This window comes from Pseudomonas sp. HN2-3, assembly GCF_020691745.1.
GTDB lineage: Bacteria > Pseudomonadota > Gammaproteobacteria > Pseudomonadales > Pseudomonadaceae > Aquipseudomonas > Aquipseudomonas capeferrum.
In genome coordinates, this window is record NZ_CP085704.1 from 5689044 (window position 1) to 5745440 (window position 56397).

53 protein-coding genes, 1 other RNA gene and 2 pseudogenes (1 of these 56 cut by a window edge) are annotated in these 56397 nt (G+C 61.8%); 25 read left to right on the top strand and 31 right to left on the bottom strand.

Annotation, left to right across the window (positions count from 1 at the left end; all coding sequences use genetic code 11):
* Window positions 1–71: 71 nt before the first annotated feature.
* The 9 genes from gcvH to LJX93_RS25810 all read right to left on the bottom strand — a co-directional run bounded on the left by gcvH (window position 72) and on the right by LJX93_RS25810 (window position 9424).
* Window positions 72–455: a glycine cleavage system protein GcvH gene (gcvH, locus tag LJX93_RS25770; RefSeq protein WP_033702156.1), complete on the bottom strand. Its 384-nt coding sequence runs from the start codon at window positions 453–455 to the stop codon at window positions 72–74.
* 51 nt (window positions 456–506) lie between these two features.
* A complete protein-coding gene (gene gcvT, locus LJX93_RS25775) occupies window positions 507–1589 on the bottom strand; it encodes a glycine cleavage system aminomethyltransferase GcvT (protein WP_033702158.1) in 1083 nt (360 codons plus the stop codon).
* A gap of 123 nt (window positions 1590–1712) precedes the next feature.
* Complete coding sequence (locus LJX93_RS25780) at window positions 1713–3335, bottom strand: ABC transporter permease (RefSeq protein ID WP_033702160.1); 1623 nt, start codon at window positions 3333–3335, stop codon at window positions 1713–1715.
* A 160-nt stretch (window positions 3336–3495) separates the two neighbouring features.
* Window positions 3496–4497: an extracellular solute-binding protein gene (locus tag LJX93_RS25785; RefSeq protein WP_033702162.1), complete on the bottom strand. Its 1002-nt coding sequence runs from the start codon at window positions 4495–4497 to the stop codon at window positions 3496–3498.
* A gap of 114 nt (window positions 4498–4611) precedes the next feature.
* The gene (locus LJX93_RS25790) at window positions 4612–5829 is read right to left on the bottom strand and encodes a 2-octaprenyl-3-methyl-6-methoxy-1,4-benzoquinol hydroxylase (RefSeq protein WP_167334469.1); all 1218 of its coding nucleotides are present in this window, start codon (window positions 5827–5829) and stop codon (window positions 4612–4614) included.
* A gap of 9 nt (window positions 5830–5838) precedes the next feature.
* Entirely contained in the window at window positions 5839–6321 is a 483-nt protein-coding gene (locus LJX93_RS25795) for a DUF4442 domain-containing protein (RefSeq protein ID WP_033702166.1), read from the bottom strand.
* Entirely contained in the window at window positions 6318–7517 is a 1200-nt protein-coding gene (gene ubiH / locus LJX93_RS25800) for a 2-octaprenyl-6-methoxyphenyl hydroxylase (protein WP_033702168.1), read from the bottom strand. Before ubiH ends, LJX93_RS25795 begins: the two co-directional genes overlap by 4 nt.
* Entirely contained in the window at window positions 7514–8848 is a 1335-nt protein-coding gene (gene pepP, locus LJX93_RS25805; protein ID WP_033702170.1) for a Xaa-Pro aminopeptidase, read from the bottom strand. Before pepP ends, ubiH begins: the two co-directional genes overlap by 4 nt.
* 21 nt (window positions 8849–8869) lie before the next feature.
* The gene (locus tag LJX93_RS25810; protein ID WP_033702172.1) at window positions 8870–9424 is read right to left on the bottom strand and encodes a YecA family protein; all 555 of its coding nucleotides are present in this window, start codon (window positions 9422–9424) and stop codon (window positions 8870–8872) included.
* Between the two features lie 181 nt (window positions 9425–9605).
* On the opposite strand from LJX93_RS25810, the gene LJX93_RS25815 reads away from it, so the two are divergent.
* The 4 genes from LJX93_RS25815 (at window position 9606) to LJX93_RS25830 (ending at window position 10980) form a co-directional block, all read left to right on the top strand.
* The gene (locus LJX93_RS25815; protein ID WP_033693939.1) at window positions 9606–9788 is read left to right on the top strand and encodes a TIGR02449 family protein; all 183 of its coding nucleotides are present in this window, start codon (window positions 9606–9608) and stop codon (window positions 9786–9788) included.
* A complete protein-coding gene (locus LJX93_RS25820; protein WP_033702174.1) occupies window positions 9785–10105 on the top strand; it encodes a cell division protein ZapA in 321 nt (106 codons plus the stop codon). The genes LJX93_RS25815 and LJX93_RS25820 overlap by 4 nt, the downstream gene beginning before the upstream one ends.
* A gap of 17 nt (window positions 10106–10122) precedes the next feature.
* A non-coding RNA gene (ssrS, locus tag LJX93_RS25825) (6S RNA) lies at window positions 10123–10302 on the top strand.
* 69 nt (window positions 10303–10371) lie between these two features.
* Window positions 10372–10980, top strand: coding sequence for a 5-formyltetrahydrofolate cyclo-ligase (locus tag LJX93_RS25830; RefSeq protein ID WP_033702176.1), 609 nt, complete (start codon window positions 10372–10374; stop codon window positions 10978–10980).
* Window positions 10981–10999: 19 nt separating this feature from the next.
* Here the strand turns inward: LJX93_RS25830 and LJX93_RS25835 are convergent, their stop codons facing one another.
* Complete coding sequence (locus LJX93_RS25835; protein WP_167334468.1) at window positions 11000–11152, bottom strand: hypothetical protein; 153 nt, start codon at window positions 11150–11152, stop codon at window positions 11000–11002.
* 178 nt (window positions 11153–11330) lie between these two features.
* Here LJX93_RS25835 and LJX93_RS25840 point away from each other — a divergent pair, with 178 nt between their 5' ends.
* The 4 genes from LJX93_RS25840 to LJX93_RS25855 all read left to right on the top strand — a co-directional run bounded on the left by LJX93_RS25840 (window position 11331) and on the right by LJX93_RS25855 (window position 16665).
* Window positions 11331–11780: an EVE domain-containing protein gene (locus LJX93_RS25840; protein WP_033702178.1), complete on the top strand. Its 450-nt coding sequence runs from the start codon at window positions 11331–11333 to the stop codon at window positions 11778–11780.
* Between the two features lie 94 nt (window positions 11781–11874).
* Entirely contained in the window at window positions 11875–12834 is a 960-nt protein-coding gene (locus LJX93_RS25845; RefSeq protein ID WP_033702180.1) for an HlyD family secretion protein, read from the top strand.
* Window positions 12831–15551 carry a ribosome-associated ATPase/putative transporter RbbA gene (gene rbbA / locus LJX93_RS25850; protein WP_227696529.1) on the top strand — a complete coding sequence of 907 codons (2721 nt, stop codon included), beginning with the start codon at window positions 12831–12833 and terminating at the stop codon, window positions 15549–15551. The genes LJX93_RS25845 and rbbA overlap by 4 nt, the downstream gene beginning before the upstream one ends.
* Before the next feature lies 1 nt (window position 15552).
* Entirely contained in the window at window positions 15553–16665 is a 1113-nt protein-coding gene (locus LJX93_RS25855) for an ABC transporter permease (RefSeq protein WP_033702184.1), read from the top strand.
* Here the strand turns inward: LJX93_RS25855 and LJX93_RS25860 are convergent, their stop codons facing one another.
* The gene (locus LJX93_RS25860; RefSeq protein ID WP_033702186.1) at window positions 16666–17070 is read right to left on the bottom strand and encodes a flagellar basal body-associated protein FliL; all 405 of its coding nucleotides are present in this window, start codon (window positions 17068–17070) and stop codon (window positions 16666–16668) included.
* 157 nt (window positions 17071–17227) lie between these two features.
* Here LJX93_RS25860 and LJX93_RS25865 point away from each other — a divergent pair, with 157 nt between their 5' ends.
* On the top strand, window positions 17228–18205 hold the full coding sequence (locus tag LJX93_RS25865; RefSeq protein ID WP_033702188.1) for an NADPH:quinone oxidoreductase family protein: 978 nt from the start codon (window positions 17228–17230) through the stop codon (window positions 18203–18205).
* A gap of 94 nt (window positions 18206–18299) precedes the next feature.
* On the opposite strand, the gene LJX93_RS25870 is transcribed toward LJX93_RS25865, so the two are convergent.
* From LJX93_RS25870 to trxA, 7 genes are all read right to left on the bottom strand, one after another.
* Window positions 18300–18950: a gamma-glutamylcyclotransferase gene (locus LJX93_RS25870; RefSeq protein WP_033702189.1), complete on the bottom strand. Its 651-nt coding sequence runs from the start codon at window positions 18948–18950 to the stop codon at window positions 18300–18302.
* Between the two features lie 246 nt (window positions 18951–19196).
* The gene (locus LJX93_RS25875; protein ID WP_047582091.1) at window positions 19197–20165 is read right to left on the bottom strand and encodes a CDP-6-deoxy-delta-3,4-glucoseen reductase; all 969 of its coding nucleotides are present in this window, start codon (window positions 20163–20165) and stop codon (window positions 19197–19199) included.
* A complete protein-coding gene (ubiD, locus tag LJX93_RS25880; RefSeq protein WP_033702193.1) occupies window positions 20165–21631 on the bottom strand; it encodes a 4-hydroxy-3-polyprenylbenzoate decarboxylase in 1467 nt (488 codons plus the stop codon). Before ubiD ends, LJX93_RS25875 begins: the two co-directional genes overlap by 1 nt.
* 147 nt (window positions 21632–21778) lie before the next feature.
* Window positions 21779–22111: an addiction module antidote protein gene (locus tag LJX93_RS25885; RefSeq protein WP_033702194.1), complete on the bottom strand. Its 333-nt coding sequence runs from the start codon at window positions 22109–22111 to the stop codon at window positions 21779–21781.
* Window positions 22108–22428 (bottom strand): type II toxin-antitoxin system RelE/ParE family toxin, encoded by a 321-nt coding sequence (locus tag LJX93_RS25890; protein WP_033702196.1) that lies wholly within the window; start codon window positions 22426–22428, stop codon window positions 22108–22110. The genes LJX93_RS25885 and LJX93_RS25890 overlap by 4 nt, the downstream gene beginning before the upstream one ends.
* Window positions 22429–22627: 199 nt before the next feature.
* Window positions 22628–23887, bottom strand: coding sequence for a transcription termination factor Rho (gene rho, locus LJX93_RS25895; RefSeq protein ID WP_003253661.1), 1260 nt, complete (start codon window positions 23885–23887; stop codon window positions 22628–22630).
* 228 nt (window positions 23888–24115) lie between these two features.
* Window positions 24116–24445, bottom strand: a complete 330-nt coding sequence (gene trxA / locus LJX93_RS25900; protein ID WP_033702198.1) for a thioredoxin TrxA — start codon at window positions 24443–24445, stop codon at window positions 24116–24118.
* Between the two features lie 245 nt (window positions 24446–24690).
* On the opposite strand from trxA, the gene ppx reads away from it, so the two are divergent.
* Window positions 24691–26193, top strand: a complete 1503-nt coding sequence (gene ppx, locus LJX93_RS25905; protein WP_033702200.1) for an exopolyphosphatase — start codon at window positions 24691–24693, stop codon at window positions 26191–26193.
* Here the strand turns inward: ppx and ppk1 are convergent.
* Entirely contained in the window at window positions 26180–28429 is a 2250-nt protein-coding gene (gene ppk1 / locus LJX93_RS25910) for a polyphosphate kinase 1 (protein WP_033702202.1), read from the bottom strand. The genes ppx and ppk1 overlap by 14 nt on opposite strands.
* Window positions 28430–28645: 216 nt before the next feature.
* On the opposite strand from ppk1, the gene LJX93_RS25915 reads away from it, so the two are divergent.
* Window positions 28646–29290, top strand: a complete 645-nt coding sequence (locus LJX93_RS25915; RefSeq protein ID WP_162525051.1) for a DedA family protein — start codon at window positions 28646–28648, stop codon at window positions 29288–29290.
* Between the two features lie 549 nt (window positions 29291–29839).
* Here the strand turns inward: LJX93_RS25915 and LJX93_RS25920 are convergent.
* Window positions 29840–30418: pseudogene (locus tag LJX93_RS25920) on the bottom strand (sterol desaturase family protein); the annotation flags it as partial.
* A 112-nt stretch (window positions 30419–30530) separates the two neighbouring features.
* Between LJX93_RS25920 and elbB the strand changes: the two are divergent.
* Window positions 30531–31199, top strand: a complete 669-nt coding sequence (gene elbB, locus LJX93_RS25925) for an isoprenoid biosynthesis glyoxalase ElbB (RefSeq protein WP_033702203.1) — start codon at window positions 30531–30533, stop codon at window positions 31197–31199.
* Window positions 31200–31370: 171 nt separating this feature from the next.
* On the opposite strand, the gene LJX93_RS25930 is transcribed toward elbB, so the two are convergent.
* Complete coding sequence (locus LJX93_RS25930; RefSeq protein ID WP_227696531.1) at window positions 31371–31826, bottom strand: YaiI/YqxD family protein; 456 nt, start codon at window positions 31824–31826, stop codon at window positions 31371–31373.
* A 198-nt stretch (window positions 31827–32024) separates the two neighbouring features.
* Here LJX93_RS25930 and LJX93_RS25935 point away from each other — a divergent pair, with 198 nt between their 5' ends.
* Window positions 32025–34880 (top strand): class I adenylate cyclase, encoded by a 2856-nt coding sequence (locus LJX93_RS25935; protein WP_227696532.1) that lies wholly within the window; start codon window positions 32025–32027, stop codon window positions 34878–34880.
* 31 nt (window positions 34881–34911) lie between these two features.
* Here LJX93_RS25935 and rnk read toward each other — a convergent pair whose 3' ends face one another.
* From rnk to cyaY, 3 genes are all read right to left on the bottom strand, one after another.
* Complete coding sequence (rnk, locus tag LJX93_RS25940) at window positions 34912–35322, bottom strand: nucleoside diphosphate kinase regulator (RefSeq protein ID WP_033702208.1); 411 nt, start codon at window positions 35320–35322, stop codon at window positions 34912–34914.
* Window positions 35323–35454: 132 nt separating this feature from the next.
* On the bottom strand, window positions 35455–35667 hold the full coding sequence (locus tag LJX93_RS25945; protein ID WP_095063924.1) for a DUF1289 domain-containing protein: 213 nt from the start codon (window positions 35665–35667) through the stop codon (window positions 35455–35457).
* Window position 35668: 1 nt separating this feature from the next.
* Entirely contained in the window at window positions 35669–36001 is a 333-nt protein-coding gene (gene cyaY, locus LJX93_RS25950; protein ID WP_033702212.1) for an iron donor protein CyaY, read from the bottom strand.
* A 191-nt stretch (window positions 36002–36192) separates the two neighbouring features.
* On the opposite strand from cyaY, the gene lptM reads away from it, so the two are divergent.
* The 6 genes from lptM to LJX93_RS25980 are packed head-to-tail and all read left to right on the top strand — an operon-like array spanning window position 36193 to window position 40815.
* On the top strand, window positions 36193–36408 hold the full coding sequence (gene lptM / locus LJX93_RS25955; RefSeq protein WP_033702214.1) for an LPS translocon maturation chaperone LptM: 216 nt from the start codon (window positions 36193–36195) through the stop codon (window positions 36406–36408).
* A 9-nt stretch (window positions 36409–36417) separates the two neighbouring features.
* On the top strand, window positions 36418–37665 hold the full coding sequence (gene lysA, locus LJX93_RS25960; RefSeq protein WP_033702216.1) for a diaminopimelate decarboxylase: 1248 nt from the start codon (window positions 36418–36420) through the stop codon (window positions 37663–37665).
* 4 nt (window positions 37666–37669) lie between these two features.
* Entirely contained in the window at window positions 37670–38500 is an 831-nt protein-coding gene (dapF, locus tag LJX93_RS25965; RefSeq protein ID WP_033702218.1) for a diaminopimelate epimerase, read from the top strand.
* A 13-nt stretch (window positions 38501–38513) separates the two neighbouring features.
* Entirely contained in the window at window positions 38514–39224 is a 711-nt protein-coding gene (locus LJX93_RS25970; RefSeq protein WP_033702220.1) for a DUF484 family protein, read from the top strand.
* Complete coding sequence (gene xerC / locus LJX93_RS25975) at window positions 39224–40123, top strand: tyrosine recombinase XerC (RefSeq protein ID WP_033702222.1); 900 nt, start codon at window positions 39224–39226, stop codon at window positions 40121–40123. Before LJX93_RS25970 ends, xerC begins: the two co-directional genes overlap by 1 nt.
* Entirely contained in the window at window positions 40120–40815 is a 696-nt protein-coding gene (locus LJX93_RS25980; protein ID WP_033702224.1) for an HAD family hydrolase, read from the top strand. Before xerC ends, LJX93_RS25980 begins: the two co-directional genes overlap by 4 nt.
* A 100-nt stretch (window positions 40816–40915) precedes the next feature.
* Here LJX93_RS25980 and sutA read toward each other — a convergent pair whose 3' ends face one another.
* The 3 genes from sutA to glnK all read right to left on the bottom strand — a co-directional run bounded on the left by sutA (window position 40916) and on the right by glnK (window position 43392).
* Complete coding sequence (sutA, locus tag LJX93_RS25985) at window positions 40916–41242, bottom strand: transcriptional regulator SutA (protein WP_033702226.1); 327 nt, start codon at window positions 41240–41242, stop codon at window positions 40916–40918.
* 432 nt (window positions 41243–41674) lie between these two features.
* A complete protein-coding gene (locus tag LJX93_RS25990) occupies window positions 41675–43006 on the bottom strand; it encodes an ammonium transporter (RefSeq protein WP_033702228.1) in 1332 nt (443 codons plus the stop codon).
* Window positions 43007–43053: 47 nt separating this feature from the next.
* Window positions 43054–43392, bottom strand: coding sequence for a P-II family nitrogen regulator (gene glnK / locus LJX93_RS25995; RefSeq protein WP_002555808.1), 339 nt, complete (start codon window positions 43390–43392; stop codon window positions 43054–43056).
* A 384-nt stretch (window positions 43393–43776) separates the two neighbouring features.
* Between glnK and LJX93_RS26000 the strand changes: the two genes are divergently transcribed.
* Window positions 43777–44037: an accessory factor UbiK family protein gene (locus LJX93_RS26000; protein WP_095063925.1), complete on the top strand. Its 261-nt coding sequence runs from the start codon at window positions 43777–43779 to the stop codon at window positions 44035–44037.
* Between the two features lie 3 nt (window positions 44038–44040).
* Here the strand turns inward: LJX93_RS26000 and LJX93_RS26005 are convergent, their stop codons facing one another.
* A complete protein-coding gene (locus LJX93_RS26005; protein WP_227696533.1) occupies window positions 44041–46068 on the bottom strand; it encodes a DUF4034 domain-containing protein in 2028 nt (675 codons plus the stop codon).
* A gap of 255 nt (window positions 46069–46323) precedes the next feature.
* Between LJX93_RS26005 and LJX93_RS26010 the strand changes: the two are divergent.
* Window positions 46324–47166, top strand: a pseudogene (locus LJX93_RS26010) (magnesium chelatase domain-containing protein); the annotation flags it as partial.
* 2152 nt (window positions 47167–49318) lie between these two features.
* Window positions 49319–49828 carry an acyloxyacyl hydrolase gene (locus LJX93_RS26015; RefSeq protein ID WP_227696535.1) on the top strand — a complete coding sequence of 170 codons (510 nt, stop codon included), beginning with the start codon at window positions 49319–49321 and terminating at the stop codon, window positions 49826–49828.
* Window positions 49829–49928: 100 nt separating this feature from the next.
* Here LJX93_RS26015 and LJX93_RS26020 read toward each other — a convergent pair whose 3' ends face one another.
* Together LJX93_RS26020 and LJX93_RS26025 are read right to left on the bottom strand one after the other, a co-directional pair.
* On the bottom strand, window positions 49929–50363 hold the full coding sequence (locus LJX93_RS26020) for a DoxX family protein (RefSeq protein WP_227696538.1): 435 nt from the start codon (window positions 50361–50363) through the stop codon (window positions 49929–49931).
* Window positions 50364–51013: 650 nt separating this feature from the next.
* Window positions 51014–51988 (bottom strand): GlxA family transcriptional regulator, encoded by a 975-nt coding sequence (locus LJX93_RS26025; RefSeq protein ID WP_227696540.1) that lies wholly within the window; start codon window positions 51986–51988, stop codon window positions 51014–51016.
* 574 nt (window positions 51989–52562) lie between these two features.
* On the opposite strand from LJX93_RS26025, the gene LJX93_RS26030 reads away from it, so the two are divergent.
* From LJX93_RS26030 to ycaC, 3 genes are all read left to right on the top strand, one after another.
* Window positions 52563–52835 carry a helix-turn-helix domain-containing protein gene (locus tag LJX93_RS26030; protein ID WP_265106058.1) on the top strand — a complete coding sequence of 91 codons (273 nt, stop codon included), beginning with the start codon at window positions 52563–52565 and terminating at the stop codon, window positions 52833–52835.
* Between the two features lie 145 nt (window positions 52836–52980).
* Entirely contained in the window at window positions 52981–53565 is a 585-nt protein-coding gene (locus LJX93_RS26035) for an antibiotic biosynthesis monooxygenase (RefSeq protein WP_227696542.1), read from the top strand.
* A 267-nt stretch (window positions 53566–53832) separates the two neighbouring features.
* Window positions 53833–54459, top strand: coding sequence for an isochorismate family cysteine hydrolase YcaC (gene ycaC / locus LJX93_RS26040; protein ID WP_227696543.1), 627 nt, complete (start codon window positions 53833–53835; stop codon window positions 54457–54459).
* Window positions 54460–54531: 72 nt separating this feature from the next.
* On the opposite strand, the gene LJX93_RS26045 is transcribed toward ycaC, so the two are convergent.
* Window positions 54532–56397: the 3' portion of an ATP-binding sensor histidine kinase gene (locus LJX93_RS26045; RefSeq protein ID WP_227696545.1), read on the bottom strand. Its footprint extends 3267 nt past the window's final position; 1866 of the gene's 5133 nt are visible here — the last part of the coding sequence; the start codon falls outside the window, past its right edge; the stop codon is at window positions 54532–54534.

Below are 56397 nucleotides of genomic sequence, written 5' to 3' on the forward strand. Positions count from 1 at the left end.
CGATTGTGCGGAGAAACTTGCTTTTGCCGCACCATTGCCGGGCGGCGCATTGCGCCCCCCGGCTTGATCAGTTACTCGCCGATCGCAGCCTGATAAGCCGCAGCATCCAGCAGCTTGTCCAGTTCAGCTTTGTCGCTTGGCTGCAGTTTGAAGATCCACGCCCCATAAGGTTCTGCGTTCAACAGCTCCGGATTGTCTGCCAGCGCGTCGTTGACCGCGATCACTTCGCCAGCGATCGGGGCGTAGATGTCGGAAGCCGCCTTGACCGATTCGACCACGCCTGCGGCATCGCCTTGGGCAAACACCTTGCCGACTTCCGCCAGTTCGACGAACACGACGTCACCCAAGGCTTCCTGTGCATGGTCGCTGATGCCAACGGTCACTGTGCCGTCGCTTTCCAGGCGCGCCCACTCGTGGCTTTCGGCAAAACGCAGATCGGCGGGGATATTGCTCATGTCTTGAATTCCTCGATTGGCTCAGCGGTCGGCCCGCCGGTTAATAATTGTTCAAATCAGGATTTTGCCGTGGCGCACGAAGGTCGGTTTGACCACCCGCACCGGGTACCACTTGCCGCGAATCTCGACCTCGGCGCGGTCGCCGGTAGCCATGGGTACACGCGCCAGGGCAATGGATTTGCTCAGCGTAGGAGAGAAACTACCACTGGTGATCTCACCTTCGCCAATACCGGTAACACGAACCACCTGATGGGCACGCAGAACGCCGCGTTCTTCCAGCACCAGGCCAACCAGTTTTTCCTTCACACCCTGCTCGATTTCCGCCAACAGGCCAGTGCGGCCGATGAATTCGCGCGCAGCCGGCTCCCAGGCGATGCTCCAGCCCAGGTTGGAGGTCAGCGGGGTGTGGGCTTCGTCGATGTCCTGGCCGTAGAGGTTCATGCCGGCTTCCAGACGCAGGGTATCGCGGGCTCCCAGGCCACTGGGGGCGATGCCAGCCCCCACCAGGTCGTTGAAGAAGGCCACGGCCTGGTCACCCGGGAGGATGATCTCCAGGCCGTCCTCACCGGTATAACCGGTACGGGCAATGAACCAGTCGCCTTCGGCGATACCTTCGAACGGGCGCAGCTCGCGGATCAGCGCGGCGCGCGAGGGGCTCAGCAAGGCGGCCACCTTTTCACGGGCGTGGGGGCCTTGGATGGCGAGGATGGCGAGGTCCGGGCGAACCTGAACATCCACCTCGAAGCCTGCACGCTGCGCATGCAGCCAGCCAAGCACCTTTTCGCGGGTGGCGGCGTTGGTCACCAGGCGATAGCCGCCTTCGGTACGGTAGGCGATAAGGTCGTCGATAACCCCGCCCTGCGCGTTCAGCAGTGGGCTGTACAGCGCCTTGCCAATACCCGCGAGACGTGCGACGTCGTTGGCCAGCAAACGCTGCAACCAGGCAAAGGCATCACGGCCCGTGACGTCAATGACGGTCATGTGAGAGACATCGAAGACCCCGCAGTCACTGCGCACCTGATGGTGCTCCTCGACTTGCGAGCCATAGTGCAGGGGCATGTCCCAGCCGCCAAAATCGACCGTCTTGGCGCCGAGCGCCAGGTGCAGGTCATACAGAAGCGTGCGCTGTCCCATGGGTTTCTCCTTCCGGGCGTGGCGAAGCGGCGGCGGTCGATGACGTTGGGTCGTCAGCTCTTCTTGTAGGACCCGCCGCGCGAATGCCGCGCATTGTAGCCGCATGGGCGCAGGCTGGCACCCTTAGTGTCTGTGACCGGGGCGCCGAGCCGAACGGCGGATCAGCCCGATGACCGGCAGCAGCCCCACCAGTACCAGGGTCAAGGCAGGCAGCGAGGCGCGCGCCCACTCCCCCTCGCTGGTCATCTCGAACACCCGTACCGCCAAGGTGTCCCAGCCGAACGGACGCATCAGCAAGGTAGCCGGCATTTCCTTCAACACATCGACGAATACCAGCAGGGCCGCACTCAGTGCACCGGGCACCAACAACGGCAGATACACCCTGAAAAACAATCCCACGCCGCCGACGCCCAGGCTGCGCGACGCTTCAGGCAACGAGGGCCGGATACGCTCCAGGCTGCCTTCCAGCGGCCCGTAGGCCACGGCGATGAAGCGCACCAGGTAGGCCAGCAGCAAGGCCGCGAGGCTACCCAGCAGCAAGGGCTTGCCAGCGCCGCCCAGCCACGTGGAGAGCGGCACCACCAGTTGGTTATCGAGGTAACTGAAGGCCAGCATGATCGACACCGCCAGCACTGAGCCTGGCAAGGCATAACCAAGGTTGGCCAGGCCGACCCCAGCGCGGATGCCAGCCGTCGGCGCCTGGCGTCGGGCAAATGCCAGCAGCAGCGCCACGCTCACCGTGATCAATGCCGCCATGCCGCCCAGGTACAAGGTGTGCAGCACCAGGCCGACATAGCGATCGTCCAGGTCATGCCGCCCGCGCTGCCAGAACCACACCAGCAATTGCAGCAGCGGTATGACGAAGGCGCAGGCGAACACCAGCAGGCACCAGCCGCTGGCCAGCAGCGCCTTTGCCCCGCGCAGGTGATAGAGCGCTTGCCCACGCGGCCGCTCGTTGCCGGTACGGCTGGCGCCGCGCGCACGGCGCTCGCCGTAGAGCACCAGCATCACCGCCAACAGCAGCAGGCTGGCCAACTGCGCGGCGCTGGACAGGCTGAAGAAGCCGTACCAGGTCTTGTAGATGGCCGTGGTGAAGGTATCGAAATTGAACACTGCCACTGCACCGAAATCAGCCAGGGTTTCCATCAACGCCAGGGCGATACCGGCACCGATGGCCGGGCGCGCCATGGGCAACGCCACGCGCCAGAACGCCTGCAGCGGCGACAGCCCCAGTACCCGGGCCGCCTCCATCAGGCCCCGGCCCTGCGCCAGAAAGGCCGTGCGCGCAAGCAGGTAGACATAGGGGTAGAACACCAGCACCAACACGATAACCACTCCACCCGTGGAGCGTACGCGGGGCAGGCGCATCGGCCCGAAGGCTTCACGCAAGGCGCTTTGCACGGGGCCGGCAAAGTCCAGCAGGCCGACGAAGACGAATGCCAGCACGTAGGCGGGGATGGCGAACGGCAGCATCAGCGCCCAGTCCAGCCAGCGCCGGCCGGGGAATTCGCAGAGGCTGGTGAGCCAGGCCAGGCTGACACCCAGGACAGTGACGCCGATGCCTACGCCCAGCACCAGGGTCAGGGTGTTGCCGAGCAGGCGGCTCATCTGGGTGTCGAGCAGGTGCGACCAGATCTGCTGGTCGATCGACTGCCACGACAGCAACAGGACGCTCAGGGGCAGGAGCACCAGGGCAGCGATCAGGGCGACCGGGAGGTACCAGCGGCGTTGGGGGGTGTGGGGCAAGGCTCAAGTCTCGAAGGCGATGGCGACCGCTGCGCGGTCGTTCGCGGGTAAACCCGCTCCTACAGGTACGGTGCCGCCGCTTGGGCTGCGCTGCACCTGTGGGAGCGGGCTTGCCCCGCGAAAGGGCCCTTGCAGGCCCCGCAAGGATAAAGCCTGGCGCTTAGTTCCAGCCAGCCCGGTCCATCAACCGAATCGCTTCTGCCTGGCGCTTGCCCGCGATCTCGACCGGAATGCTGTCAGCTTTGAAGCTGCCCCAGGCTGCAACCTCGTCCGACGGTTTGACCTTCGGGTTGGCCGGGAACTCCTGGTTGATGTCGGCGAACAGCTTCTGCGCGTCTTCGCCGGTCATCCACTCGACCAGCTTTTTCGCAGCCTCTGGGTGCGGAGCATGCTTGGTCAGGCCGATGCCCGACAGGTTCACGTGTACGCCACGGTCACCCTGGTTGGGCCAGAAGATCTTCACCGGCAACGCGGGGTTTTGCTTGTGCAGGCGCCCGTAGTAGTAAGTGTTGACCACGCCCACATCGCACTGGCCGGCCTCGATGGCCTGGATCACGGCGTTGTCATCGGAGAACACGTCGGTGGACAGGTTGTTGACCCAGCCTTTGACGATCTCTTCGGTCTTCGCCTCGCCGTGGTTCTCGATCAGTGTGGCGGTCAGCGACTGGTTGTAGACCTTCTTCGCGGTGCGCAGGCACAGGCGGCCTTCCCACTGCTTGTCGGCCAGGGCTTCGTAGGTGCTCAGCTGTTCGGGTTTGACCCGGTCGGTGGCATAGATGATGGTCCGGGCGCGCAGGCTCAGGCCGGTCCAGTCATGGGACGAGGCACGGTACTGCGCCGGGATGTTCTGGTCGATGATGTCGGACTTGATCGGCTGCAGGATGCCCATCTGTTCGGCCTGCCAGAGGTTACCGGCATCGACGGTCAGCAGTAGGTCGGCCACACCGTTCTCGCCCTCGGCCTTGATGCGTTGCATCAACGGGGCTTCCTTGTCGGTGATGAACTTGATCTTGACCCCGGTCTTGGCGGTGTAAGCATCGAACACCGGCTTGATCAGCTCGTCGATGCGCGAGGAGTACACCACCACTTCCTCCGCTGCCTGGGCAGTGCCGCCGAACAGGGTCAGGGCCAGGGCGGCCAGTAGGGGCTTGCGTGGCAACATGGAAAGCACTCCTCGGATCGTATGAGAGGCGCAAATGGTAGTGAATCCCATTTTGTCACTCACCCTTGGAGCCGTTACCGGATGTTGCAGGGGCCGCAAGGCGGACCCGTAGGCTCAAGGCCTGGCCAACGCCGGCAGGTCCCCGCTCAACCCCAGTGCCTGGCGCACGAACAACGCCTTGGCCTCCGGCATCTGCTCCACCAGCTTCAAGCCACTGTTGCGCAACCAGCGCAACGGCAGTGGGTTGGCCTGGAACAGCCGCTCGAAACCCTCCATCGCCGCCATCAGCCCCAGGTTGTGCGGCATGCGCCGCCGCTCATAGCGGCTCAGCACCTTCACATCCGCCAGCCGTTCGCCTCGCTCGCAGGCATTGACCAGCACCTCGGCCAGCACAGCGGCGTCGAGGAAGCCCAGGTTGACGCCCTGGCCAGCCAACGGGTGAATGGTGTGCGCGGCATCGCCAATCAAAGCCAGCCCTTCATCCACATAGCGCTTGGCGTGGCGCTGGCGCAGCGGCACGCAGACGCGCGGGTCTGCCTGCAGGACTTCACCCAGGCGCCCCTCGAAGGCCCGTTCCAGGGCCTTGAGGAAGGCCGGCTCATCCAGCGCCATCAACTGCTCGGCATGCTCCGGCGTGGTCGACCAGACAATCGAGCACCAGTCCTGCTGGCCATCGCGCGTCAGCGGCAGGAACGCCAGCGGGCCGTCGTCGGTGAAGCGCTGCCAGGCCGTGGACTGGTGCCCCGCGCTGCAACGTACGCTGGTGACGATGGCGTGATGCAGGTAGTCCCACTCGCGGGTTTCGCAACCGGTCAGGCGGCGCACCGCCGAGTTGGCGCCATCAGCCGCCACCACCAACGGCGCACGCAGCTGGCGGCCGTCGGCCAGGGTCAGCAGCCATTCGTCACCGGAGCGGCGCAGTTGCTCCAGCCGCGCATTGGGCAGCAAGCCGATGTCGCTGTCATGCAGACGCTCCAGCAGGCCATCCTGCACCACCCGGTTCTCGACAATGTGGCCGAGTACCTGAGCGTGCACGCTGGCCGCCGAGAAGTGGATCTGGCCCGTGCCGCTGCCATCCCACACGTGCATGTCGGTGTACGGCGTGGCCCGCCGCCGGGCGATACCGTCCCAGGCGCCAAGGCGCTCGAGAATGCGCTGGCTGGCCGCCGACAGGGCACTGACACGCGGCTCGAACGCGGCCTCGTTATCGTAGGGTTTGACCGACAGCGGGCTGCCGTCGAGCAGGAGAATGTCCAGGCCACTGTGGCGCAACGCCAAGGCCAGGGCGCTGCCGACCATACCGGCACCGACAATCAACAGATCTGCGCGCATTTCCATGCCTTACGCCTGCCTCGCTTGCGGCTTGAGCCGCACGTATAGGGTTTTGTCGACCCGCGCCACCAGCTCGCCGGCAGCGTCGCGGATATCCACCTGCAAACGCGGCAGGCACTTCTTGCCGGTGGCGGTCTGCTGGCGGATCTCGTCCAGCAGGGCGTCATCGAGGTGGAACTCGGCGTACACCGGGCCTTTGCCCGGCGAGATGAAATCGATGCTCGCCGCCTTGTCCCAGACGATGTATTCACGCCCCAACTGCTCGATCAGCAGCAACATGTAGAACGGATCGACCATCGAGTAGAGGCTGCCGCCGAACTGGGTACCGACGTAATTGCGGTTCCAGCGCGTGAGCTTCATGCATACCTTGACGCTGCGCATGTCCGGGCTGATGTGCTGCACACGGATACCGGCGCCCAGGTACGGTGGGTAGAGGTTCAACAACCAGCGCAACATACGGGCCCGGCGCGCCAGCCTGCGCGGATTGCTCATGCCTGGCCTCGCGGGTCGGGGCGCGTACCCAGGCCCATGGCCTGGCGGGCAAACCAGCTTTTCGCCGGGGGCAACAGGTCGAGGCCGAGCAGGCCGATGTTGCGCCCTGCGGCCAACAACGGCTGGTTGCTGCCGAACAGGCGCGTAACCTGGTCGGAAAAGCCGATGGTCAGGGCCTGATCCAGGCGCTGACGCTGGTGATAGACGCGCAAGGTAGCCAGGTCTCCGGGTTGCTGCGGGCCCGCCAGCAGCGCTTCGGCCAGTGCCTGAACGTCACGCAGCGACAGGTTGAAGCCCTGGCCGGCAATGGGGTGCAGGCTGTGCGCGGCGTTGCCCAGCACCACCAGGTGCGGGCGTACCTGCTCGTCGGCTTCGACCAATGCCAGCGGGTACAGATGCCTTGCCCCCACCTGGCGCAATGCGCCGAGGCGATAGCCGAAGGCGTCCTGCAGCTCGCGCAGGAAGCTGCGCTCATCGATTTCGGCCAGCCGCTGCGCGTCCATGCCCTGACGGGTCCAGACCAACGCACAGCGGTTTTCCGGCAACGGCAGCAGCGCCATCGGGCCTGCCTCGGTGAAGCGCTCGAACGCCTGGCCGCGATGGGCCTCGCCAGGCGTGATGTTGGCGATCAAGGCGCTTTGCTCATAGGGCGTGCGGCGCACATGAATGCCCAGTTGCTCACGCAGGCCGGAGCGGCCGCCATCGGCCAGCACCGCCAGGTCGCAGTCCAGGCTGGTGTCGTCATCCAGCTGCAGACGGTAACCGCCTTCGATGGCGTGCATTGCCCGCACCTCGGCGGGGCAACGCCAGCTCACCACGTCACTGTCGAGCCCCTGCCACAGGCACTGGCCAAGCCAGGCGTTCTCGACCACGTAGCCGAGCGCTGGCACGCCCTCCTCGACGGCATCCAGGCGCGTGGCGCCGAACCGGCCGCGGTCGGATACCTGAATCTGCCGGATCGGTTCGGCGCGTTGGCCGATGGCCTGCCACAGCCCCAAGTGCTGGTAGATCTGTTGTGTGCCAAACGACAGCGCCGAGGAGCGCGCATCGTAGCTGGGCTGGAAGTTGTCGCCAGGCGCGAACGGCTCGATCAGCAGGATCTTCCAGCCGCGCGCCTTGGCCCCGGCTTGCAGGGCCAAGGCCAGGCTCGCGCCGACCAGGCCGCCGCCGATGATCGCCAGGTTTACTCGATTCATGCCGCGTCCTTGCGCGCAGCCTGCATCAGCGCCTCGATCTCGGTGACCGTGCGCGGCACGCCGGAGGTCAGAATTTCACAGCCTTGCCTGGTCACTACCACGTCGTCCTCGATCCTTATGCCGATGCCGCGCCACTTCTTCGCCACCGCCTGGTTGTCGGCGGCAATGTAGATGCCCGGCTCGACGGTCAGCGCCATGCCGGGCTCCAGCACGCGCCACTGACCGCCCACCTTGTACTCGCCCACATCGTGCACATCCATGCCCAGCCAGTGCCCGGCGCGGTGCATGTAGAAGGCGCGGTAGGCTTCGCTTTCGATCAGCCCCTGCACATCGCCCTTGAGCAGCCCCAGTGCCACCAGGCCCTCGGTGATGACCTGCACGGTCGCCTCGTGGGCGTGGTTCCAGTGCTTGCCGGGGGCGATTTCGGCGAAGGCCGCAGCCTGGGCCTTGAGCACCAGCTCGTAGATGGCCTTCTGCTCGGGCGAGAAACGCCCGCTGACCGGGAATGTGCGGGTGATGTCGCTGGCATAGCAGTCGATTTCGCAGCCCGCATCGATCAACACCAGGTCGCCATCCTTGAGCGGGGCGTCGTTCTGCTGATAGTGCAGGATGCAGCCATTGCGCCCGGCGGCGACGATCGAGCCGTAGGCCGGCATTTTCGCCCCGCCCTTGCGGAACTCGTAATCCAGCTCGGCTTCCAGGCTGTACTCGTGCAGCCCGGCCCGGCATGCCTGCATGGCACGCACGTGGGCGCGAGCGGAAATTTCTGCGGCAGCGCGCATCACTTTCACTTCCGCCGCCGATTTATACAGGCGCATGTCATGCAGCAGATGATCCAGCGCAACGAACTCGTTCGGCGGCTGGGCACCAAGGCGCGCCTTGGAGCGGATCACGTTGATCCAGTCCATCAGCCGGCGGTCGAACTCGGGGTTGCTGCCCATGGCGCTGTAGACCCGCTCGCGGCCTTCGATAAGGCCCGGCAGGATCTCGTCGATGTCGGTGATCGGGAAGGCATCGTCGGCGCCGAAATCACGCACCGCACCTTCCTGGCCGGCGCGCAGCCCTTCCCATTGCTCGCGCTCGGGGTTGCGCTCGCGGCAGAACAGCACGTACTCGCCATGTTCCCGGCCGGGGATAAGCGCGATGACAGCCTCAGGCTCCGGGAAGCCGCTGAGGTACTGGAAGTCGCTGTCCTGGCGGTACACGTGCTCGACGTCGCGGTTGCGAATGGCAACTGCGGCGGCGGGCAGGATGGCGATGCTATTGGGGACCATCTGCGCCATCAGCGCCTTGCGCCGACGGGCATACTCGGCCTTGGGAATGTGGCTCATGGGCAGACTACCCCCGGTTGATCAGTGCAACGATGGCTTGGACGCGGGTGCGGCCGGCTTGGCCAGCTCGGAGAACAGCAGCAGCGGCGCTACGCGCAGGTATTCCATGACTTCCATGTAGTCGCTCTCGCCGTCTTCAGACTCTTCGAGGGCTTCTTGCACCTGCGAGATGGCAACCAGGTCCTGCAGCACGTCCTTGGCCTCGGTGGAAAGCTCCTTGCCACCTGCGTTCAGGCCGAAGCCGGTGATGAAGCCCTGGCACCACTGGCCCAGCGCCGCAGCGCGGTCGGCCAGCGCGGCGTCATCGGTGGGCAGCAGCAGGACGATGGCCATGTCATCGCTGGTCAGCTCGCCCTTGACCATCTCCTGCAGGCCGATCAGGGCATTGCGGACAGTATCACCGGGTTCGTTTTCCAGCAGTTGGGCGGCGTCGGCCAGCCAGGCGTCGGCATCGAAGCCGGCACCGGCGCAACTGCGCCCGACCAGCAAGCCGTGCAGCTCGGCAGGAGTGACAGGGTGGCCATTGCTGGAAAGCAGCATGGCGAAGGCGATGTAGGGCGATTGGGTATTGGGCATGGGCAACTAGGCGCCAGACGGCGCAATGACTAGAATGGAGACCTTGTATCCTAGCACCGGCAGGCGCGCCAAGACCATCGGCACTGGCCGTCGCGGGCCAGGGAGAGGCATCATCGCCAGGTGACTGAACGACGGAGCGATTCGAGTGCAACCCACGCAAGAGAACGACCTGCAAGCGCTGATGAGCCGATTCGAGTTGCTGATCGAACGTGTCGAGCAACTAAAACGGCAAAATGCACTCCTAGTAGCTCAGGAAAAGTCCTGGCGCGAAGAGCGCGCCCACCTCATCGAAAAGAACGAGATCGCAAGGCGCAAGGTCGAGTCGATGATTTTACGCCTCAAGGCTCTGGAGCAAGACTCATGAGTTCAAGCAATAGCGTCACCGTGCAGATCCTCGACAAGGAATACTCGATCATCTGCCCGCCGGAAGAGCGCAACAACCTGGTCAGCGCGGCGCGCTACCTGGACGGCAAGATGCGCGAGATCCGCAGCAGCGGCAAGGTGATTGGTGCCGACCGCATCGCGGTGATGGCGGCGTTGAACATTACCCACGAGATGCTGCACCGCCAGGAAGAGCGTACCGATGCACCCGCCGCTGGCACCAACCGCGAACAGGTGCGCGAGCTGCTGGATCGGGTCGATAAGGCTTTGTCCGACGACACGGATACCAAAATCGGCTGAGATTGGTATACTGGCGCCACTCCCTGGGGGATGCGCCAGTCGGTTATGTCCCTGAGCCGATACGCACAACCACGGGGGTTGCACGCTGGGGCCGGTGTGCATGTCCGCTCGACGGAAAGCCTTAACGCCCCCTGCAATCTCCACCTTGAACTTTCGGGTTCAAGGGCTACACCGATAGCGGTCCTATCGGGGAGCCTTATTTCTCTTGCCTGCATTTGCTGCGGGCAGACTCCACACCAGTAGCGACAACTGGGAACGCCCGTGCCATGACCGACACCGCGCCGCCTACCCGCCCCCAGCTCCGTCGCCTGCTGCGCAATGCCCGCCGCGCACTGACGCCTGCCCAGCAGCGCCAGGCCGCCCTCGGCCTGTACCGCCAGTTGGCGCAAGACCCGCTGTTCCGCCGCGCCCGGCACATTGCCTTGTACTTGCCCAACGACGGCGAAATAGACCCATACCTACTACTGCGCGAAGCCCAGCGACGCGGCAAGCGCACCTACCTGCCGGTACTGCACGCCTGGCCGCGCACGCGCATGGTGTTTCAGCGTTTCGAGCAGGGTGAAAAACTCAAGCGCAATCGCTTCCGTATTCCAGAGCCACTGACCGACCGCAAACGCCAACGCCCGATCTGGTCCCTGGACCTGATCCTGCTGCCGCTGGTGGGCTTCGATGAAGTGGGTGGGCGCCTGGGCATGGGCGGGGGGTTCTATGACCGCAGCCTGGCCTACCAGGCGCGCCGCAAGACCTGGAAAAAGCCCTTGCTGCTGGGGCTGGCGCATGAATGCCAGAAGGTCGAGCGGCTGGCGCAGGCCAGCTGGGATGTACCCTTGCAGGGGACGGTCTCGGACTGCGACTGGTACCTGGCGCCGAGCTGAGCGGCGCCAGCGAAGGGCATCAACGTGGTGGCTGGCTGGCGTCGACTGGCATCTGATAGGCGGTATCCAGCTTGCGCTCCCAGAACCCCTGCGCATAACCGGTAGTGACCACACCCAGGCCAAAAATGAACACCAGGATCCACAGAAGATCCGGCTTTTTGCGTTGATTCATCGAAGATTGCCCCCCAGGCAAACTGTTCCGGCTTGGCGATTTTCTGGGTATCGCCAGCGCATCTCGCTTTAAACGGGGCGCATTTTCCGACAACCTGCGTCTACACGCAAACATTGACGCCAACCGGCTGTCGGTTTCGTGCAACAGGTTATTTCAAACCTTTTCAGGAGCAGCATCCATGGCCTATTGGCTGATGAAATCCGAGCCCGACGAGCTTTCGATCGAAGGCCTTGGCCGCCTGGGCGAAACACGCTGGGACGGCGTGCGCAATTACCAGGCGCGCAACTTCCTGCGGGCCATGAGCGTGGGCGACACGTTCTTCTTCTACCATTCCAGCTGCCCGCAGCCGGGCATTGCCGGCATCGCGCGGATCACGCGGGCAGCCTACCCGGACCCAACCGCACTGGACCCAGAGAGCCCCTATCACGACCCCAAGGCCACGGCCGAGAAAAACCCGTGGAGCGCCGTAGATGTGGCGCACGTGCAGACCCTGCCCAAGGTGCTGGAGCTGGGCTGGCTCAAGCAACAGGCTGCCCTTGCCGAACTGCCGCTGGTACAGAAAGGCAGCCGCCTGTCGGTGATGCCGGTGACCCCCGAGCAATGGGCGGCGATTGTCGCGCTGAGCTGAAGGTGCGCTATGGTCATGGGGTTTGACCGATATCAACACGCCATGGATAGCCACACGCCACGATAGGGGCGTGCATTGAGCAGGATGCTGACTGATGAATCGATATGCCCCCAGGGTCTTCGCCACCGCGTTGATCGCCTTACTGGCGACCGCTGCAGGGCTGGGTTACTGGAAGTCGCTGCACGACCAATTGCCGGAAGGCTTGAGCATGGGCAACGGCCGTCTCGAGGCGACCGAAGTGCAGATTGCCAGCAAGGTCCCCGGGCGCTTGGCCGAAGTGCGGGTCGACGAAGGCGACAAGGTTGTCCGCGGCCAGCTGCTGGCCCGTATCGACACCCGTACCATGGAGGCCCAACGCAACCAGGCCGAGGCCGAAGTGCTGCGCGCGCGGGAAAACTACGCGGCAGCCCAGGCCAGCGTGCAACTGCGCCAAAGTGAACTGCTGCTGGCTGGCCAGGAGCTCAAGCGCGTGCGCGAAATCTTCCAGCGCAAGTACGCCAGCCAGCAGTTGCTCGACCAGCAACAGGCCCGCTTCGACACGGCCAACGCGGCAGTTGTCGCGGCACGTGCCCAGCTGGCGGCAGTCAAGGCCGCCATCGGCGCCGCCCAAGCCCAGGTGGCGCAGCTCACCAGCGAGATCGACGACAGCAGCCTGCGCGCGCCCATCGACGGCATCATCCAGCTGCGCCTGGCCGAACCGGGTGAGGTGTTGGGTGCTGGCGGCCGGGTACTGATGCTGATCGACCCGAGCGACCAGTACATGAACCTCTACCTGCCGGCCTCCACCAGCGGCCGGCTGACCGTTGGCGATCAGGCACGCATTGTCCTCGACGCCTTGCCAGAGCAGGCCTTGCCGGCGAAGGTGGCCTTTGTTGCGGCCAAGGCACAGTTCACCCCGAAACAGGTCGAAACCCGTGACGAACGGCAGAAGCTGGTGTTTCGCGTCAAACTGCGCCTGATCGACCCAAGCGCCGTGCCTCAAGCCAAGCCGGGCATGCCGGGTGCTGGCTACGTGCGCACGGCTGATGTGGACTGGCCGGCCAACCTGCAATGAACGCGCCGGCACTGCTGGCCGAGGGTATCAGCCACCGCTATGGCGGCCTGGTCGCCTTGCACACGCTGGGCTTCAGCCTGCCTGCAGGCACGCGCTGTGCACTGATTGGCCCCGACGGGGCCGGCAAATCGACCCTGCTCGGGCTGATCGCCGGCGTGAAGCGCCTGCAACAGGGTGAGCTGCAGGTGCTCGGCGGCTCGATCCGTCAGCGCCGCCATCGCGCGGCGCTGTACCCAAAAGTGGCGTTCATGCCGCAAGGGCTGGGCAACAACCTGTATCCCGAACTGTCGATCAGCGAGAACATTCGTTTTTTTGCCACCCTGTTTGGCCTTGGCCGTGATGAATGCGACCAGCGCATGGCCAACCTGCTACAAGCCACCGACCTGCAACGTTTCGCCGAGCGCCCGGCCGGCAAGCTGTCGGGGGGCATGAAGCAGAAGCTGGGCCTGTGCTGCGCGTTGATCCACGAGCCTGACCTGCTGATCCTCGACGAACCCACCACCGGGGTCGACCCCCTGTCGCGCCGGCGCTTCTGGGAGCTGGTCGAGCAGGTACGTGCGCAACGCCCGCAATTGACGCTGCTGGTGGCCACCGCCTATATGGAAGAGGCCGAGCAGTTCGAGCACTGCCTGATGCTCGATGGCGGCCAGCTGATTGCCGCAGGCCCCAGCCAGGTACTGGCCGCCGTCACGCCCAGCGGCAAGCTGGACGACGCCTTTACCCATTACCAGGGCGCAGGCAGCACGCAACACGCACCCTTGAGCATCCCGCCACGCCCGACCAATGACGGCCCGGTTGCCATCGAGGCGCACGACCTGACCCTGCGCTTTGGCGATTTCACTGCAGTGAACAAGGTCAGCTTCGCCATTGGCCGTGGGGAAATTTTCGGCTTCCTGGGTTCCAACGGCTGCGGCAAGACCACCACCATGAAAGTGCTCACCGGCCTGATGCCCGCCACCGAGGGCAGCGCCACCCTGCTCGGCCGCCCGGTGGATGCCAGCGACCTGGCCACGCGCAAGCGGGTGGGGTTCATGTCGCAGAGTTTCTCGCTGTATGGCGAACTCAGCACCCGCCAGAACCTGACGCTGCATGCCCGCCTGTTTGACCTGCCCAAGGCCGAAAGTGCGCAGCGCATCAGCGAACTGATCGAACGCTTCGACCTGGGCAGCTTCGCCGACCAGCCGTCAGGCGCCCTGCCCCTTGGCCTGCGCCAGCGCCTGTCGCTGGCGGTCGCGGTGCTGCATCGCCCTGAAGTGCTGATCCTCGACGAGCCGACTTCTGGCGTCGACCCTGCCGCCCGGGACGACTTCTGGCGGCTGCTGGTGGAATTGTCCCGCGAGCAGGGCGTGACCATTTTCCTCTCCACCCACTTCATGAACGAAGCCCAGCGCTGCGACCGCATTTCGCTGATGCACGCCGGCCGGGTGCTGGCCTGCGACACACCCGACGCCCTGCAGCGCCATTACGCCGGCAACACCCTGGAAGACGCCTTCGTCCGCTGCCTGGAACAGGCCCAGGAGGCCGGCCCCCAGGCCCCGGGCAACGCGGTACTGGAGCAGGCAGCAGCGACCACATTGCCGTTGCGCCAGGGCTTCAGCCTGCGCCGCCTGTTGGCGGTGGCCAGCCGGGAGGGCAAGGAGTTGCTGCGTGACAGGGTGCGCCTGGCCTTTGCCCTGCTCGGCGCCGTGTTCATGATGGTGATCTTCGGCTACGGCATCTCGCTGGATGTGGAGAACCTCGCCTTCGCCGTCCACGACCAGGATCAGAGCCCGCAGAGCCGCGCCTACCTCGAGGCCTTTCGCGGGTCGCGCTATTTCGCCGAACAGGCGCCGATCCGGGATACTCGCGAGATGCACCAGCGCTTGCAGCGCTCCGAAATCAAACTGGCGCTGGAGATCCCACCGGGGTTTGGCCGCGACCTGCACGCCGGGCGCCAGCCGGTCGTGGCGGCCTGGCTGGACGGCGGCATGCCGTTTCGTGCGGAAACCAGCCGTAACTACGTGGAAGCCGTGCACCAGGCGAACCTCGAACAGCTTGCCGCCTACAGCCCGCAACCGGTGCAGCGCCAGGAACCGGTGCGCCTGGAAACACGCTTTCGCTACAACCAGGATGTGGTCAGCGTGAATGCCATCGGCCCCGGGGTGATGGCGCTGATCCTGGCCTTCATACCAGCCATGCTCACCGCCCTGGGCATTGTCCGCGAGAAAGAGCTCGGCTCCATTACCAACTTCTACGCCACGCCCCTCACCCGCCTGGAGTTCCTGCTGGGCAAACAGCTGCCCTACCTGGCCGTGAGCCTGGTCAACCTGGCGTTGCTGGTGGCGATGAACCGCTGGCTGTTCGCCGTGCCGCTAAAGGGCAGCGTGCTGGCCCTGGCCTGTGGCGGCGTGGCCTACCTGTTGGCCACCACCAGCCTGGGCTTGCTGATTTCGGCGTTCACCCGCACCCAGATCGCGGCCATTCTGGGCACCATGATCATCACCAGCTTGCCGACCATTCAGTTTTCCGGGCTGATCGTGCCGCGCTCGTCGCTCGACGGCGCTGCGGCGGTGATGGGCCAGCTGTTCCCGGCCGGGTATTTCCTCGACATCGCGGTCGGCACCTTCACCAAAGCGCTGGGCCTGCGCGAGCTGTGGCCGCAGTGCCTGATCCTGCTGAGTTTCTTTGCCGTATTCACCGGCCTGAGCCTGATCATGCTCAAGAAGCAGGAGGCCTGACATGTCGCGCTTGAACCACACCCTGCGCCTGGGCCTGAAAGAACTCACCAGCCTGCGCCATGACAGCGTGCTGCTGCTGTTTCTGCTTTATGCCTTTAGCGTGGCGATCTACATGCCTGCGGCCGGCTCGGTGATCGGCGTGCACAACGCCAGTGTCGCCGTGGTCGACGAAGACCACAGCCTGCTCTCGCGCAAACTCACCGAGTCGCTGCAACCGCCCGAGTTCCAGCCTGCCGTGCCTCTGCCTCCGGACCGCCTGGACCAGGCCATGGACAGTGGCCAGTACACCTTCGTGATCAATGTGCCGGTAAATTTCCAGAGCGACCTGCTGGCCGGGCGGTCGCCGGAGCTGCAGATCAACGTCGACGCCACGGCCATGAGCCAGGCCTTCATGGGTGCCGGCTACATCGGCCGGATCTTCGAACGTGAGCTGCTCGACTATACCCAGCGCACCACCACGCAGAGCCCGGTGCTGATCAACCCCAAGGCATTGTTCAACCCCAACCTTGAGGGCGGCTGGTTTCTGGCGGTGATCCAGATCATCAACAACATCACGATTCTGGCGATCATCCTCACCGGCACCGCGTTGTTGCGTGAACGCGAACACGGCACGCTCGATCACTTGCTGGTGCTGCCGTTGACCGCGCTGGAAATCATGCTGGCGAAAATCGCCAGCAACGCACTGGTGGTGGTGCTTTGCACCTGGATCTCGCTGATCGTGGTGGTCAAGGGCGCCCTCGGCGTGCCGTTGTCCGGCTCCATGGGGCTGTTTCTGGGCGTGACGGCGCTGTACCTGTTCGCCAGCACCGCGCTGGGCATCTTTCTGGCCACCCTGGCGCGTTCGACGCCTCAGTTCGGCCTGCTGGCGATCCCGGTGATCATCCCGATGCTGTTGCTGTCGGGCGGCAGCACGCCGCTGGACAGCATGCCGCAGTGGTTGCAATGGGTGATGCAAGGTTCGCCGTCGACGCATTTCGTCAGCCTCGGCGCCGCGATTCTGTTCCGCGACGCCGGCTTGGCCGTGGTATGGCCAGATATCCTGGCCCTGGCCGTGATCGGCCTGGTGTTCTTCAGCGTGGCACTGGCGCGCTTTCGGCGCAGCCTGGCCTCTTGATCACTGCACGATCAGGTTGTTGAACAGCAGGTCTTCGACAATCGGCTTGCCCTCTTCCGCTTCCATTACCTGCTGCACCTGCTTGAGGGCTTCCTGGCGCAGTTGCTCCTTGGCCTCGACGTTGCTCATCTTGTCTACCGTCTGCTGGGTGAACAGCGCCACCAGCTGGTTACGGATCAGCGGCTCATGATGCTTCACCGCCTTGGCGGCCTCATCACCGGTCACGCGCAGGGCCACGTCAGCCTTGTAGACGCGCAGCTTGGGGCCACCGTCGAGCGCGTAGTTACCGACAAAGGGTGGGCTCAGGGTGATGTAGGCGACTTTTGGCTGCCCTTCCTTGGCCTCTTCGGCCATGGCCGCCACTGGCAGCATCAGGGCCAGCACCATCAAGATCCACGCTTTCACGAATTCGCTCCTCAATACAATTGGCGCCAGCTTACCCAGCACACCGCTCAAACCCAAGCCCAGGCTTATGCCGGCCCATCAGGGTGGGCCATGCTCGTTGACCCGGCAGGTGGCCCTCCTACACTTATCGGCCATTACCCGCAAAGGAATAGCCCCGATGAAAGCTGTGTTGTGCAAAACCCTGGGTCCGGCGCGCGACCTGGTACTGGAAGACGTCGCCAGCCCCGTGCCGAAGAAGAACGAGCTCCTGCTGGAGGTACAGGCCGCAGGCGTCAACTTCCCGGACACCCTGATCATCGAAGGTAAATACCAGTTTCAGCCACCGCTGCCGTTTTCCCCGGGCAGCGAAGCAGCGGGGGTGGTCGCCGCAGTCGGCGAAAAGGCCGGGGCGTTCAAGGTCGGCGACCGGGTCATGGCGCTGACGGGCTGGGGTGCGTTCGCCGAGCAGGTCGCGGTGCCCTTCTACAACGTGATGCCGATCCCCGAAAGCATGGACTTCACGACCGCTGCCGCCTTTGGCATGACCTACGGCACCTCGATGCATGCACTCAAGCAGCGCGGCCAACTGCGGCCCGGTGAAACCCTGCTGGTGCTGGGGGCGTCTGGCGGTGTGGGCCTGGCGGCAGTGGAAATAGGCAAGGCCATGGGCGCCCGGGTGATCGCCGCGGCCAGTAGCGCTGAAAAACTGGCTGTGGCCAAGGCTGCCGGGGCCGACGAGCTGATTGACTACAGCCAGGCCAGCCTCAAGGACGAGATAAAGCGCCTGACCGGCGGCCAGGGCGCGGACGTGATCTACGACCCGGTGGGCGGCGAGCTGTTCGACCAGGCCGTGCGCGGGCTGGCCTGGAATGGACGGTTACTGGTGGTCGGGTTTGCCAGCGGCACCATCCCACAGATGGCGGCGAACCTGGTGCTGCTCAAGGGCGCTGCGGTGCTGGGGGTGTTCTGGGGGGCGTTTGCACAGCGTCAGCCGGAGGACAATGCGGCGAACTTCAGCCAGCTGTTTGCCTGGCATGCCGAAGGCAAACTGAAACCGTTGGTGTCGAAGACTTATCCACTGGCCGAGGCTGGGGCGGCTATCGAGCAATTGGGGCAGAGGAAGGCGGTGGGTAAGTTGGTGGTGCTAACCCGATAAGGCATCACAACTGGGTTGGCAGCACCGGCCTCTTCGCGGGGCAAGCCCGCTCCCACAACCTGAAGACCGCAGAGAACCTGAGCAACTGTCTTGCTCAAACTTCGCGCAGGTTATGGCAGCGCCTGAACCGCGCCTCCAGGTTGCGATCCGGCATCTGGTGAGTGCGCAATGCGTTCAAGGTCTGCTCCACGTACTCGCGCGTGGTGCCATACCGCCCCTTGGCACTGGCAAGGATCTGGCTGAGCAGCGTATCTGGCAGATTCCCCGCATAGCACGGCAAGTGGCGCTCCAGCACAAAACCCAAGGCCTGCACCTTGCTGCCATCCCCCAACCGGCAACTGAGCCAGTGCGGGCGGTAGGCCGGGTAAGGCATCTCCCTCTGCCACAGCGCCATCAGCGAATCATCCAGGTTGCTTTCATCCAGCCGATAGGCAAAACCGCTGCACGACCCGCCACGGTCCAGGCCGAACACCAGGCCCGGTATTTCCGGCGTGCCACGGTGCTCGTGCGACCACAGGTACAGCCCACGGTGGTACCCATGCACCCGCGCCCGCTGACGCTCAACCGAACTGCACTCCGGGCGCCAGATCAACGAGCCATAGGCAAACAACCACACCGGCCCGCCTTCATGGCGTGACATGGTCGTGTGCATGGAGTTGATCAATTGCTCGCGGGTCAATTGCTGGCCGAAATCGAGCGCCGGAGGGTAAGAACTATTCCAGGATAACTGTTGAAGTGCCGACATAAGCTGCCGCCATTATTCCCCGTGAACTACAGTCGTAGCGAGCGTCGCTGTGTGCCAGGGCCTGCGCCCCGCACCCAAGGTATCTGGATTAACCTTAGGATATAAACAGGCCAATACTCAAGCCCCGCAGCTAAAGTTTCACGCGAACTTCCGACGGTTGGAGCGCATTGTTTCAAGCCGGGTGAAAGTTATTAGCCAAGGCGGTAACAATTACCGCCTTATACCCAGTGGTTCAAACTTCGGTTATTAGCCACGCGGCGCGTAGGCAAATACATCCGCGCGCATGCGGTGCGCATCCATGCCCGCCTCGACCAGCGCATCGAGGGTGGCATAGACCATGTTGGGCGAGCCGCTGGCATACACATGCACGGTATTGAGGTCAGCGATGTCTTCGCAAACCGCCTCGTGCAGCATGCCGCACCGGCCTTCCCACCCGCACAGGTCACTGACGACCTTGTGCAGGAACAGGTTGGGCAAGTGCTGCCATTGGTCCCAGTGCTCGATCTGGTAGAAATCCTCGGGCCGGCGCACACCCCAATACAGGTGTACCGGATGCTTGAAACCCTGGGCGCGGCAGTGCTCGACCAGGCTGTGCATCTGGCCCATCCCCGTACCGGCAGCGATCAGCACCAGCGGGCCGTCTGGCAGCTCGGCCAGGTGCGCATCGCCGAACGGCAGTTCGATACGTGCCAGGCGATCGCGCTGCAATTGCTCGATCAACTGCAGTGCGCTGGGTTCACGCGCCAGCACGTGCAGCTCCAGCTCACGCCCACCGTGGGGGGCCGAGGCCAGGGAGAACGCCGCCTGCTTGCCGCCTTCACGCTCGATCATCAGATACTGCCCGGCGTGATAACGCGGCGGCTTGCCCGCAGGCGCACGCAGGCGCACGCGCCAGACGTCGCCCCCGACGTCGACGCATTCGCTCACGCTGCACGCCAGCTTGCGCACTGGCAGCTCGCCCAGGGCGAGCACACCATCCCAGAGCAACACGCAATCCTCCAGCGGTTCGGCAATGCAGGTGAACAGCTCGCCATGGTCGCGTACTTCGCCGTTCTGGCGGACGCTCCCTTCTACCAGCAAAGCGGCGCAGACATGGCAATTGCCATTGCGGCAGCTGTTGGGGCAGTCATAGCCCAGCCGCCGCGCTCCATCCAGGATCCGTTCCCCGGGTTCGAGCGCCAGCACTGCCCCGGACGGCTGCAACGTTACCTGCATCAATCTATTCCCAACTGATCCCACAGCTCATCGATACGGCGGGTGACGGCTTCGTCCTTGACGATGACCCGCCCCCATTCGCGTGTAGTCTCGCCCGGCCACTTGTGGGTGGCATCCAGGCCCATCTTCGATCCCAACCCCGACACCGGCGACGCGAAGTCCAGGTAGTCGATCGGGGTGTTGTCGATCATCACCGTATCACGCTTGGGGTCCATGCGCGTGGTGATGGCCCAGATCACGTCATTCCAGTCGCGGGCGTTGATGTCGTCGTCGGTGACGATAACAAACTTGGTGTACATGAACTGTCGCAGGAACGACCACACCCCCAGCATCACGCGCTTGGCGTGGCCTGGGTACTGCTTTTTCATGGTCACCACCGCCATGCGGTACGAACAACCTTCCGGCGGCAGGTAGAAGTCGACGATCTCCGGGAACTGCTTCTGCAGGATCGGCACGAACACTTCGTTCAGCGCCACCCCGAGAATGGCCGGCTCATCGGGCGGGCGGCCGGTGTAGGTGCTGTGGTAGATCGGTTTCTGCCGGTGGGTGATGCGCTCGACCGTGAACACCGGGAAGCTGTCCACTTCGTTGTAGTAACCGGTGTGGTCGCCATAGGGGCCCTCGGGCGCCATTTCGCCAGGGTGGATCACCCCTTCGAGGATGATCTCGGCGGTGGCCGGTACCTGCAGGTTGCTGCCACGGCACTTGACCAGCTCGGTGCGGTTGCCACGCAGCAGGCCGGCGAAGGCGTACTCGGACAGGGTATCCGGCACGGGTGTCACCGCCCCAAGAATGGTCGCCGGGTCTGCGCCCAGCGCCACGGCAACCGGGAACGGCTGGCCGGGGTGCTTCTCGCACCATTCGCGGTAGTCCAGCGCGCCACCGCGGTGGCTCAGCCAGCGCATGATGACCTTGTTGCGGCCGATGACCTGCTGGCGGTAGATGCCCAGGTTCTGGCGGTCCTTGTTGGGGCCGCGGGTCACGGTCAGGCCCCAGGTGATCAGCGGCGCCACATCGCCTGGCCAGCAATGCTGGATCGGCAGCTGGCCGAGGTCGACGTCGTCACCTTCGACCACCACCTCCTGGCACACGGCATCCTTGACCACCTTGGGCGCCATCGACACGACCTTCTTGAAGATCGGCAGTTTCGACCAGGCGTCCTTCAGGCCCTTCGGCGGCTCGGGCTCCTTGAGAAAGGCCAGCAACTTGCCGATTTCGCGCAGTTCTTCGACCGACTCGGCGCCCATGCCCATGGCCACCCGTTCTGGCGTACCGAACAGGTTGCCCAGCACCGGGATGTCGTAGCCGGTGGGCTTCTCGAACAGCAACGCCGGGCCCTTGGCACGCAGGGTGCGGTCGCAGACCTCGGTCATTTCCAGGACGGGAGAAATCGGAACCTGGATGCGCTTGAGTTCGCCGCGCTGTTCCAGGCCACGGATGAAGTCGCGCAAGTCGCGATACTGCATGCAGGAGCCTCGTGTTGGCCGTATCGGTCGGGGTGCAGAGTGTAGCGCCTAAGAGGGCAAAATGGCCAAGGGAGTCTGGGCCGCGCACAGTCTCACCGACTCTGGATACCCGGCACGCGATGTAACCTGGGCCGCACTCCGGGTGGGTCAACCACCGTGGTGCTGTTCACTACTATGCGAGACCACCTTAGACAGCCCTATTCCGAGTGCTTGCAGCACCTTCAATACGGTGGATAACCTTGGGTCACCGTCCGCTGACAACGCCCGATAGAGATTGGGGCGAGCAAGCCCGGTGGCCAGCGCAAGATTACCCATGCCGCCACGCGCTTCAGCCACACGCCGGACTGCCGTCAGAAAACCTGCAGCGCCACCAGGCTCATCGATTTCCTCAAGCGCCACGGAGAGGTAATCGATGGCGAAGGCTTCGTCGTTACGGAGCATTTCGAGGACACTTTCTTCATGCGAGCGCGTGCCGGTCATAGCTTTACCTTTTGCCTGTGCCAAAGCGCCTTGGCTTGGTCGATATCTGCCTGCTGCCTGTCTTTCGAGCCGCCGCCGAGCAGGAAAATAATCTTCCGCCCATGAGTGGCGTAGTAGATGCGGTAGCCTGGCCCAAAATCCAGTTTCATCTCGAACACGCCATCACCCACTGGCTCGGTCGCGCCGAAATGGCCCTGCTCTGCTCGGTCCACTCGCGTGGTAATTCGTGCTTTCGCCCTTGTGTCGCGAATGGTGTTTAACCATGCCTGGTAGAGATCCACGCCGTTGACGGATAGAACGTGATGAACTGTGTACATCCACACTGTACCTTATAAAAGACAATCCATGTCGAATTATCACCCGCCCGGTCGTTTGGGCTCGATACGGCGCAAGGCAAGATACCTTCAGTGGCCGCAGGCAGCATGGTGGCCTGCGTTCAGGGGGCTGGCTAACGATCTTTTGTGACAAGCAGCAAAAAGCCGGGTTTCCCCGGCTTTTTGTATGATGCAGCGAAGCTTACTTGCGCTTCATCGACAAGAAGAACTCGTCGTTGGTCTTGGTCTGCTTGAGCTTGTCGACCAGGAACTCGATGGCGGCGATTTCGTCCATCGGGTGCAGCAGCTTGCGCAGGATCCACATGCGCTGCAGTTCGTCGTCGGCAGTCAGCAGCTCTTCACGGCGGGTGCCGGAGCGGTTGATGTTGATGGCCGGGAACACACGCTTCTCGGCGATGCGACGGTCCAGGGGCAGCTCCATGTTGCCGGTACCCTTGAACTCTTCGTAGATCACTTCGTCCATCTTCGAGCCGGTTTCAACCAGCGCGGTGGCGATGATGGTCAGCGAGCCGCCTTCCTCGATGTTACGTGCGGCACCGAAGAAGCGCTTCGGCTTCTCCAGGGCATGGGCGTCGACACCACCGGTGAGGACCTTGCCGGAGCTCGGGATCACGGTGTTGTAGGCACGCGCCAGGCGGGTGATGGAGTCGAGCAGGATGACCACATCCTTCTTGTGTTCGACCAGGCGCTTGGCCTTCTCGATCACCATTTCGGCAACCTGCACGTGGCGGGTCGGCGGCTCGTCGAAGGTCGAGGCAACCACTTCGCCGCGCACGGTGCGCTGCATTTCGGTCACTTCTTCCGGGCGCTCGTCGATCAGCAGGACGATCAGGTGGCACTCGGGGTTGTTCCGGGTGATGTTCGCCGCGATGTTCTGCAGCATGATCGTTTTACCCGCTTTCGGCGGGGCGACGATCAGGCCACGCTGGCCCTTGCCGATCGGTGCACACAGGTCGATGACACGGCCGGTCAAGTCTTCGGTGGAACCGTTGCCGGCTTCCATCTTCAGACGCTTGTTGGGGAACAGCGGCGTCAGGTTTTCGAACAGGATCTTGTTCTTCGCGTTTTCAGGGCGATCGAAGTTGATCGTGTCGACCTTCAGCAGGGCGAAGTAACGCTCCCCTTCCTTCGGCGGGCGGATCTTGCCGACGATGGTGTCGCCGGTACGCAGGTTGAAACGGCGGATCTGGCTGGGCGAGACGTAGATGTCGTCGGGGCCGGCCAGGTAGGACGCATCAGCCGAACGCAGGAAACCGAAACCATCCTGGAGAATCTCCAGCACGCCGTCACCCGAAATCTCTTCGCCGCTTTTCGCGTGCTTTTTCAGCAGGGCGAAAATCACGTCCTGTTTGCGCGAACGGGCCATGTTTTCGATGCCCATCTGTTCGGCCATTTCCAGCAGATCGGTAATCGGCTTTTGCTTGAGTTCAGTCAGGTTCATAAGGGGAGTGACGTAATCATGTATGAAGGGAGGATTAAGCTTCTGGCTTAATGAAGCCGCGCCGCTAGAAGGCGATAGGATCGCGCACAGATTCTAATTAGGAGTGCGTCGGCGACGGCGTGCAGGGGGCACTGGAGAAGCAGTGCGAGGCCGAATGTAACACTTGCTTTTTTCGACGTCTAGTGGGTTGGAAAAGAAAAGCCCCGGTTTTTCCGGGGCTTTTTCACATCACAGGTGGGCGTCGAGGAACGCGGCCAATTGCGATTTGGACAGTGCGCCGACCTTGGTGGCCTCGACGTTGCCGTTCTTGAACAGCATCAGCGTTGGGATGCCACGCACGCCGTGCTTGGCGGGGGTTTCCTGGTTCTCGTCGATGTTCAGCTTGGCGACGGTCAGTTTGCCCTCGTAAGTGCTGGCGATGTCGTCCAGGACTGGAGCGATCATTTTGCATGGGCCGCACCATTCAGCCCAGTAGTCGACCAGCACCGGGCCTTGAGCCTGCAGTACGGTGGCTTCGAAGTCCGCGTCGGTGACGTGTTTGATCAGATCGCTGCTCATGGATATCTCCAGGGTCGTAAGCAAAAAAACGTGACCCATGATAGCCGCAGAGGCTGGCTACAGGAAGTCACAGACGATTGAGTGTAACTATAGTTGTGCAAGACGCCGCGAATCGAAAACTGTCATACGTGTGTCATAACATCGAATGGCACATTGCCTTGCATCAAGCCTTGGCGTGCCACGCGTTGGCGACAGCCCCGTATCGTGGCACGATTGCCAGGTTAACGACCGAGAACATCCAGATCATGCCGCATACCAACGCGAAGAACCTGTCTCTGATCGCCGCCATCGACCTTGGCTCCAACAGTTTTCACATGGTCGTGGCCAAGGCCCACCACACCGAGATCCGCATTCTCGAACGGCTGGGGGAAAAGGTTCAGCTGGCCGCCGGCATCGACGAAGAGCGCAAGCTCAGCGAAGAAGCCATGCAACGAGGCCTCGATTGCCTCAAGCGCTTCGCCCAGTTGATCAACGGCCTGCCTGCGGGCGCCGTGCGCATCGTTGGCACCAACGCACTGCGCGAAGCGCGCAACCGTAACGAATTCATCCAGCGCGCCGAGGCCATTCTCGGCCACCCGGTGGAGGTGATTTCCGGCCGTGAGGAAGCCCGCCTGATCTACCTGGGCGTCTCCCACACCCTGGCCGACAATCCGGGCAAGCGCCTGGTCGCCGACATTGGCGGCGGCAGTACCGAGTTCATCATCGGCCAGCGTTTCGAGCCGCTGCTGCGCGAGAGCCTGCAGATGGGCTGCGTCAGTTTTACCCAGCGCTACTTCCGCGACGGCAAGATCACCCCGGCGCGCTATGCCCAGGCCTACACCGCCGCACGCCTGGAACTGATGAGCATCGAAAACGCCCTGCACCGCCTGACCTGGGACGAAGCCATCGGCTCGTCCGGCACCATTCGTGCCATCGGCGCAGCCATCAAGGCCAGTGGCCTGGGCAATGGCGAGGTCAACGCCGAGGGGCTGGCGTGGGTCAAACGCAAGCTGTTCAAGCTGGGTGAGGTCGACAAGATCGACTTCGACGGGGTCAAGCCAGACCGGCGCACTATCTTCCCGGCTGGCCTTGCGATTCTCGAGGCGATCTTCGATGCCCTCGAGCTGCAACGCATGGATCACTGCGACGGCGCCCTGCGCGAAGGCGTGCTGTTCGACCTGCTTGGCCGCCATCATCACGAAGACGTGCGCGAGCGCACCCTCAACTCATTGATGGAGCGCTACCACGTTGACCAAGGCCAGGCCGCGCGCGTCGAGCGCAAGGCATTGCATGCCTTCGACCAAGTGGCCAAAGCCTGGAAGCTGGAAGACGGAAATTGGCGCGATCTTCTGGGTTGGGCGGCGAAAGTGCACGAAGTTGGGCTGGACATTGCCCACTACCACTACCACAAGCACGGCGCCTACCTGATCGAACATTCCGACCTGTCAGGCTTCTCCCGCGAGGACCAGCAGATGATGGCCCTGCTGGTGCGCGGCCATCGCCGCAACATCCCCAGAGACAAATTCGCCGAGTTCGGCGATGAAGGCGTGCAGCTGATTCGCCTGTGCGTGCTGCTGCGCTTCGCCATCCTGTTCCACCACATTCGTGGTACCCAACAGATGCCGAAAGTGCAGCTGCAAGCCGGCGACAACAGCCTCGAAGTGGTCTTCCCGCAGGGTTGGCTGGAGCAACACCAGCTGACCCAGGCCGACTTCGCCAACGAGGCGGAGTGGCTAGCCCGGGTCGGTTTCGTCCTCAGCGTACGTTGAGCACCGGGTTGCTCAGGCGCTCCAGCAGGGTCGCCTGGGCACTGCGCGGGTTCTGGTTGCCGGTCGGGGTGCTGCGCACGTAGCGCCCGTCCGACTGCAGCGTCCAGGCATGGGTGTTGTCGGTCAGGTAGCTTTCCAGCTCCTTCTTCACCCGCAGCAACAGCTTCTTGCCTTCGACGGGGAAGCACGTCTCGACGCGCTTGTCGAGGTTGCGTTCCATCCAGTCGGCACTGGACAGGTAGATCTGCTCCTCGCCACCATTGAGGAAGTAGAACACCCGGGTGTGCTCCAGGAAGCGGCCAATGATCGAGCGCACGTGAATGTTGTGCGAAACCCCCGCAATGCCTGGCCGCAGGCAGCACATGCCGCGCACCACCAGGTCGATGCGCACGCCGGACTGGCTGGCCTTGTACAGCGCCTTGATGACCTTGGCGTCGGTCAGCGAGTTGAACTTGGCGATGATGTGCGCAGGCTTGCCTTCGAGCGCGAACTGGGTCTCGCGCGCAATCATGTCGAGCATGCCCTTCTTCAGGGTGAACGGCGCGTGCAGCAGCTTCTTCATGCGCAGGGTCTTGCCCATGCCGATCAACTGGCTGAACAACTTGCCGACGTCTTCGGTCAGAGCGTCGTCGGACGTCAGCAGGCTGTAGTCGGTGTACAGACGGGCGTTGCCGGCGTGGTAGTTACCGGTGCCCAGGTGCGCATAACGCACGATTTCACCGTGCTCGCGGCGCAGGATCAACATCATCTTGGCGTGGGTCTTGAACCCGACCACACCGTAGATCACCACCGCACCCGCAGCTTGCAGGCGGCTGGCCATCTGCAGGTTGGACTCTTCGTCGAAGCGCGCGCGCAATTCGATCACCGCAGTGACCTCCTTGCCGTTACGGGCGGCGTCCACCAGCGCGTCGACGATCTCAGAGTTGGCACCGGAGCGGTACAGGGTCTGGCGCACGGCGAGCACATGCGGGTCCTTGGCAGCCTGGCGCAGCAGGTCGACCACCGGCGTGAAGGACTCGAACGGGTGCATCAGCAGGATGTCCTGCTTGCTGATCACGCTGAAGATGTTGTCGGCGTTCACCAGCAGCTTGGGGATCGCCGGGGTGAACGGCGTGTATTGCAGCTGCGGGTGGCTGTCGAGGCCGGTGATGCTGAACAGGCGGGTAAGGTTGACCGGGCCGTTGACCTGGTACAGCTCGCTCTCGCTCAGGCTGAACTGTTTTAGCAGGTAATCCGAAAGGTGTTTCGGGCAGGTATCAGCCACCTCGAGGCGCACGGCGTCACCATAGCGGCGCGAGAACAGCTCGCCGCGCAGGGCGCGAGCCAGGTCGTCGACCTCTTCGGAGTCCAGCGCCAGGTCAGCGTTACGGGTCAGGCGGAACTGGTAGCAGCCCTTGACCTTCATGCCCTGGAACAGGTCGTCGGCGTGAGCGTGAATCATCGACGACAGGAACACGTAGTTGGCACCCGGGCCACCGACCTCTTCAGGCACCCGGATGACCCGCGGCAACAGGCGTGGCGCCGGGATGATCGCCAGGCCCGAGTCGCGGCCGAAGGCATCGACGCCTTCGAGCTCGACGATGAAGTTGAGGCTCTTGTTCACCAGCAAAGGGAACGGGTGGGTCGGGTCGAGGCCGATCGGGGTGATGATCGGGGCGATCTCGTCGCGGAAGAAGCGCCGCACCCAGGTCTTGAGCTTGGGCGTCCAGTGACGGCGGCGGATAAAGCGGATGTGGTGCTTTTCCAGCTCCGGCAGCAGCACATCGTTGAGGATGGCGTACTGGCGGTCCACCTCGGAGTGCACCAGCTCGCTGATGCGCGCCAGCGCCTGGTGCGGCTGCAGCCCGTCGGCACCGGCCTGTTCGCGGGCGAAGTTGATCTGCTTCTTGAGGCCGGCGACGCGGATCTCGAAGAACTCGTCGAGGTTGCTGGAGAAGATCAGCAGGAATTTCAGGCGTTCGAGCAGCGGGTAGCTCTCGTCCAGCGCCTGCTCCAGTACCCGAATGTTGAACTGCAGCTGCGACAGCTCGCGATGAATGTACAGGCTGCTGTCGTCAAGGCCGGGGACGGCGATCGCTGGTGCCGGCGCAGGGGCCGGTGCCGCAGCCTCGACCACCGGCGCAGGTTCTGGCTCGGGCTCTGGCGCCGGCGGCAGGTCTGGCGGGGTCTGCACCATCTCTTCGGGGACGGCCTGGGCGTCCTTGATCGCGACAGGGGTGAGCACTTCATTATTCATCTGGACGTTCCTGGAGGACGTTAACGCCCTATCATCAATTGAGCGGGACGATAAGCGGCCATTATGACGCCTGTGTTACACCCACTGGCAAGCCTGCGACTTGTGGCCGAAGGCATTGTCCTTGTAGGAAATGTTCACGTCGAGACACATTTGGACACTTTCATCCACGCGCGCGAAGGGGTAGGCTGCGCGTTCATTTCGCCAGCACCTCAGAAAATGCTTCAACAATTCCTGCAGGATTTCGGCTACTTCGCCCTTTTTCTAGGCACCTTCTTTGAAGGCGAGACCATCCTGGTGCTTGCGGGTTTTCTCGCGTTCCGCGGCTACATGGACATCAAGCTGGTGTGCCTGGTGGCCTTCCTGGGCAGCTATGCTGGCGACCAACTGTGGTACTTCATGGGCCGTCGCCATGGGCGCAAGATTCTGGCACGCAAGCCGCGCTGGCAGGCCATGGGTGATCGGGCGCTGGACCACATCCGCCGCCACCCCGACATCTGGGTGCTGAGTTTTCGCTTCGTCTATGGCCTGCGCACGGTGATGCCGGTGGCCATTGGCCTGTCGGGCTATCCGCCGCGCCGCTACCTGCTGCTCAACGGCCTCGGCGCCGCCATCTGGGCGTTGGCCCTGGGTGCTGCGGCCTATCACTTCGGCGCTATCCTCGAAGGCCTGCTGGGTAATGTGAAGCGATACGAGCTATGGGTGCTCGGCGGCCTGCTGCTGCTTGGCGCCCTGCTCTGGCTGCGCCGGCGCTTTCGCACCATGCGCGCCGAGCGCAAGGCGGCCGCACTGGGCCAAGCCGCAGACGCTGAGCAGGCTGTAGACCAGGAGCAGGAACCACCCCAGCGGCGTGATCAGCGCTAAACCCAGTGCGCCAGCCAGGTACAGCGCTGGCGCATTCGACAGCAACCGCAGCCACTCCAGGCGCCTGGCCCATGGCCGATTCTCAAGCAGCGTGCCGAGCACGAACAGGCCCACGGCCATGACCGACCAGCCCAGCACCAGGGCGGCGCCCGGCACGCGCTCTGCCACTTCCATCAAGTAGCTGCCCAAGGCCACGTAGACGACGAACTGCACCGCTACGTAGGCCTGCTGCGCCCGCCCCAGGGCTACCTCGAACTTGCGAAACAGCGCCAGGTCCGGTTTGGTCTGCGGATAGCGCCCCGCGACATCGGCCGGGCGCCAGCCCGTGGGCATGAACCAGATCCGCAGCTTGTCCCACACGCGCTGGGTACGCCGGGCATCGTTCCACAGCTGGGCATAGAACTGCAGGTTGGCCCACAACGGGTTCCAGCTGGCCAGTGGCGTGGTCACCCCGAATACCACCGGCTCGTCCGGGTCTTCTTCCTTGAACGTGCCGAACAGGCGGTCCCAGAGAATGAACACGCCGCCGTAATTGCGATCCAAGTAAACAGGATTTTGCGCATGGTGGACGCGATGGTTGGATGGCGTGATCAGTATCCACTCGAGCCAGCCAAGCTTGGGAATGTGCCGGGTATGCACCCAGAACTGGTACAGCAGGTTCAGCGACGCCACGGTGATGAACACCAGCGGCGGCACGCCGACCAGCGCCAACGGCAGGTAGAAGACCCACGCAAAGATGAACCCGCTGCTGGTCTGGCGCAGCGCCGTGGTGAGGTTGTACTCCTCGCTCTGGTGGTGCACCGAATGAGCTGCCCACAGCACGTTGCGCTCATGCCCCAGGCGGTGCAGCCAGTAGTAGCAGAAGTCGTAAAGCACAAAGGCCAGCACCCACACCCACCACGCCTGTTGCGGCAGGCGCAACAACGCCAGGTGCTCCCAGGCCAGGGCATAGGTCACCAGCCCTACACCTTTGGTCAGCAGGCCGGTACTGGTCGACAAGGCGCCCGTACTCAGGCTGTTGATCGAGTCGGCCAAGGTGAAATTGCGCTGGCCGCGCACGCGGTCGGCCACCAGTTCGGCGGCAATCAATACGAAGAAGAACGGCACGGCCAGCAGTATCAGGTCCATGGCAACGACCTCAGGCGTTATCCACCAAGATTAGGCCGCAACTGCGGGAACCCCTATGGCTACATCTGCCAAACTAGAGGACATTTAGCGCCTCGACACTGGAGTAATGAGCATGACAAAAAAAGTAGCGGTGATTCTTTCAGGCTGTGGCGTGTATGACGGCGCCGAAATCCACGAAAGCGTGATCACCCTGCTGCGCCTCGACCAGCGCGGGGCGCAGGTGCAGTGCTTTGCGCCGAACATCGCGCAGATGCATGTGATCGATCACCTGACCGGCGAGCCAATGCCCGAGTCGCGCAATGTACTGGTGGAGTCGGCGCGTATCGCCCGCGGTGAGGTCAAGGACATCCGCGAAGCCAATGTCGAAGACTTCGACGCACTGATCGTGCCCGGTGGTTTTGGCGCGGCAAAAAACCTGTCCAACTTTGCCGTCGAAGGCGCCAACTGCAGCGTCAACCCGGACGTGCTGGCCCTGGCCGAAGCCTTTGCCGACGCCTGCAAGCCGGTCGGGCTGATCTGCATCTCGCCAGCGCTGGCAGCGAAAATCTATGGCCCGGGTGTGGTCTGCACCATCGGCAACGATGCCGGTACCGCTGCAGCAGTGGAAAAAATGGGCGGCAAGCATGAAGAATGCGATGTGCACGATATCGTCGAAGACACCCAGCGCAAGCTGGTGACGACCCCGGCATACATGGTGGCGAAGTCGATAAGCGAGGCGGCGGGCGGGATCTACAAGCTGGTGGATCGCGTGCTGGAACTGACCCACGAGAACGACCAGTAACCCCCCGGCCTGCACCCTCTTTGTAGGAGCGGCCTTGCGTCGCGAGAGGGTCGCGGAGCGGCCCCGGGTTTTCGGGTGCCAGCAAGAACGTAGGGGGCCGCTCCGCGCCCCTTTCCGACCGGTCCGGCGCCCCGGCAAGGCCGCTCCTACAAAAACCAGAACCCGCGCGCGTCAGGGGCCCTTGGACAAGCGCGCGATGATGCGGTCCAGTGCATTGGCGAACGCCTGTTTCTCCCGCTCGCCATAAGGCGCCTGCCCTCCTCCAACCTGCCCGTGCTCGCGCAATTCGGTGAACAGGTTGCGCGCCGCCAGCCGATCACCCATGTTGCGCTCGTCAAACTCACGCCCCCGTGGGTCCAGCGCCGCCACGCCTTTCTTGACCAGCCGATCGGCCAGCGGCACGTCGCTGCAGATCACCAGTTCGCCAGGCGCGGCGTTGTCGACCAGGTAATCATCAGCCGCATCCATGCCGCTGGGCACCACGATCAGCCGCACACAGGCAAAGGCCGGCTTGCTTTGCGCCTGGCCCGCCACCATCACCACCTCGAGTTTGCGCTTGAGGGCAAACTTGACGATCAAGTCCTTGGCCGGCTTGGGGCAGGCGTCGGCATCGATCCATACACGCATCGGGAAACACCTCTAAATCAGCGAGACTACGCTCATGCCTCACATCATGCCCGATGCGTGGCAAAAGCTGGAGCTGCCTGGCCTGCACAAGGCATACCGGTGCTTGAAAAATGGCGTCAACAATCCATTTAGCGCTTATCCGAGTGCGTCACTCAGGCTAAACTCGCCGCAGCCCCACTGGCCTGCCCCGAGTGTGCAATGAACCACCCCCACGAAATCCGCCCCGACCTGGACGAAGGCATCGACCGCAAGGTCCTGGCGACATTGCGGGCGCGGTTCCTGCAGCTCAATCAAGGCCGTTTGCAGCGTGCGAGAGAGGGGCTGTCGACGCGCCAGCAGCAGGTACTGACGTTGTTGCCGCTGCTGTTCCACGTCAATCACCCGCTGCTGCCCGGCTATGTCTCGAGCAGCACCCCTGCCGGGGTGGCCGGCTTCGAGCCTGGCGCAGAACGGGTCGCCGAAGCCCAGCGCCTGGCACGCTCGTTTGCCTACAAGGCTCGCCAGGGGCACGCACCGCGCCCGATCCATGGGCTGTTCCTGATGGGCAGCCTTGGCTCCCTGGCCCAGGCCGAACTGAGCGACATGGACTTCTGGGTCTGCCACGCGCCTGACCTGGGCGACAGCCAGCTGGACGAGCTTCGGCGCAAATGCCAGTTGCTGGAAACCTGGGCCGCCAGCCTGGGGGCCGAGGCACACTTCTTTTTGATCGACCCACAAGGCTTTGCTCAAGGCGAGCGGGATGGCCAGCTCGGCTCCGACGACTGTGGCACCACCCAGCATTACCTGCTGCTCGACGAGTTCTATCGCACCGCTATCTGGTTGGCCGGGCGTACGCCCCTGTGGTGGCTGGTGCCGGTGTATGAAGAGCACAACTACAAGGCCTACGCCCAGACCTTGCTCAGCAAGCGCTTCATCCGCAGCCAGGACGTGCTCGACCTTGGCAACTTGGCGCATATCCCGCCCGGCGAGTTCGTCGGTGCTGGGCTGTGGCAGCTGTTCAAGGGCATCGACTCGCCTTACAAATCGCTGCTCAAGCTGCTGTTGACCGAAGCCTACGCCAGTGAGCACCCCGCCGTACGCTGCCTGAGCCTGGACTACAAGCAAGCGGTGTTCGCCAACCAGCTCGACCTCGACGCGCTGGACCCCTACGTGATGGTCTACCGGCGCATCGAGCAGTACCTGCACCAACGCGGCGAGCCGGTACGCCTCGAACGGGTAAGGCGCAGCCTGTACCTGAAGGTGAACAAGAAACTCAGCGACCAGGTGCGCGGCAACGGTTGGCAGCGCCAGCTGCTGCAGCGCCTGGCAGACGAATGGGGCTGGGACGAGCGCCAACTGGCCCTGCTCGATAGCCGCAGCCAATGGAAAGTCGGCCAGGTGGCCGTCGAGCGCCGCGAACTGGTGGCCGAACTGAACCACAGCTACCGCTTCCTCAGCCAGTTCGCCCAGACCCGCAACGCCAGCAGCCGCGCCGACCAGCGTGACCTCAATGTACTGGGGCGGCGCCTGTATGCCGCCTTCGAACGCCGAGCCGGCAAGACCGAGGTGATCAACCCGGGGATTGCCCCGGACCTGGCCGAGGGCACCCTCACCCTGGTCCAGGCCCCCAATCGCAAGGAGCCCGGCAGCCATCACTGGGAACTGTACACAGGCAACCTGAGCACCCACGAAGTGGAGCACTTCAGCCCGATCAAACGCTGCCGCGAACTGCTCGAACTACTGACCTGGGCCCATCGCAATGGCGTGATCGACAGCAGCACGCGCTTCGCCCTGCACCCTGGTGCCAGCGATCTCAGGGAGCTCGAACTGTTCAACCTGCTGGGCAGCCTGCAGCAGGCCATCGACCTGCCGCTGCCCACCGTCAGCGAAGTCCGCCTGCTGCAGCCCAGCGTGGCCGACGACATCCTGTTGCTGGTCAACGTCGGCGTCGACCCACTGCGCCACCACCGCGACCTGAACATCCTGATGACCACCGAGCGCACCGACTCGTTGAGCTACGCCGGCGTGCGCGAAAACCTGGTGCTGACGCTCGACCAGGTCACCCTCAACAGCTGGAGCGAGGTGCTGGTGCAGCGCTACGACGGCGAGCACGCGCTGCTGCGCTGCCTGCGCGACTACCTCAACAGCCTCGGCCAGCGTGGCCATCGCCCACGGCTGCGGGTGCGCTGCTTCTGCCACAACCGCGCGCAGGCCATCGAACAGCGGGTCGAGGACATTTTCGCCACGGTGCAACGGCTGCTCGACCAGGGTGCCAAGCACCGCTACGTGCTGCAGGTGGCCCAGCACACCCACGTGCTGGAGCTTCTGCCCGGCCAGGTCAGCCTGGCGACCCTGGGCGACCATGAGGCCGTGCTGGACTGCCTGAGCGAAGAGCGCAGCGTCTACAGCCCGCTGCACCTGGACGCCAATGCCCTGCAGGACCACGACCTGCCACTGGTACTGGAGCGCGGCCGGCCCGCTTGCATCCAGGTGTTCTATCGCCTGTTGGGTGACTGGGCCGACCTGTATGTGCTGGATGAGTACAACGCGTTGTGGCAGCAACGCTTGCCACTGCAGGATGAAGCCCACTTGCTGCTGCCGCTGCAACGCTTTTTGCGCTCGGTGCTGATGCGCCGCGATGCGCAACTGCCGCTCGACAGCCTGGGGGCGGCTTCGCTGGATATCCGCTATGGGCAGTTGCTGCCTTCAGGCACAGGCAAGGCCCGCAGCATCGAGCCGCGCCTGGCGCCGGTGGACGGCAGCGACCAGCCTTTCTATGAGGTCCAGGCCATCATTCAGGCCGGGGCAGCGGGCGCTGTGCAGGTCACCTTGTACTGTGACCAACAGGAGTTTTCCGAACTGGATCATGGTGACCAGCTGTACGCAGTGGTCGCGCGGCAGATCATCGGCCAACGGCGCAATGCCGGGCATTACCGCTGCTACATCACCGACCTGGATTTGTCCGAGCTACTGGGGGACGAGCTGGGGGCGACCGTATTGTATCTGCGCTACAAGCGGGAGCTGGAGCAGGCGTTGAACGAGGGGTTGGAGCAGGTGCAGGCGCTGGGTTTCTGAATAGTAGGGGGCGCTTTGCGCCCCCAAAGGCTCACAGGTCGAAATCACCCGCCGCTTCCGGCTGGTACTCAACCGCCACCAGCTTCAGTTTCAGCGTCTTGCCGCCGGGCGCCGGCCAGTCGATCTGCTCGCCCACCGTCAGGCCCAGCAATGCGCAACCAATTGGCGCCAGGATCGAGACCTTGCCTTCGCCGCCGGCATCCTTTGGATACACCAGGGTCAGGTGGTAATCCTTGCCACTGGCCTCTTCACGGCAGTGCACGCGCGAGTTCATGGTCACCACGCCGGCCGGTACTTCCTCATGACCGACAACCTTCTCAGCGCGGTCCAGCTCGTCCTGCAGGGCGAGCACACCCGGCGTACTTTCGTCGAGGCTGTCGATCAGACGCTCCAGACGTTGTACGTCCAATCGGGTGAGGGTGAGGGAAGGCTTGGTGCTCATGATCCAGTCAGACTCCATTGAACAGGCGGTTTTCTGTGGGCAAATAAAGCAAAACCCCGCCCAAGGGCGGGGTTTGTGAATGCTTTGGCGTCACCGACGCATAACCCGACACTACCACAGCCGGGCAAATACTCAAGCCCGCGCGCGCAAGGCCTCGGCTTCCTGGCAGATCTGCCGGCGCCGCTGGTCATCTGCAGAGCGCCATTCGCGGATGTGCTCCACATGGCGATGACAGCCGGTGCAGACGCGCTGCTCGTCCAGGCGGCAGACACTGATGCACGGCGATTTCACGGCGGTGCTGACATTGCTGTAAAGCGGCTTGGGCGGCCGCGGCTGCTCACTCATCTCAGATCTCGTCGAAGTCCAGCTTCTCGCCGGCGCGCTCCCAGACGATGCGTTCAAGCATCTCGCCGAGCAGCTCGTCGGTCTTCTCGCAGGTCCACTTCTTGCTCTCTTCATCGTAGTCGAAGTGGAAACCCCCGGACTTGTCAGCCAGCCACAACTGGCGCAGCGGCTCCTGACGGCTGAAGATCAGCTGGCTGCCGTTGTCGAACTTGATGGTCAGGACGCCGGCGGAGTTTTCCATGTCCAGGTCCAAGTCGCTGTCGTCGAACAGGTCTTCCAGCGCCTGTTGGGTCGCGTCGACCAGATCATGGAAACGCGCTTCGCTCAAACTCATTGCAGGAACCTCGAAATTGGCTGCGTGACAGGCAAGCCGGGCAAGATACGGGCGCTTGGCGCTGAATGCAAAGATTAGCCATTGAAGGCGGTAAGAATAGCCCGCCCGGCGGACCGGCCCTTGCATAGGCAATCCGCCGGTCGCTCGGTATACTCGGGCGCAATACTGCATATTTCAAAGGATTTCACCCAATGAAGCGCCTGATTTCCTCCCTCGCGGCGCTGGTCGCTGTTGCCTGCCTCGTTTCTGCCTGCGGCCAGAAAGGCCCCCTCTACCTGCCGGAAGACGGCAAGGACGGCAAGGACACCCGCAAATCGCACCAGCACCAGCCCAAAGCCAAGCCGGCCCAGACGCAAGAACAGCAGCCCGAGCTGCAATCCGAGCCCGAGCAGTCGCCAGCGCAGTAAGGAAATCAGATGAACGCTTTCAACTACCGCGACGGTGAACTGTTTGCGGAAGGCGTGGCCCTGTCGGCCATCGCCGAACGCTTCGGCACCCCCACCTACGTGTACTCGCGCGCCCACATCGAGGCCCAGTACCGCAGCTATGCCGACGCGCTGGACGGCATTTCCAGCCTGGTCTGCTTTGCCGTCAAGGCCAACTCCAACTTGGGCGTGCTGAACGTCCTGGCGCGCCTGGGCGCAGGCTTCGACATCGTCTCCGGCGGTGAACTGGAGCGCGTACTGGCCGCTGGCGGGCGCGCGGATCGCGTGGTGTTCTCGGGTGTCGGCAAAACCCGCGAAGACATGCGCCGCGCCCTCGAAGTCGGCGTGCACTGCTTCAACGTCGAGTCCACCGACGAGCTTGAGCGCCTGCAGGTGGTGGCTGCCGAGATGGGCAAAGTCGCCCCGGTCTCGCTGCGGGTCAACCCGGACGTCGATGCCGGTACCCACCCGTACATCTCCACCGGCCTCAAAGAAAACAAGTTCGGCATCGCCATCGCTGACGCCGAAGCCATCTACGTGCGCGCCGCGCAGCTGCCGAACCTGGACGTGGTCGGTGTCGACTGCCACATCGGTTCGCAGTTGACCACCGTCGAACCGTTCCTCGATGCCCTCGACCGCCTGCTGGACCTGGTCGACCGCCTCGCCGACTGCGGCATCCACCTGCGCCACCTGGACCTGGGTGGCGGCGTAGGCGTGCGCTACCGCGATGAAGAGCCGCCTTTGGTGGCCGACTACATCAAGGCCATCCGCGAACGCGTCGGCGACCGCGACCTGGCCCTGGTATTCGAGCCAGGCCGCTACATCGTGGCCAACGCCGGTGTCCTGCTGACCCGTGTCGAGTACCTCAAGCACACCGAACACAAGGACTTCGCCATCATCGATGCGGCGATGAACGACCTGATCCGCCCGGCCCTGTACCAGGCCTGGATGGGCGTCAGCGCGGTTACCCCACGCGAAGGCCAGGGCCGCGCCTATGACCTGGTCGGGCCGATCTGCGAAACCGGCGACTTCATCGCCAAGGACCGCGAGCTGAACCTGGCCGAAGGCGATCTGCTGGCCGTGCAGTCTGCCGGCGCCTATGGTTTTGTCATGAGCTCGAACTACAACACCCGTGGCCGCTGCGCCGAAATCCTGGTCGACGGCGACCAGGCATTCGAAGTGCGCCGCCGCGAGACCATCGCCGAACTGTATGCTGGCGAAAGCCTGCTGCCGGAGTGAGCCCATGCTGCTGCGTTTCACCAAGATGCATGGGCTGGGCAATGACTTCATGGTCCTCGACCTGGTCAGCCAGCACGCACATATCCAGCCCAAGCATGCCAAGCAATGGGGCGACCGCCATACCGGCATCGGTTTCGACCAGTTGCTGATCGTCGAGGCGCCGAACAATCCGGAAGTGGACTTCCGCTACCGGATTTTCAACGCCGACGGCTCCGAGGTCGAGCAGTGCGGCAACGGCGCGCGCTGCTTCGCCCGCTTCGTGCTGGACAAACGCCTGACCGCGAAAAAACGCATCCGCGTGGAAACCAAAAGCGGCATCATCGAGCTGGACGTGCAGAACGACGGCCAGGTGAGTGTCGACATGGGCCCTCCGCGCCTGGTGCCGGCCGAAATCCCCTTCGTCGCCGACGAGCAGGCATTGAGTTACCCACTGGAAGTCGACGGCGAGGTCTATTCGATCGCCGCAGTGTCCATGGGCAACCCACATGCCGTGCTGCGTGTCGATGACGTACATACTGCGCCCGTGCACGCACTGGGCCCGAAGATCGAAAACCATCCGCGCTTCCCGCAGCGGGTCAACGCTGGTTTCATCCAGGTCATCGACCGTCACCGTGCCAACCTGCGGGTCTGGGAACGCGGCGCGGGCGAAACCCAGGCCTGCGGCACCGGCGCCTGCGCCGCGGCCGTGGCGGCTATCAGCCAGGGCTGGATGGACTCACCGGTCAGCCTTGACCTGCCGGGTGGCCGCCTGCACATCGAATGGGCCGGTCCCGGCAAGCCCGTGCTGATGACCGGCCCGGCCGTACGCGTCTACGAAGGACAGGTTCGTCTCTAAGTGAGTAACCGCCATGACCGATCAGCCCAAGGTTGTACCCCAGCAATCCAGTGACCTCGATGCCGAGGCGGTGGTCGCGTACCTGCGTGCCCACCCGACCTTCTTCGCCGAACACGACGAGTTGCTGGTCGAGCAGCGCATCCCCCACCAGCGCGGCGACAGCGTGTCGCTGGTGGAGCGTCAGCTCAAGCTGCTGCGCGATCGCAACATCGAGATGCGCCATCGCCTGTCGCAACTGATGGACGTGGCGCGTGACAACGACCGGCTGTTCGACAAGACCCGCCGGCTGATCCTCGACCTGCTCGATGCCGGCAGCCTGGAAGAAGTGGTGATGGCGGTCGAAGACAGCCTGCGCCAGGAGTTTCAGGTGCCCTTCGTCAGCCTGATCTTGTTCGGCGATAACGTCGCTCCGGTGGGCCGCTGGGTCAGCAATGCCGAGGCACACCAGGCCATCGGTGGCCTGCTGGGGGGCGGCAAGACCGTCAGCGGTAACCTGCGCGAACACGAACTGGCCTTCCTGTTTGGTGAAGAAGAGCGACGCGAGGTCGGCTCCAGTGCTGTTGCAGCACTCGAATATCAAGGGCTGCACGGTGTACTGGCAATCGGCAGCCGCGACCCGCAGCACTACAAGAGCAGCGTCGGCACGCTGTTCCTCGGCTACATTGCCGAAGTGCTCGGCCGCGTCGTCCCACGCGTGACCCAGACCCTGCGCCAGGTGCGCTGATGGACCGCCAGCTGGAAGCTTATTGCGCGCACCTGCGCAATGAGCGCCAGGTGTCCGAACACACCCTGCTGGCCTATCGCCGCGACCTCGACAAGGTCGTCGCGTATTGCAACGAACACGGCATTGCCGGCTGGCAAGCGTTGCAAATCCAGCAATTGCGCCAACTGATCGCCCGTCAGCACCATCAGGGGCAGTCCTCGCGCAGCCTGGCGCGCCTGCTTTCAGCGGTACGCGGGCTGTACCGTTACCTGAACCGTGAAGGGCTGTGCCAGCACGACCCGGCCAACGGCCTGTCTGCGCCCAAAGGCGAACGGCGCCTGCCCAAGACGCTGGATACCGACCGTGCCCTGCAACTGCTCGACGGCGGTGTCGACGACGACTTCATTGCCCGGCGCGACCAGGCCATCCTCGAACTGTTCTATTCATCAGGCCTGCGCCTGTCCGAGCTGACCGGCCTGGACCTCGAATACCTCGACCTCGCCGCCGGGCTGGTGCAGGTGCTTGGCAAGGGCGGCAAGGCACGCGTGCTGCCGGTCGGGCGCAAGGCACGCGAGGCGCTGCAGGCCTGGTTGCGCCTGCGCGGCATCGGCGGCCCGCGCGACAGCGCCGTGTTCATTACCCGCCAGGGCAATCGCCTGAGCCCGCGGGCCATCCAGATGCGCGTGAAGGCGGCCGGCGAGCGCGAGCTGGGCCAGCACCTGCACCCGCACATGCTTCGCCATTCCTTCGCCAGCCATGTGCTGGAATCGTCCCAGGACCTGCGAGCGGTGCAGGAGATGCTCGGCCATGCCGACATCAGCACCACGCAGATCTACACCCACCTGGACTTCCAGCACCTGGCCGCGGTGTACGACAGCGCCCACCCTCGGGCCAAACGCAGCAAAGGCACAGACTCATGAGCATCAAGCTGATCACCTTCGACCTCGATGACACCTTGTGGGACACCGCGCCGGTCATTGCCAGCGCTGAAGTCGTCCTGCGCGACTGGCTCGAAGCCAACGCACCGATCCTGGGCGGCGTACCGGTCGAGCACCTGTTCACCCTCCGCGAGCGCCTGGTGCAGGCCGAACCGGGCCTCAAGCACCGTATCAGCGCCTTGCGTAGGCGGGTGCTGTGCCATGCCCTGGAAGAGGTCGGTTACAGCGAAAAGCACGCCCAGGCGCTTGCCAACGAAGGCTTTGAAGTGTTCCTGCATGCCCGGCACCAGGTGGAAATTTTCCCTGAAGTGCAGCCTGTGCTGGAAATCCTGCGCCATCAATACACCCTGGGCGTGGTCACCAACGGCAATGCCGATGTGAGCCGCCTGGGCCTGGCGGACTACTTCCGCTTCGCCCTGTGCGCCGAGGATCTGGGGATCGGCAAGCCGGACCCGGCGCCGTTCCTCGAGGCGCTGAAACGTGGCGAGGTCGAGGCCGGCGCGGCGGTGCATGTGGGTGACCACCCTGGCGACGACATCGCCGGCGCCCAGCGTGCCGGGTTGCGTGCCGTATGGTTCAACCCGCAAGGCAAGCCCTGGGCCGGTGAGCGGGCGCCGGATGCAGAGATTCAGCGCCTCTCGCAACTGCCTGAAGTGATAGCACGCTGGCGCTGACAGCCGATACCTTCTCAACGCCGCACAGACCTGTGTAGGAGCGCATTCATGGCGCACAAAAAAGCCCGCAGCGACGGCGGGCTTTTTTGCATGCAACCACTCAGATAGGGCGGCTGCCGTATTTGTTGTCCGGCTTCTTGGGCGGATCGGCGACCACGTTGGCCTCCACTTCCTGCACCTTGCCACCGCGCGAAAGGAATTCTTCCATCGCTTTGGCCAGGGCATCACGCTCCTTCTGCTTGGCTTCCAAGCTCGGCATCTCGTCTACCGAGACAGCGGCCTTGGACTTGCCTTTGGCAGTGGGCGCGGGGCTATCGTCTTCGCCGGAGTCTTCCGCTACGTCATCAGCCGCAGCTTCCAGACCCTCATCAGCCTCATCATCATCGCCTACTTCGAGGTCGTCGTTTTCCAGATCATCGTCGCTCATGTTCTACCTCATGACTTGCGAAAAGCAGGTTAGTTATAGACCAGTGCAGCCGTAGACCGGCAGCCACCAGTGAAAATTCAACTGGCCGTGGGTTGGCCACTGCCTTGGGCATGCACCTCCTGATGGGAGGGTTTGTACCCTGCAGGCCCTGCTCCTGGCAGGGCCTGACGAAATCCTTGAGCCATCTGCTGGCCACGCGCTAATGGCAAGCCTAGCAAAGGCTGGGGGCGCCTGCGGACTGCATGTCCAACACCCTTCGGCGCGCATTCTAGCGCGCCCGTAGAAAAAGCAAAGCGCCATAAACGCCCATCATCTTGTAAGTTTTCCGCCTGCGTCGCGAACGTGGCGGATAAACCGTTTGCTGTGCGGGAAAAGGCAAAAATCAGGCGAAAAAATGCCCGGCGAACCGGGCAAGATTTTCCAGCGTCGCAGTTACAGGTTGTAGCCGCGTTCGTTGTGCTGAGCCAGGTCGAGGCCGACCGACTCTTCTTCTTCGTTGACCCGCAGCCCCATCACCACGTCCAGTACCTTGAGAATCACGTAGGTAACGATGGCGGTGTAGACCACGGTGAAAATCACGCCCTTGGCCTGGATCCAGACCTGCATGCCGATATCGGTCACAGCGCCGAAACCGCCCAGGGCTGGTGCTGCGAACACACCGGTCAGGATGGCGCCGACGATACCGCCGATGCCGTGCACGCCGAAGGCGTCCAGCGAGTCGTCATAGCCCAGCTTGCGCTTGAGGGTGGTGGCGCAGAAGTAGCAGATCACGCCAGACGCCAAGCCAATCACCAGGGCGCCCATCGGGCCCACGGTACCGGCAGCCGGGGTGATGGCGACCAGACCGGCGACCACACCCGAGGCGATGCCCAGGGCACTCGGTTTGCCGTGGCCGATCCACTCGGCGAACATCCAGCCCAGCGCCGCAGCAGCGGTGGCGATCTGGGTCACCAGCATGGCCATGCCGGCAGTGCCGTTGGCAGCGGCGGCGGAACCGGCGTTGAAGCCGAACCAACCGATCCACAGCATTGCCGCGCCCATCAGGGTGTAGCCCAGGTTGTGCGGGGCCATCGGCGTGGTCGGGTAGCCCTTGCGCTTGCCCAGTACCAGGCAGCACACCAGGCCCGCGATACCGGCGTTGATGTGCACCACGGTGCCGCCAGCGAAGTCCAGCACGCCCCAGTCCCACATCAGCGCGCCATCACCGCTCCAGACCATGTGCGCGATCGGCGCATACACCAGGGTGAACCAGATGCCCATGAACACCAGCATCGCGGAGAACTTCATGCGCTCGGCGAAGGCACCGACGATCAGCGCCGGGGTAATGATGGCGAAGGTCATCTGGAAGGTGATGAACACAGCCTCAGGGAACAGCGCGGTGGCCGAAGTGAGGCTGTCGGGGGTGACACCGCTGAGAAACGCCTTGGAGAAGCCACCGACGAAGGAATTGAAGTTGAGCACGCCCTTTTCCATACCCGTGGTATCGAAGGCCATGCTGTAGCCGTAGACGACCCAGAGAATGCTCATCAGACCGGTGATCGCGAAGCACTGCATCATCACCGAGAGCACGTTCTTGGAACGCACCATACCGCCATAGAACAGGGCCAGGCCCGGGATGGTCATGAACAGCACCAGCGCCGTAGCGGTCAACATCCAGGCAGTGTCGCCGGAGTTCAGCGCTGGGGCAGCTTCCTCTGCCAGGGCAAGCCCGGGCATTACGAGGGACAATAGGGCTCCTAGCCCTGCGATCTTACGCAGAGTCATGTTGTTTTCTCCTGGGGCGTTGGGTTTGGTGAGGCTTTTTTTGTTACTTAGATCGCGTCGGTATCGGTTTCGCCGGTACGGATGCGGATCGCCTGCTCCAGATTCACCACGAAGATCTTGCCGTCACCGATCTTGCCGGTGTTGGCAGCCTTGGTGATGGCTTCGATCACCCGATCAAGGTCCTTGTCGTCGATGGCGACGTCGATCTTCACCTTGGGCAGGAAGTCGACCACGTATTCAGCACCGCGATACAACTCGGTGTGGCCCTTCTGCCGACCGAAGCCTTTGACTTCAGTGACGGTGATGCCCTGCACGCCGATTTCCGACAGCGACTCGCGCACGTCGTCCAGCTTGAACGGCTTGATGATGGCTGTGACTAGCTTCATGAAACTCTCTCCCGATTTGGTGGACTTGCCCCAGGAAAACAAACCCGTCTCAAGTCTAAGCGCAGCGGTTGGCTTTGTAACGCGTCGTCGGCATCCGGCTCCGCGTGCGCACTGCCTGGTCACAAGGAACTGCATCAGTGCATGGCTCGTACAGGTCTTTGCAGAAACCTTGCCAGTTCCACTAAACCACCAGAAAACAGTGAGTTGCTTGAAGGCGTCGGCGTTGGCCAGTCGCCAGCATCAAAAAGATGCACGATTTCGGTGCGCTACCCGTCGGCGTCTTGCTCGAAAAATGTGCAAGGCTCACCCGCTCCTGCCCTCAAAACAGTGTTTTGCTGCGTGCTACACTGCGGGTCATTTTTCAGATTCAGTGGACAGCCGAACATGCTCGCGCCCAAAGCCCTCCTCGACGCCCTGAGCGACCAGGCCTCGCGCCTTTTCAGCAGCGATTCCGCCCAGCCTCGCGCCGAACTCGAAAGCCAGTTCAAGGTGCTGATGCAGGGCGCCTTCAGCAAGCTGGACCTGGTCAGCCGCGAAGAATTCGACAGCCAGATGGTCGTCCTCGCCCGCACCCGCGCTCGCCTGGAAGCCCTGGAGAAACAGGTCGCCGAGCTGGAAGCACGGATGGCGCCACCTCAGGCATAAGGTTCAGGCCGATGCCTGCAATCGCCCTTCGCCCGGGTTGCCCGATTTAGGCGGCAACTCGCTGGCATGCAGCGTCCCCCGAAACAAAGCGGCACCGCACAAGGTGAACAGTGTTTTCACCCGGTTGTGCGAGTTGAGTATCTCGGCCTGGATATGCTCGATGTCGTTGTCCGCCGGCTGCAACGCCACTGCGCGGTTGATCCACTCGATGGCCGCGAAGCGGCTTTGCTTGCGTGTGCCATGCCCCTGCATCCAGGCCAGCCCCAGCTCTGCGCTGGCACGGGCGGCAATCCAATCGTCCGGGTGCTCGACCAGGCCAAGCAAGTAGTCGACGGCCTCGGCCTGCTCCTGCGGCTCGCCAAACTGCCGCAGCAGAATACCCAGTTGCAGCCGCGCACCGGCAGCGGTCTGCGCACTGCCCAACGCATCGTTCAATAGCCGCCTCACTGCCAGCATGGCACTTCGGTCGCTCAAGGCTTCGGCACTTTGCATACGCCGGCATGCCAAGGTGTATTTGGCCACCTTGCAGCCAGCCTGCACCGCGCGCAGCAGCCAGTATTCGGCCGCATCCGCGTCCAGGTAGTGCCCAGGGGTGTTGGCCAGTGCACCGCGATGCAGGTGATGAAGGCTCAGCGCAGCGTCTGGCAGGCTCAGATCGGCACAGCGTTCATAAAGGAAATAGGCGGCCTCTTGCTGATTGGCAGACCAGAGCAGACGTGGCACTTCGAGCACATCGAAATCCGGCCGCTGGCGGCCAAGTTGCCGCTTCACCGCACGCTGCGACCAAATACGTGCCTGCTCAGGCGAACATGCAAACCCCCAGCGCCCAAACGCATGCCCCACCGCCCGCAGCGCACAGGCAGCCGGGTGCGAACCGCTCTCGCACAGCCGCTCGATCGCGCTACGAAATGCCTGCTGGTCATCGTCCATGCCGTGGAACAGCATGAGGCAGACAAAACTACGAAAGGGCTGGCCGATACTCGGGACAAAGCCCAGGTCAGGGTAAAGGTTCACACAGACGGCAAAATCGCGCAGCGCGCCCGTGTAGTCCTGCAGGGCACAACCACGCAAGGCACCACGCCATGCCAGCAAGGTGGCGCGCTCCCTAGGCCTGAGCGCACGCAGCGACCACCCCTTGAACACCTGCTGCCAGGCAGCGATCGACTGCACCTGGCCGGCATGCGGCAGTTCGAGCTGGTCCTCGATAGCCAGCCAGCGCAGCGCATTGCGCTGCTCCTCTCGCCATCCTTCACACAGCATGCCACCAGCCAATCCGTCGATTGCCGCGTAACTGCCGCCCCAACGGGGCAGCAGGTAGATGGCATGCGCCTGAATCGCTTCAAAACAGCCGGGGAAAGCACCCAGCGCATGCTGCAGCCAATAGTGCTGCGCGGCTTCTCGCCCATGCACGGCACGTTTGCCCAGGCACGCCGGCAAGGTCTGTGGCACTTGGGCCAGGGGTAGCAGGCCGTATTTCACCAGCAGCGGCGCCGCAGCCTCCTGCACCTCCACATCCGCGTGAGCGCTCGGGCTGAAGCGTGCCGGCTGGCCGTCGAACAGTTCGCGCAACCAACCTGGCTCGGCAAACTGAGCGCTGAGCCGCAGCATGCCGATGGCCGCCGCCACCGGCTGCGCCGAGCGCCCCATGGCACGCAACAGGTGCGCGGCGCCGAGCTCGCAAACCTGCTCGGCCGCCAACTGCTGCTCGGCACTGAGGGGCTCGGCATTGGCACTGTCGTGGATATCGCAGGCGCGACTGAAACAATGCAAGCCCATCACCACCTGAGGGTGGTAGGCCTTGGGGCAGGCGTCGATCCAGGCCTTTAGAACCTGCGTCAGGGCCTTGTCGCCCTGGCAGTCCCAATCGACCAGCATGTGCCCTTCGACGGCCTCCAGGTAGGCAGGAAACTCGCCGGGTGGCGACTGTCGCCAGCGCACTTCGAGGATGTCGAAGTAGCGGTTGAGTTCAACGAATGCACTGGCCTGCACCAATTCTCGGATTGCCTGGCGAGTGCGAGTGAGCGTTTGCACGGAGCAATACCTCAAGTCCATTTGTGGGAAGCGGCGCTGCCATCCCATGGCAAGCGCAGTAGCCTTTCAACACTAAGCCATACCCTGGATCTGCGCAAAGTTATTGGATCCATTTTTGTCAGATTGTATGAAAAACCAGGGGAAATCCCTGACCTGAAAAACCAGGACGCACACTTCTTGCGCTGATTGCCACTCCCCCCGCTAACCTTGCCCAAGCCGCAGGAAGCGGCCCTTTTCAGCGACAACGGAGCGTCCATGTCACTTGCCCTCGTCCACAGCCGCGCCCAGGTAGGCGTGCAGGCACCGGCGGTCAGCGTCGAAACCCACCTGGCCAACGGGCTCCCCCACCTCACCCTGGTCGGCCTGCCCGAAACCACGGTCAAGGAAAGCAAAGACCGGGTGCGCAGTGCCATCGTCAACTCAGGCCTGGACTACCCGGCAAGGCGCATCACCCAGAACCTGGCGCCCGCCGACCTGCCCAAGGATGGCGGGCGCTATGACCTGGCCATTGCCCTGGGCATTCTGGCCGCCAGTGGCCAGGTCCCGGTGGCCCCCCTCTGCGACATCGAGTGCCTGGGCGAGCTGGCGCTGTCCGGGCAACTGCGCCCTGTGCAGGGCGTGTTGCCGGCGGCGCTGGCGGCAAGGGATGCGGGTCGGGCATTGGTGGTACCACGCGAAAACGCCGAAGAAGCCAGCCTTGCAGGTGGGCTGGTGGTGTATGCCATCGGGCACCTGCTGGAACTGGTCGCCCACCTGAACGGCCAGGTACCGTTAGCGCCCTATGCCGCCAATGGCCTGGTATTGAACAGCCGGCCCTACCCCGACCTCAGCGAGGTACAGGGCCAGGTGGCGGCCAAGCGTGCATTGCTGCTGGCCGCAGCCGGGGCGCACAACCTGTTGTTCACCGGCCCGCCCGGCACTGGCAAGACCTTGCTCGCCAGCCGCTTGCCAGGGCTGTTGCCGCCGCTGGACGAGCGCGAGGCGCTGGAGGTGGCGGCCATTCAGTCGGTCAGCGGCCATGCGCCGCTGAACAGCTGGCCACAGCGCCCTTTCCGCCACCCGCACCACTCGGCCTCAGGCCCTGCACTGGTGGGCGGCTGTAAAACACATTATTAAATGAGAAAACCAAAAAAATATGATAAATTCCATTTTTAAATGAGAATTTTCGTAGGATCGGGGTGGAATTTGTAGAGGCGCTAGCAGAAGATGCTGATGTATGGGAAATCCTCGGTGTGCGTGAGGTGAGCTTTCGCGGGAATGATCCTAAATCTGTAACCCTCGAGTTTTTCTGCTTTTCCCAGAAAAGCAAGCGTTCATACAAGCGCAAAGTGAAGAACTTTCATTTGCCATTCTTTGCTTTGATGCACATATTTCCTGGCTCTCTCTGGCAACACGGCCGACAAATAAGTAAAAATATTCGATATAAAAAGATGGCTACAATCTACCCATGCCATTCACAAGAGATCGTTTGCCACGATTTGCTTACGACTGAAGACATAAAATCTCTAATCTCTCGCTCGAAATCCCCCCATAGTTCCTTCATACGTCTGAACAGCCATTTACTGTGTAAAGACCCTCACGACAGGACAGTGCGATTACCTTGCGCAGAGATAATACGCCACTTTTTGTGTCCAACGCGAAGATTTGCAAAAGCGATAATAAATGGGGAGTTTGATATATTTACTACTCCAGACCACGCAGATCGCTCCGCAGCAAGCCTTATGACAAATGAGATCAAGGTAACAAAATTCTTGCAAAGCACACCTGAAGGTCTAAGGGCTGCACGCTACCCATACAAAATGCTAAAAACAACCAGAATCTGTAACGCAATCAATCGACAAAATTCTCCGGTACTTCTTCGCGCGCTTCTCCCGACATGGAAGGAGATCAGGCTCAGAATCTCTATTTATTGCGATGACGGTGGCGATACAAACGTCGTACAATTGCATCGAACTACACGAATCATGGAAATACCAAGTAAGGTTTTTCGGCCCATCAATTCAAATACTCGCACAGCTTAATTAACTCGCAACCTTGCAATTAAGAGATGGATGTTAAGGGAGGGAAGGAATTGAACTATAGAATTATAGAATACTGTCGCAACTGGCACTCGAATTCTGACCTTGCCGGTGACATTGGAGAAAGAGCAAAATTGTCGCAGATTTCTAAAAACTCATAAATGCCGTTACTCTTGAAAATTAAAACTCTCGCAGCCTGTTACCAAACGGCTTCCATGGGGTTTTGCAGCCACGGCTACCAATGTTCACAAGTTTTTCTCACTCCCGTATCCTTAGCATCCCGAAACGCTCCTGCCTTGCAATTCATTTGTGAAGGTCGGCAAAGGGTCGATAGGTGTCGTTCGTGAATGGCAGTTATCGACTTAAAAAGACGCTCGCACGGTCATCGCGTCCTTCGCAAACGAAGGCATTAACCTCGGATTCCTGCGCTGGTTACCAGGAACGGACCTAGCTTCGCCTCCCGCATTGATTACATCAGGCGAATCTCGCTCGTCCCGCTCAATAGACTGCCCGCCTCATGAAGGCCGTGGGCAGCGGCCAGTTCAAGCGCCTAGAACTATGGCGGTGGCGCAGCTATCTACAGCTGCCCTCGCTTACCTCCAGGGATCTGGGAGCAGGATTTCCTCTCGTCCTCCATCGATTTCCATGCTTAGTACTGCTCCGAGGGTGTTCGCCACGGCCTCCCAGTATGCAGCTTTAGCTTTGTACTGCTCAACATCTCTCCAACCACCCCGCTCTGCGCTCAGTGCAGCAACTGCGAAGGTAGATGATCGTTCACAAGCAGCCCCGTATGCGGCCAATAAGTGGCGATTCTGGGGCGTATCCGGCCACTGTTGATCCTGCTCGAAGTCCGATCTGCTGATTGCATGAGTGCGTCCTGCCAAGGATAAGGTCGACATCTCACTACTCCTTCCATGTGTGCATTGGGACGGCTTCCAATGCTCTCCTTACAGCCAAGTACACGATCCCAGGATTTCTAGCGCCGCCTGTCTCAGCGGTGGTTGGTAAGGGTCTTCCTGAAGCTTTATGAGATGGCAAGTATCGGGGGCGATTTTAGGAATGATGCTCTGCCGTTCAGCTCGAACTAAAGCTCTCTGCGAGCCTTTGCCGGCCGATTCAGAGCCGCGGGGAGCCCTCGTCAAGGGTGACAATATTTAAGCTTTTCTAAAGGTTTGGTCAGATATCATCAGTTAGGATGCAAAGTAATAACGATAGCGTAGGAACTCGTAAGTATGAAAAGCACCGTCGCTGCTGCGATCCTTTCACTGATGGTTTGCTCGGCAGGCGCCGCAGAGATTTCTGGGGCCGTGGGAGCCACAAGCCAGGGAGGCATCACTGCCCGAGTTGGTGTGGGATTTGGTTGGGACAAAAGCTGGTTTGAGTCAGAGACTGGTCGACTCACGGGCTATTGGGACGCTGGTTACACTTATTGGGAAGCAGGCGATGCGGGCGGAGGAGCTCACTCGCTGTCCTTTACACCCGTGTTCGTCTACGAATTCGGTAACGGCAACATCAAGCCGTTCGTGGAAGCAGGCATCGGTGTAGCAGCCTTCTCAGGAGCCTCTGCTGGCGACCAAAAATTCGGTTCGGCTTTTAACTTCGAAGATCGCATCGGCGCAGGTGTGAAAATCGGTGAAGCCCAGCGGGTAGGCATCCGCGCAATTCACTACTCCAACGCCGGCATTCAACAACCGAACGACGGTATCGAGTCTTACGCGCTGTTCTACAGCCATCAAATCTAAAGGTACTGATTCGGTGCCAGCCACCTGAACAGAAAAGCCCCGGCTCGCTGCAGGGGCTTTTGCATTGTGTGAACAAGACCGCACCTAGTAAAGGCCGGTTTTATGCAGCTTTCAGACTTGCCTTTCCTGAGACCCGGGCTTTCATGTTGGACAGGACAGCATCGACGCTGAGCACACCACCGCCAAATGCTGCAATCTGCAACAAGCCGCCTGCGATGGAGATGTTCTTGAAGAAGTTGATGAACTGACCTTGGTCCGCCAAGTTGTTATGGAAGGCCAACGCTGCCATCACGGTGAACAGCGCCATAACCACAGCGACGATGCGCGTTTGAAACCCGATGATTAGCAATGTTGCGAGTCCGAGCTCAACGCCCAATGCCGCCAGGTAGCTGAGGACTGGGAACGGCAGGCCGCTCGATTCGATGTAGGCGATAGTGCCTTCGGGCGAGGCCAGTTTACTGAAGCCGCTAAGTAAGAACAGGACGGCCAGCAGCACTCGGCCCAAAATTGCAGCTTTATCTTTCAGAGATTTCATTTCGTTGCTCCTAATTTAACTTTTTTGCCGAGTTGGCTTCAGATGGCGAAATCATAAAAGTAGTACGCTCCCGCAACAATACGGCGATTTTCAATTTGACTGTTTCGAAATCAGCGACAATCGACTAGACCAGAAGCTCCACACCCGCCAGTCAGCCCACAGTTCAGACTGCGCTCTAACTCGCCTTCCAGAGCGAGAACCAGCTGTAAATCGCGGTTACCTTTCTCGGGATGAGTAAATCCTGTTGCAGGACCTGAAATAGCCCCAAAAAAAACCGCGACTCCCAATGCATCCTATGCAGTATGAGTCGCGGCCCAAAGGGAGGACGTAATGGAGTGACCAAGCAGATTCTCGATTAGGGGGAAGACTCTGCTTGGTCGGGGCTTGGAGCCCGAGGATCAACACTATCGATTTGAAACCTGGGGGTATCGACAAAGGATAGTGAAAAGGAGATCACGCCTCTGTCCTCCAAATGCAACAAAAAGCCTTAAGTTGCGAGATAAGATTACGGCAGGTTGAGGATCGGTTCTTGCATAGGCGTGCTGTACTGTGCAGACGCAATGCTAGTAGGCCGCACGTTTGCGAGATGCCCCCTCTAAATCTCGCTCAGTTGAAACCCTGATCAGGTGCAAGTCAGTGGGAAGACTCGATCAATCAGCTCCGAACTGTTGACGGTACTGGTTAGGGCTCACTCCGATACGCTCACAGAACACCTTCCGCATGTACTTGGCGGTGCAAAAACCACATCGAGTCGCGATGGTTTTAAGAGGGAGGTTTGTACCCTCAAGCAGCCTCCGCGCATGGTCAATTCGAGCGTTCTGTACGAATTGCATCGGGGTCATGCCAGCTTCCCGCTGAAACGATCTGGCGAAGTTTCTCGAGCTCATAGCGACCATGTCAGCCATCGACTGGACCGAATACATTTGTTCGATGTGATCGACAACGTAGGCTTGAACCCTAGCTACAGGTGAGCCATCTCGGGTCACTGAGGCCAGCAGAGGACCAAATTGGGTCTGGCCTCCCTGCCGCTTCATAACGACCAACAAGACCTTAGCCACCTCCAAGGCGAGTTCTTTCCCATGGTCTTCAGCGACGATCGCCAGCGCCATGTCGATCCCAGCTGTGATTCCCCCTGAGGTGATCAGATTGCGGTCAACAACATAGATCTGCTCACTCTCGACCTTTGCCTCAGGGTGTCGTTGAGCCAATCTGCCGATATAGTTCCAGTGGGTAGTACAGCGATAGCCATCAAGGAGACCTGCTTTGCCCAGCAGGAACGCCCCTGTGCAAATGGCACCAAAACGCTTGGCGTTTCGCGTCGCTTCGGGAAGCCACTCTTGAATGACAGGATGAGGATCGTCGTAAGCCCCTGGGCCACCGGGTACGAGCAGCAGATCCACATCCTTCGGCGCTTGGTCCAATGCAAAATCTGCTTTAACTTGAAGCCCACAAGAGCTTCGGATTAACCCGTTTTCAACCCCTAGCGTCAGCATGCGATACCGTCTTTCCTCAGGAAGGAAACGGTTTGCCACTGCAAATGCATCCATTGGCCCAGTGATATCTAGCATCAAAACGCCATCAAACAATACCATGGCTATCGTTTTGGCTGTCTCGTCTTCTTGCATGTTACGCCGCCTGCATGGGAGCCGTTGGAATACAGTTCCAACCTTGGAATTGAGTGATGGATTCAATGCGGCGGTAGGAAATCGCAGAGCCCGCATTAGGCCTAAAATACCACCTATTCATGCGGAAATGACCTGATTGTCTCTGTGGGAATGTCAGATCATGCGTGGTACGTGCCGCACACTGGCATGATCAGCCTTCGACGCAGCCAGGCTTGCCATTCACCAATGGGGCGCGCCTAGCTATATCCGTCGAACTGTTTTTAATAAGTCTTAAGAACTCCCTAAGGACTTTGCTAAAGGACAGTAGCCAAACTCTCCAGTACTGAAATGGAGAGTCGCTATGAGATATCAAGAAGCCGTTCGGTCTGAATCGACCAACCATCGACACATCCAATTACTCGTTGGAATCGATGAGGCGCTTCTTCGAATCAAGCCAACCGAATTTGCTTCACAGCGTCTAGCTCCAGTGACGGAATGCCCTGGGGAAAACGAAAAAATAGCTAATCCCGGCTCCCTCGCACCGCATCACCTACGGCGGGCAACTGAGCTATTGCTGGCTAACTTGAGCGGGCCCATGGGGATCATTGACATCGCCCACGCCTGCAACCTAACTCGCAGCCATTTTTCGCGTGCCTTCAAGCTCAGCACAGGGGTGTCGCCGATCGAGTGGCGCTTGAAAGCTCGCCTAGAGAAGGCCAAGGAATTGCTCACTACCTCGCTAACCCTTACCGAAGTGGGGCTAGAAGCAGGGTTCTGTGATCAAGCGCATTTCACTAAAGCCTTCACACGCTTGGCGGGGACTACTCCGAAAAAATGGCGTGCCGAAATGGCAATTGAATCAATTTGATACATCTATTAAAGGCCAATTACACCTCGGTATATATCCCTCGGGACAATAGCGAGAAGAGTCGATTGCTGAAATTATAAAGATCCTCGTGACTGAGCGAGGGTTCAATTTTTTGCCGCATTGGCGATATCACATAGAGGTGAACATGGGTGCCCACGAAGAAATCGTGACGCTTGTCATCAAGCACCGGGTCAACCCTGGTCACGAGGCAGCCTATGAGACGTGGTTGAAGAAAACAGTGAACGTCGCCAGCCGACGCGAAGGTCACCTGGGTGCTGACATTCACCGAGACAACCATGGTGGGCTGCAGGTCTTCACCTGTGTGCTGCGCTTTTGCTCGACAGACGTAATGCAGTCCTGGCTCGACTCAGCAGAGCGGCGCGAATTGGTGCAGGAAGCGCTGCCTATGCTGGCAGACGGGGATCAGACAGAAGTCACTGCAGGCAGCGAGTTCTGGTTTGCACCGGCCGCTGAAAGCCAGCAGCAACCCCCTCGCTGGAAGCAAGCGGTTATCTCCTTCCTGGTGATTCTGCCTCTGAGTTTGATTGTTCCGAAGCTTTGGATACCAGTGCTCAGCCTGCATCCATTTTGGGCCAGCTACCTGGGCAGCAACATCGTTATCACAGCAACAATCGTAACGCTGGTTGTGTATCTCTGTATGCCTGCAGCGATGCGTCTGTTTGCCCCATGGCTCAGCCAATCATCTAGCAACACCTACCACCAAAAGTGAAATTCGGATGGCCTGCGCCGGATCACCTCCGGCTGTGTTGTAACGGTCTAAATCCAACAGTACATCTAGAGGGAGTATGCCGCAGCTGGAGGCTCAAGCTCACCAGTGCGCTGCCCGATGAGGATTCCAAGCTCACGGCCATGAAGAGGCTCGACTCTCCAAAGTGCGTGTCAGCGATTTCTAAGGTTTCTGGGGCGCCATCTGCTGCTCCTGCTTCGCGTTCTAACAAACCGCAATTTTCATCCCACCCACCAAAGGTGCATTACCATGAGCAATCCAGATTACAAGCGCTTGAACAAAGATGACGCGGTAGTACTGCTGGTTGACCACCAGACCGGCCTCATCTCGCTTGTGCAGGACTTCTCGCCAAACGAGTTCAAGAACAACGTTCTGGCCCTGGGTGACCTGGCTAAATTCTTCGGCCTGCCAACCATCCTGACCACCAGCTTCGAACAGGGCCCGAACGGGCCGCTCGTTCCTGAGCTGAAGGAAATGTTCCCGGACGCTCCGTACATCGCGCGCCCTGGCCAGATCAACGCGTGGGATAACGAAGACTTCGTTAAAGCCATCAAAGCTACCGGCCGCAAGCAACTGATCATCGCTGGCGTGGTAACTGACGTCTGCGTTGCTTTCCCGACTCTGTCTGCCCTGGCTGAAGGCTTCGAAGTATTCGTCGTTACCGACGCTTCCGGCACCTTCAACGAAACCGTACAACAGGCTGCGTGGGTTCGCATGACCCAAGCCGGCGCTCAGATGATGAACTGGTTCTCGGTTGCCTGTGAGCTGCACCGCGACTGGCGCAACGACATCGAGGGCCTGGGCAACCTGCTGTCCCAGCGCATTCCTAACTACCGCAACCTGATGAACAGCTACGCTGCCCTGACAGCTAAGTAATCACCGGCAGATGCGAAAAGCCTGCAGAAACGCAGGCTTTTTTGCTTTACATGGTACTGGCTCTGCAGCAAATCACCCCTGGATGCTGCGAGGCAGCGTGAAGCGAATACGGCATCCGCCACATGGCGAAGCTTCCGCATGCAAGCTACCACCGTGCGCGCGTACTACTGAATTGCAAATGGCCAACCCCATCCCAAGGCCATGATCCTTGGTGGTATAAAACGCACCAAAAATCTTCTCCCTTTCATCAGCAGGAATTCCAGGGCCATTATCGTCAACGCTCACCTCAACCACATCGTTCAAAGTGCGCGAAGTGATTCGCAGCGCTCCATCGCCAGTCCTGAAGCCGGATAACGCTTCAAGGCCGTTGTTTATGAGGTTGTAGATCAATTGTTGAATCTGGACCTGGTCGGCCATGACTGGCTCGATCGCATTGAGGTTGGTGTCGAGCTTCACACCCTGTTTTAAGACTTCCGACGAGGTCAATCGGATTACCTCAAGAATGATGTCATCCAGGCGAGTCACCTTCAGTTGAGCATTTGTTTGCTTAGCGAGCGCGCGAAGAGCCCGGACGATACCAGCAGCCCGTTCACTGTCAGCGCGGATATCTTCCAAGCCTGCAATCGCTTCATCCATGTTGGGCGTGCCTCGTTTTAGCCAGCGCAAACTCGCAGCAGCATTCGATGCGATGCCCAGCAGCGGTTGGCTAATCTCATGTGCAATAGAGGCGGATAGCTCACCCATTACTTGCATGTGAGCGCTACGTGCCAGCTCTGCTCGTGAGCGTCTTAGCTCCTCCTCCATCTGAGCCTTGATCTGATTATCCTCGGCCAGCCGGGTAAAGAATTTCGCAGCCTGGAGTGAAACCGCGGCTTGCGAAGCAAGAATTTCCAGCATGGCCAGACGCTGAGAGCCGAAGAGATTAGGTACCAGTCGGTTTTCCAGATATACCAATCCAATCAACACGCCTTGTTTGACCAGCGGCAAGCAAAGAACCGAGCGGGCGTTGCGCTGCTGCAGTTCACTCCTGAATGCATCGGGGCATTCCAGCAGAGCATCATGCAGCACCAGATTGGTCTTGGTACGCATGGTAGCGTTCAGGACTGACACCGGAGCCTGAATCAAAAATTTCTGGCAGTTCTCCATCGTGACTTTGAGCCCGTCATCAGTGATGTCGGCAAGCGCAGCCATTTGGAACTCCGCGCCACTTACAATCAGCAATGCACCATGGTCAGCGCCGGAGTGCTGCATCAAATGGCTCATCAGCGTTTCAATGAGCCGCTCAAGGAGCACCTCTTCTGAAAGCGCTCTCGCGGCCTCAATACCGACCTCCAGATCCAGATTGGCTTGGGAGGCAGTCCTGAAGGTTTCCTGGACTGGTTGAATCCGCAGGAACGGATGCAGCGTCTCTAGCTGTCGAACTTTTCCGTTGGCCCCCCAGATGTGGAAGCAGTCTCGAGCTACGCGTAGATGCAGATTCGCACCAGAAATTAGACCGCTAGGGATACACACTTCAGCAAGCTGTTCGTGGGCAAGAGCTTGCTCGTGGAGGAAGCCGGCCGCAGTAGCTGCGATTTGGGCTTGGTCGAAGCAGCGAATCGCTACGAGCCCATCGCCGTTCAGTTTGGCAATGACGCCTTCGATCAGCAAAAGCTTATTGCGGAATGTGACGGGATTGAGGGCCGCCCAGTTAGCAAAGCGGTCGCGGTTTTTATGCAGCGTTTCGAGTTTCGATTCAGTTGTGCCTGGGGCCTCTGGGCTACCCAAAGCCAAACTGTAAAACAGGTAGAAATCAGAAAGGTTGATGTGCGCCGGTGCCGACCAGGCCACCGTTTGGGCTGCTTGGAAGCGGCGGACAGCGTACGCGATGTTACCCAAGTAGAAGGCAGACATCCCCGCGTAGAGTGAGCAGAAGAAATGAGTGGTCTTGGACGAGAA

Bases quoted from the DNA above. Each gene is read 5' to 3' on its own strand.
- LJX93_RS25815 (WP_033693939.1), top strand. From the start codon at position 9,606: ATGAGCCGATTCGAGTTGCTGATCGAACGTGTCGAGCAACTAAAACGG.
- LJX93_RS25840 (WP_033702178.1), top strand. From the start codon at position 11,331: ATGGCCTATTGGCTGATGAAATCCGAGCCCGACGAGCTTTCGATCGAA.
- LJX93_RS25970 (WP_033702220.1), top strand. From the start codon at position 38,514: ATGACCGATCAGCCCAAGGTTGTACCCCAGCAATCCAGTGACCTCGAT.
- LJX93_RS25845 (WP_033702180.1), top strand. From the start codon at position 11,875: ATGAATCGATATGCCCCCAGGGTCTTCGCCACCGCGTTGATCGCCTTA.
- ycaC (WP_227696543.1), top strand. From the start codon at position 53,833: ATGAGCAATCCAGATTACAAGCGCTTGAACAAAGATGACGCGGTAGTA.
- LJX93_RS25795 (WP_033702166.1), bottom strand. From the start codon at position 6,321: ATGAGCAATCCGCGCAGGCTGGCGCGCCGGGCCCGTATGTTGCGCTGG.
- LJX93_RS25830 (WP_033702176.1), top strand. From the start codon at position 10,372: ATGACCGACACCGCGCCGCCTACCCGCCCCCAGCTCCGTCGCCTGCTG.
- ppk1 (WP_033702202.1), bottom strand. From the start codon at position 28,429: ATGAATAATGAAGTGCTCACCCCTGTCGCGATCAAGGACGCCCAGGCC.
- ubiH (WP_033702168.1), bottom strand. From the start codon at position 7,517: ATGAATCGAGTAAACCTGGCGATCATCGGCGGCGGCCTGGTCGGCGCG.
- xerC (WP_033702222.1), top strand. From the start codon at position 39,224: ATGGACCGCCAGCTGGAAGCTTATTGCGCGCACCTGCGCAATGAGCGC.
- LJX93_RS26020 (WP_227696538.1), bottom strand. From the start codon at position 50,363: ATGAAATCTCTGAAAGATAAAGCTGCAATTTTGGGCCGAGTGCTGCTG.
- LJX93_RS25790 (WP_167334469.1), bottom strand. From the start codon at position 5,829: ATGCGCGCAGATCTGTTGATTGTCGGTGCCGGTATGGTCGGCAGCGCC.
- pepP (WP_033702170.1), bottom strand. From the start codon at position 8,848: ATGAGCCACATTCCCAAGGCCGAGTATGCCCGTCGGCGCAAGGCGCTG.
- LJX93_RS25865 (WP_033702188.1), top strand. From the start codon at position 17,228: ATGAAAGCTGTGTTGTGCAAAACCCTGGGTCCGGCGCGCGACCTGGTA.
- rbbA (WP_227696529.1), top strand. From the start codon at position 12,831: ATGAACGCGCCGGCACTGCTGGCCGAGGGTATCAGCCACCGCTATGGC.
- lptM (WP_033702214.1), top strand. From the start codon at position 36,193: ATGAAGCGCCTGATTTCCTCCCTCGCGGCGCTGGTCGCTGTTGCCTGC.
- cyaY (WP_033702212.1), bottom strand. From the start codon at position 36,001: ATGAGTTTGAGCGAAGCGCGTTTCCATGATCTGGTCGACGCGACCCAA.
- LJX93_RS25785 (WP_033702162.1), bottom strand. From the start codon at position 4,497: ATGTTGCCACGCAAGCCCCTACTGGCCGCCCTGGCCCTGACCCTGTTC.
- LJX93_RS25890 (WP_033702196.1), bottom strand. From the start codon at position 22,428: ATGTACACAGTTCATCACGTTCTATCCGTCAACGGCGTGGATCTCTAC.
- LJX93_RS25835 (WP_167334468.1), bottom strand. From the start codon at position 11,152: ATGAATCAACGCAAAAAGCCGGATCTTCTGTGGATCCTGGTGTTCATT.
- gcvH (WP_033702156.1), bottom strand. From the start codon at position 455: ATGAGCAATATCCCCGCCGATCTGCGTTTTGCCGAAAGCCACGAGTGG.
- LJX93_RS25935 (WP_227696532.1), top strand. From the start codon at position 32,025: ATGAACCACCCCCACGAAATCCGCCCCGACCTGGACGAAGGCATCGAC.
- LJX93_RS25885 (WP_033702194.1), bottom strand. From the start codon at position 22,111: ATGACCGGCACGCGCTCGCATGAAGAAAGTGTCCTCGAAATGCTCCGT.
- LJX93_RS25855 (WP_033702184.1), top strand. From the start codon at position 15,553: ATGTCGCGCTTGAACCACACCCTGCGCCTGGGCCTGAAAGAACTCACC.
- trxA (WP_033702198.1), bottom strand. From the start codon at position 24,445: ATGAGCAGCGATCTGATCAAACACGTCACCGACGCGGACTTCGAAGCC.
- LJX93_RS26030 (WP_265106058.1), top strand. From the start codon at position 52,563: ATGGGGATCATTGACATCGCCCACGCCTGCAACCTAACTCGCAGCCAT.
- rnk (WP_033702208.1), bottom strand. From the start codon at position 35,322: ATGAGCACCAAGCCTTCCCTCACCCTCACCCGATTGGACGTACAACGT.
- elbB (WP_033702203.1), top strand. From the start codon at position 30,531: ATGACAAAAAAAGTAGCGGTGATTCTTTCAGGCTGTGGCGTGTATGAC.
- LJX93_RS26000 (WP_095063925.1), top strand. From the start codon at position 43,777: ATGCTCGCGCCCAAAGCCCTCCTCGACGCCCTGAGCGACCAGGCCTCG.
- LJX93_RS25945 (WP_095063924.1), bottom strand. From the start codon at position 35,667: ATGAGTGAGCAGCCGCGGCCGCCCAAGCCGCTTTACAGCAATGTCAGC.
- LJX93_RS26035 (WP_227696542.1), top strand. From the start codon at position 52,981: ATGGGTGCCCACGAAGAAATCGTGACGCTTGTCATCAAGCACCGGGTC.
- LJX93_RS25810 (WP_033702172.1), bottom strand. From the start codon at position 9,424: ATGCCCAATACCCAATCGCCCTACATCGCCTTCGCCATGCTGCTTTCC.
- LJX93_RS25820 (WP_033702174.1), top strand. From the start codon at position 9,785: ATGAGTTCAAGCAATAGCGTCACCGTGCAGATCCTCGACAAGGAATAC.
- LJX93_RS25875 (WP_047582091.1), bottom strand. From the start codon at position 20,165: ATGCAGGTAACGTTGCAGCCGTCCGGGGCAGTGCTGGCGCTCGAACCC.
- LJX93_RS26015 (WP_227696535.1), top strand. From the start codon at position 49,319: ATGAAAAGCACCGTCGCTGCTGCGATCCTTTCACTGATGGTTTGCTCG.
- gcvT (WP_033702158.1), bottom strand. From the start codon at position 1,589: ATGGGACAGCGCACGCTTCTGTATGACCTGCACCTGGCGCTCGGCGCC.
- LJX93_RS25915 (WP_162525051.1), top strand. From the start codon at position 28,646: ATGCTTCAACAATTCCTGCAGGATTTCGGCTACTTCGCCCTTTTTCTA.
- ppx (WP_033702200.1), top strand. From the start codon at position 24,691: ATGCCGCATACCAACGCGAAGAACCTGTCTCTGATCGCCGCCATCGAC.
- LJX93_RS25980 (WP_033702224.1), top strand. From the start codon at position 40,120: ATGAGCATCAAGCTGATCACCTTCGACCTCGATGACACCTTGTGGGAC.
- sutA (WP_033702226.1), bottom strand. From the start codon at position 41,242: ATGAGCGACGATGATCTGGAAAACGACGACCTCGAAGTAGGCGATGAT.
- rho (WP_003253661.1), bottom strand. From the start codon at position 23,887: ATGAACCTGACTGAACTCAAGCAAAAGCCGATTACCGATCTGCTGGAA.
- LJX93_RS26025 (WP_227696540.1), bottom strand. From the start codon at position 51,988: ATGCAAGAAGACGAGACAGCCAAAACGATAGCCATGGTATTGTTTGAT.
- dapF (WP_033702218.1), top strand. From the start codon at position 37,670: ATGCTGCTGCGTTTCACCAAGATGCATGGGCTGGGCAATGACTTCATG.
- lysA (WP_033702216.1), top strand. From the start codon at position 36,418: ATGAACGCTTTCAACTACCGCGACGGTGAACTGTTTGCGGAAGGCGTG.
- glnK (WP_002555808.1), bottom strand. From the start codon at position 43,392: ATGAAGCTAGTCACAGCCATCATCAAGCCGTTCAAGCTGGACGACGTG.
- LJX93_RS25990 (WP_033702228.1), bottom strand. From the start codon at position 43,006: ATGACTCTGCGTAAGATCGCAGGGCTAGGAGCCCTATTGTCCCTCGTA.
- ubiD (WP_033702193.1), bottom strand. From the start codon at position 21,631: ATGCAGTATCGCGACTTGCGCGACTTCATCCGTGGCCTGGAACAGCGC.
- LJX93_RS25930 (WP_227696531.1), bottom strand. From the start codon at position 31,826: ATGCGTGTATGGATCGATGCCGACGCCTGCCCCAAGCCGGCCAAGGAC.
- LJX93_RS25870 (WP_033702189.1), bottom strand. From the start codon at position 18,950: ATGTCGGCACTTCAACAGTTATCCTGGAATAGTTCTTACCCTCCGGCG.